Origin of the sequence: Geobacillus sp. WSUCF-018B, from assembly GCF_002809985.1 — a bacterium.
GTDB lineage: Bacteria > Bacillota > Bacilli > Bacillales > Anoxybacillaceae > Geobacillus > Geobacillus thermophilus.
Window position 1 is genome coordinate 7,267 of the sequence record NZ_PIJF01000002.1, and the last position, 57,671, is coordinate 64,937.

Annotated in this window: 55 protein-coding genes, 1 pseudogene and 2 other annotated features (1 of these 58 running past the window's edge); of the genes and pseudogenes, 7 read left to right on the top strand and 49 right to left on the bottom strand. The window is 54.4% G+C overall.

What is annotated here, in order from left to right:
- From safA to nadB, 4 genes are all read right to left on the bottom strand, one after another.
- The coding region (safA, locus tag CV944_RS01015) for a SafA/ExsA family spore coat assembly protein (protein ID WP_145994813.1) at positions 1–411 on the bottom strand (411 nt) is incomplete at its 3' end.
- Between the two features lie 158 nt (positions 412–569).
- Positions 570–1,673 carry a quinolinate synthase NadA gene (gene nadA, locus CV944_RS01020; protein WP_049624749.1) on the bottom strand — a complete coding sequence of 368 codons (1,104 nt, stop codon included), beginning with the start codon at positions 1,671–1,673 and terminating at the stop codon, positions 570–572.
- A 15-nt stretch (positions 1,674–1,688) separates the two neighbouring features.
- Complete coding sequence (gene nadC, locus CV944_RS01025; protein ID WP_100663747.1) at positions 1,689–2,519, bottom strand: carboxylating nicotinate-nucleotide diphosphorylase; 831 nt, start codon at positions 2,517–2,519, stop codon at positions 1,689–1,691.
- Between the two features lie 28 nt (positions 2,520–2,547).
- Positions 2,548–4,098, bottom strand: coding sequence for an L-aspartate oxidase (gene nadB, locus CV944_RS01030; RefSeq protein ID WP_100663748.1), 1,551 nt, complete (start codon positions 4,096–4,098; stop codon positions 2,548–2,550).
- Between the two features lie 104 nt (positions 4,099–4,202).
- On the opposite strand from nadB, the pseudogene CV944_RS01035 reads away from it, so the two are divergent.
- Positions 4,203–5,315, top strand: a pseudogene (locus CV944_RS01035) (IscS subfamily cysteine desulfurase); the annotation flags it as partial.
- 30 nt (positions 5,316–5,345) lie between these two features.
- Positions 5,346–5,885 carry a transcription repressor NadR gene (locus tag CV944_RS17395; RefSeq protein ID WP_145994814.1) on the top strand — a complete coding sequence of 180 codons (540 nt, stop codon included), beginning with the start codon at positions 5,346–5,348 and terminating at the stop codon, positions 5,883–5,885.
- A gap of 68 nt (positions 5,886–5,953) precedes the next feature.
- Here CV944_RS17395 and pheA read toward each other — a convergent pair whose 3' ends face one another.
- From pheA to CV944_RS01180, 29 genes are all read right to left on the bottom strand, one after another.
- Positions 5,954–6,802 (bottom strand): prephenate dehydratase, encoded by an 849-nt coding sequence (gene pheA, locus CV944_RS01040; protein WP_033010956.1) that lies wholly within the window; start codon positions 6,800–6,802, stop codon positions 5,954–5,956.
- Between the two features lie 21 nt (positions 6,803–6,823).
- Positions 6,824–7,267, bottom strand: a complete 444-nt coding sequence (locus CV944_RS01045; RefSeq protein ID WP_033010955.1) for an ACT domain-containing protein — start codon at positions 7,265–7,267, stop codon at positions 6,824–6,826.
- 18 nt (positions 7,268–7,285) lie between these two features.
- The gene (gene obgE, locus CV944_RS01050; protein ID WP_100663750.1) at positions 7,286–8,587 is read right to left on the bottom strand and encodes a GTPase ObgE; all 1,302 of its coding nucleotides are present in this window, start codon (positions 8,585–8,587) and stop codon (positions 7,286–7,288) included.
- A gap of 94 nt (positions 8,588–8,681) precedes the next feature.
- Entirely contained in the window at positions 8,682–9,242 is a 561-nt protein-coding gene (locus CV944_RS01055; protein WP_033010953.1) for a sporulation initiation phosphotransferase B, read from the bottom strand.
- A 177-nt stretch (positions 9,243–9,419) separates the two neighbouring features.
- Positions 9,420–9,710: a 50S ribosomal protein L27 gene (gene rpmA / locus CV944_RS01060; protein ID WP_008881065.1), complete on the bottom strand. Its 291-nt coding sequence runs from the start codon at positions 9,708–9,710 to the stop codon at positions 9,420–9,422.
- Positions 9,711–9,725: 15 nt separating this feature from the next.
- Positions 9,726–10,058, bottom strand: a complete 333-nt coding sequence (locus CV944_RS01065; RefSeq protein ID WP_033010951.1) for a ribosomal-processing cysteine protease Prp — start codon at positions 10,056–10,058, stop codon at positions 9,726–9,728.
- Position 10,059: 1 nt separating this feature from the next.
- Positions 10,060–10,368, bottom strand: coding sequence for a 50S ribosomal protein L21 (gene rplU, locus CV944_RS01070; RefSeq protein ID WP_033010949.1), 309 nt, complete (start codon positions 10,366–10,368; stop codon positions 10,060–10,062).
- Between the two features lie 15 nt (positions 10,369–10,383).
- Positions 10,384–10,463 (bottom strand) — a sequence feature (ribosomal protein L21 leader region).
- 145 nt (positions 10,464–10,608) lie between these two features.
- Positions 10,609–11,469 carry a M50 family metallopeptidase gene (locus CV944_RS01075; RefSeq protein WP_100663751.1) on the bottom strand — a complete coding sequence of 287 codons (861 nt, stop codon included), beginning with the start codon at positions 11,467–11,469 and terminating at the stop codon, positions 10,609–10,611.
- Positions 11,462–12,229 (bottom strand): M23 family metallopeptidase, encoded by a 768-nt coding sequence (locus CV944_RS01080; protein WP_047818802.1) that lies wholly within the window; start codon positions 12,227–12,229, stop codon positions 11,462–11,464. Before CV944_RS01080 ends, CV944_RS01075 begins: the two co-directional genes overlap by 8 nt.
- Positions 12,230–12,482: 253 nt before the next feature.
- Complete coding sequence (minD, locus tag CV944_RS01085; protein ID WP_033010585.1) at positions 12,483–13,286, bottom strand: septum site-determining protein MinD; 804 nt, start codon at positions 13,284–13,286, stop codon at positions 12,483–12,485.
- 2 nt (positions 13,287–13,288) lie between these two features.
- Positions 13,289–13,981 carry a septum site-determining protein MinC gene (gene minC / locus CV944_RS01090; RefSeq protein WP_033010588.1) on the bottom strand — a complete coding sequence of 231 codons (693 nt, stop codon included), beginning with the start codon at positions 13,979–13,981 and terminating at the stop codon, positions 13,289–13,291.
- 40 nt (positions 13,982–14,021) lie between these two features.
- Positions 14,022–14,540 (bottom strand): rod shape-determining protein MreD, encoded by a 519-nt coding sequence (mreD, locus tag CV944_RS01095; protein WP_033010590.1) that lies wholly within the window; start codon positions 14,538–14,540, stop codon positions 14,022–14,024.
- The gene (mreC, locus tag CV944_RS01100) at positions 14,537–15,403 is read right to left on the bottom strand and encodes a rod shape-determining protein MreC (RefSeq protein ID WP_033010591.1); all 867 of its coding nucleotides are present in this window, start codon (positions 15,401–15,403) and stop codon (positions 14,537–14,539) included. Before mreC ends, mreD begins: the two co-directional genes overlap by 4 nt.
- Positions 15,404–15,423: 20 nt before the next feature.
- Entirely contained in the window at positions 15,424–16,446 is a 1,023-nt protein-coding gene (locus CV944_RS01105; RefSeq protein ID WP_033014277.1) for a rod shape-determining protein, read from the bottom strand.
- Positions 16,447–16,606: 160 nt separating this feature from the next.
- A complete protein-coding gene (gene radC, locus CV944_RS01110) occupies positions 16,607–17,287 on the bottom strand; it encodes a RadC family protein (RefSeq protein ID WP_050367613.1) in 681 nt (226 codons plus the stop codon).
- A gap of 139 nt (positions 17,288–17,426) precedes the next feature.
- Entirely contained in the window at positions 17,427–18,014 is a 588-nt protein-coding gene (locus tag CV944_RS01115) for a Maf family protein (RefSeq protein ID WP_033010594.1), read from the bottom strand.
- Between the two features lie 110 nt (positions 18,015–18,124).
- Entirely contained in the window at positions 18,125–19,240 is a 1,116-nt protein-coding gene (locus CV944_RS01120; RefSeq protein ID WP_050368704.1) for a hypothetical protein, read from the bottom strand.
- A 116-nt stretch (positions 19,241–19,356) separates the two neighbouring features.
- The gene (locus CV944_RS01125; protein WP_100663752.1) at positions 19,357–19,818 is read right to left on the bottom strand and encodes a type II secretion system protein; all 462 of its coding nucleotides are present in this window, start codon (positions 19,816–19,818) and stop codon (positions 19,357–19,359) included.
- Between the two features lie 21 nt (positions 19,819–19,839).
- Positions 19,840–20,547: a pilus assembly protein PilO gene (locus CV944_RS01130; protein ID WP_100663753.1), complete on the bottom strand. Its 708-nt coding sequence runs from the start codon at positions 20,545–20,547 to the stop codon at positions 19,840–19,842.
- Positions 20,544–21,119 (bottom strand): DUF2681 domain-containing protein, encoded by a 576-nt coding sequence (locus CV944_RS01135; RefSeq protein WP_100663754.1) that lies wholly within the window; start codon positions 21,117–21,119, stop codon positions 20,544–20,546. The genes CV944_RS01130 and CV944_RS01135 overlap by 4 nt, the downstream gene beginning before the upstream one ends.
- Positions 21,109–22,041: a type IV pilus biogenesis protein PilM gene (gene pilM, locus CV944_RS01140; RefSeq protein WP_100663755.1), complete on the bottom strand. Its 933-nt coding sequence runs from the start codon at positions 22,039–22,041 to the stop codon at positions 21,109–21,111. The genes CV944_RS01135 and pilM overlap by 11 nt, the downstream gene beginning before the upstream one ends.
- Before the next feature lie 27 nt (positions 22,042–22,068).
- On the bottom strand, positions 22,069–22,824 hold the full coding sequence (locus tag CV944_RS01145; protein ID WP_100658947.1) for a prepilin peptidase: 756 nt from the start codon (positions 22,822–22,824) through the stop codon (positions 22,069–22,071).
- A gap of 27 nt (positions 22,825–22,851) precedes the next feature.
- Complete coding sequence (locus tag CV944_RS01150) at positions 22,852–23,343, bottom strand: prepilin-type N-terminal cleavage/methylation domain-containing protein (protein ID WP_100658948.1); 492 nt, start codon at positions 23,341–23,343, stop codon at positions 22,852–22,854.
- 93 nt (positions 23,344–23,436) lie between these two features.
- Positions 23,437–24,648: a type II secretion system F family protein gene (locus CV944_RS01155; RefSeq protein WP_100663756.1), complete on the bottom strand. Its 1,212-nt coding sequence runs from the start codon at positions 24,646–24,648 to the stop codon at positions 23,437–23,439.
- Positions 24,635–25,690: a type IV pilus twitching motility protein PilT gene (locus CV944_RS01160; protein WP_011232104.1), complete on the bottom strand. Its 1,056-nt coding sequence runs from the start codon at positions 25,688–25,690 to the stop codon at positions 24,635–24,637. Before CV944_RS01160 ends, CV944_RS01155 begins: the two co-directional genes overlap by 14 nt.
- 12 nt (positions 25,691–25,702) lie before the next feature.
- A complete protein-coding gene (locus CV944_RS01165; RefSeq protein WP_100658950.1) occupies positions 25,703–27,367 on the bottom strand; it encodes a GspE/PulE family protein in 1,665 nt (554 codons plus the stop codon).
- Positions 27,364–28,704, bottom strand: a complete 1,341-nt coding sequence (locus CV944_RS01170; RefSeq protein ID WP_021321854.1) for a VanW family protein — start codon at positions 28,702–28,704, stop codon at positions 27,364–27,366. The genes CV944_RS01165 and CV944_RS01170 overlap by 4 nt, the downstream gene beginning before the upstream one ends.
- A gap of 17 nt (positions 28,705–28,721) precedes the next feature.
- Entirely contained in the window at positions 28,722–29,492 is a 771-nt protein-coding gene (locus CV944_RS01175) for a PRC-barrel domain-containing protein (RefSeq protein WP_011232107.1), read from the bottom strand.
- A gap of 10 nt (positions 29,493–29,502) precedes the next feature.
- Positions 29,503–30,954: a hypothetical protein gene (locus tag CV944_RS01180; protein ID WP_025038971.1), complete on the bottom strand. Its 1,452-nt coding sequence runs from the start codon at positions 30,952–30,954 to the stop codon at positions 29,503–29,505.
- Between the two features lie 115 nt (positions 30,955–31,069).
- Between CV944_RS01180 and CV944_RS01185 the strand changes: the two genes are divergently transcribed.
- From CV944_RS01185 to CV944_RS01195, 3 genes are read left to right on the top strand one after another with little or no spacing between them, the layout of a single operon-like run.
- Positions 31,070–31,702, top strand: a complete 633-nt coding sequence (locus tag CV944_RS01185) for a type IV pilus modification PilV family protein (RefSeq protein WP_061580781.1) — start codon at positions 31,070–31,072, stop codon at positions 31,700–31,702.
- A complete protein-coding gene (locus CV944_RS01190; protein WP_011232110.1) occupies positions 31,686–32,255 on the top strand; it encodes a PilW family protein in 570 nt (189 codons plus the stop codon). Before CV944_RS01185 ends, CV944_RS01190 begins: the two co-directional genes overlap by 17 nt.
- 12 nt (positions 32,256–32,267) lie before the next feature.
- Entirely contained in the window at positions 32,268–33,989 is a 1,722-nt protein-coding gene (locus CV944_RS01195; RefSeq protein WP_033010603.1) for a hypothetical protein, read from the top strand.
- A 66-nt stretch (positions 33,990–34,055) separates the two neighbouring features.
- On the opposite strand, the gene CV944_RS01200 is transcribed toward CV944_RS01195, so the two are convergent.
- The 3 genes from CV944_RS01200 to CV944_RS01210 form a co-directional block, all read right to left on the bottom strand.
- Complete coding sequence (locus tag CV944_RS01200) at positions 34,056–36,932, bottom strand: VWA domain-containing protein (protein ID WP_100658952.1); 2,877 nt, start codon at positions 36,930–36,932, stop codon at positions 34,056–34,058.
- A 29-nt stretch (positions 36,933–36,961) separates the two neighbouring features.
- On the bottom strand, positions 36,962–38,311 hold the full coding sequence (locus CV944_RS01205) for a bifunctional folylpolyglutamate synthase/dihydrofolate synthase (RefSeq protein ID WP_100658953.1): 1,350 nt from the start codon (positions 38,309–38,311) through the stop codon (positions 36,962–36,964).
- A 183-nt stretch (positions 38,312–38,494) separates the two neighbouring features.
- Positions 38,495–41,137, bottom strand: a complete 2,643-nt coding sequence (locus CV944_RS01210) for a valine--tRNA ligase (RefSeq protein WP_100658954.1) — start codon at positions 41,135–41,137, stop codon at positions 38,495–38,497.
- 100 nt (positions 41,138–41,237) lie between these two features.
- Positions 41,238–41,567: a binding site (T-box leader), on the bottom strand.
- Between the two features lie 139 nt (positions 41,568–41,706).
- Here CV944_RS01210 and CV944_RS01215 point away from each other — a divergent pair.
- Positions 41,707–41,895, top strand: coding sequence for a hypothetical protein (locus tag CV944_RS01215; RefSeq protein WP_020960766.1), 189 nt, complete (start codon positions 41,707–41,709; stop codon positions 41,893–41,895).
- Here CV944_RS01215 and ysxE read toward each other — a convergent pair.
- The 8 genes from ysxE to hemA form a co-directional block, all read right to left on the bottom strand.
- Positions 41,892–42,923 carry a spore coat protein YsxE gene (gene ysxE / locus CV944_RS01220; RefSeq protein WP_033010610.1) on the bottom strand — a complete coding sequence of 344 codons (1,032 nt, stop codon included), beginning with the start codon at positions 42,921–42,923 and terminating at the stop codon, positions 41,892–41,894. The two genes, CV944_RS01215 and ysxE, sit on opposite strands and share 4 nt — an antisense overlap.
- Positions 42,924–42,966: 43 nt before the next feature.
- A complete protein-coding gene (gene spoVID / locus CV944_RS01225; protein ID WP_100658955.1) occupies positions 42,967–44,004 on the bottom strand; it encodes a stage VI sporulation protein D in 1,038 nt (345 codons plus the stop codon).
- A 121-nt stretch (positions 44,005–44,125) separates the two neighbouring features.
- Positions 44,126–45,418 carry a glutamate-1-semialdehyde 2,1-aminomutase gene (gene hemL, locus CV944_RS01230; RefSeq protein ID WP_033010614.1) on the bottom strand — a complete coding sequence of 431 codons (1,293 nt, stop codon included), beginning with the start codon at positions 45,416–45,418 and terminating at the stop codon, positions 44,126–44,128.
- A gap of 17 nt (positions 45,419–45,435) precedes the next feature.
- A complete protein-coding gene (gene hemB / locus CV944_RS01235; protein WP_100663757.1) occupies positions 45,436–46,410 on the bottom strand; it encodes a porphobilinogen synthase in 975 nt (324 codons plus the stop codon).
- Position 46,411: 1 nt separating this feature from the next.
- On the bottom strand, positions 46,412–47,182 hold the full coding sequence (locus tag CV944_RS01240) for a uroporphyrinogen-III synthase (RefSeq protein ID WP_033010616.1): 771 nt from the start codon (positions 47,180–47,182) through the stop codon (positions 46,412–46,414).
- On the bottom strand, positions 47,175–48,110 hold the full coding sequence (gene hemC, locus CV944_RS01245; RefSeq protein WP_063330743.1) for a hydroxymethylbilane synthase: 936 nt from the start codon (positions 48,108–48,110) through the stop codon (positions 47,175–47,177). The genes CV944_RS01240 and hemC overlap by 8 nt, the downstream gene beginning before the upstream one ends.
- A gap of 15 nt (positions 48,111–48,125) precedes the next feature.
- On the bottom strand, positions 48,126–48,941 hold the full coding sequence (gene ccsA, locus CV944_RS01250) for a cytochrome c biogenesis protein (protein ID WP_100658957.1): 816 nt from the start codon (positions 48,939–48,941) through the stop codon (positions 48,126–48,128).
- Positions 48,942–48,954: 13 nt separating this feature from the next.
- The gene (hemA, locus tag CV944_RS01255) at positions 48,955–50,313 is read right to left on the bottom strand and encodes a glutamyl-tRNA reductase (RefSeq protein ID WP_033010624.1); all 1,359 of its coding nucleotides are present in this window, start codon (positions 50,311–50,313) and stop codon (positions 48,955–48,957) included.
- Positions 50,314–50,478: 165 nt separating this feature from the next.
- Between hemA and CV944_RS01260 the strand changes: the two genes are divergently transcribed.
- Entirely contained in the window at positions 50,479–50,964 is a 486-nt protein-coding gene (locus CV944_RS01260) for a LiaI-LiaF-like domain-containing protein (protein WP_033010625.1), read from the top strand.
- Between the two features lie 226 nt (positions 50,965–51,190).
- Here the strand turns inward: CV944_RS01260 and yihA are convergent, their stop codons facing one another.
- From yihA to tig, 5 genes are all read right to left on the bottom strand, one after another.
- A complete protein-coding gene (gene yihA / locus CV944_RS01265) occupies positions 51,191–51,778 on the bottom strand; it encodes a ribosome biogenesis GTP-binding protein YihA/YsxC (RefSeq protein WP_100658958.1) in 588 nt (195 codons plus the stop codon).
- The gene (gene lon / locus CV944_RS01270) at positions 51,775–54,117 is read right to left on the bottom strand and encodes an endopeptidase La (RefSeq protein ID WP_100658959.1); all 2,343 of its coding nucleotides are present in this window, start codon (positions 54,115–54,117) and stop codon (positions 51,775–51,777) included. The genes yihA and lon overlap by 4 nt, the downstream gene beginning before the upstream one ends.
- A 175-nt stretch (positions 54,118–54,292) precedes the next feature.
- Positions 54,293–55,966, bottom strand: coding sequence for an ATP-dependent protease LonB (lonB, locus tag CV944_RS01275; RefSeq protein ID WP_100663758.1), 1,674 nt, complete (start codon positions 55,964–55,966; stop codon positions 54,293–54,295).
- Between the two features lie 145 nt (positions 55,967–56,111).
- Positions 56,112–57,377 carry an ATP-dependent protease ATP-binding subunit ClpX gene (gene clpX, locus CV944_RS01280; RefSeq protein ID WP_047758126.1) on the bottom strand — a complete coding sequence of 422 codons (1,266 nt, stop codon included), beginning with the start codon at positions 57,375–57,377 and terminating at the stop codon, positions 56,112–56,114.
- Between the two features lie 229 nt (positions 57,378–57,606).
- On the bottom strand, positions 57,607–57,671 hold the 3' portion of the coding sequence (gene tig, locus CV944_RS01285; protein WP_033010630.1) for a trigger factor. 1,222 nt of this gene lie beyond the right edge of the window; 65 of the gene's 1,287 nt are visible here — the last part of the coding sequence; its start codon lies off the right edge, out of view; its stop codon occupies positions 57,607–57,609.

Here is a 57,671-nt window from a genome sequence, read left to right on the forward strand (position 1 = left end):
GTCCGGCGCCTTCGGTGCTTCCTTCCCCGCCGCTTTCGGCGCTTCGTTGGCCGGCGCCTTCGGTGCTTCCTTCCCCGCCGCTTTCGGCGCTTCGTTGGCCGGTGCGTCATTCGCCGGCGTTTTGCCTTCTGGAGCAACGGCGCCGAACTCTGTATCAATGTCGATCGAAACGAACGGTTTGGCTTCCGCGTATGGGTGCTCTTCTATTTTCGCTTTTTTCGGCGGCGCCTGCCATTTTGTTTCTTTTTTGACCGGCACTCCCGCCGTCGGCACTTTGATTTTCATTCCGGGCATAATCATATCCGGGTCGCTTACATGCCCATTTATTTTTTTTAATTGTTCAAAATCAACCCCATATTTTTGGGCTATTTTCCAAAGAGTATCTCCCTTCTGAACAATATGGATTTTCACTCCGCTCCCCCTCCTACACCGAGACTGTTTGCACTCTATCCGACCGATGCTTGTTTCCCGATATCGTCTTTCAACACAATGTATGACGATGAGCGCCCATTTATGATAAAAAAATCCCCGGCCGGACGGAAGCGATTCCGTCACGCCGGGTTGGGGAACTAGGCAAGAGCAAGCATGCGGTCAAGCGCCGCTTTCGCCTGACAGGCCACTTCGTTCGGAACGGTGATGCGGTTGACGACCACACCTTGTTCCAGTGATTCAAGCGCCCAAACGAAATGCGGCAAATCAATCCGATTCATCGTCAAACACGGACACATGTACGGATTTAAAGAAATAATCTCCTTATCCGGATGTTCGTTCTTTAACCGGTTGACCAAGTTCATTTCCGTCCCGATGGCCCATTGACTGCCGGGCGGGGCGTTGCGGATCATTTCGATAATATATTTCGTCGATCCGGCGTAATCCGCCTGCTGGACGACTTCCCAGCTGCATTCCGGGTGAACGATAATGTTCATTTCCGGTTTCGTCCTCCGAATTTGTTCGATTTGCCGGACGGTGAAGTTTTCATGCACCGAGCAATGCCCTTTCCAAAGGATGACTTTGACATTGTCAACCGGCCCGCTGCATTGCAGCGACTCTTCACGCGGATCCCAGACCGCCATCTCATCGAGACTGACGCCGAGCGCATAGGCGGTGTTTCTCCCTAAATGTTGATCCGGCAAAAAGAAAACCCGCTCTTTTTGCGAAAACGCCCATTTGACCATGTTTTTCGCGTTGGACGACGTCACCGTCGCCCCGCCATGGCGGCCGACAAACGCTTTAATCGCCGCCGTCGAGTTGACATACACAAGCGGGATGATCGTTTCGCCAAATAGATCCGTGAGCGCTGCCCACGCCCGCTCGACTTGGAAAAGATCAGCCATATCGGCCATCGAACAGCCAGCGCGCATATCGGGCAAAATGACCACTTGTTCCTCTCTCGTCAAAATGTCGGCCGTTTCCGCCATAAAGTGGACGCCGCAAAATACGATATACTCCGCTTCATCGTTTTTTGCCGCCAGTTGGGCCAGTTGAAGCGAATCGCCGGTCGCATCGGCAAACTGGATGACTTCATCTTTTTGGTAGTGATGCCCAGGGATAAACAAGCGGCGGCCGAGCCGCTCTTTTATCGACCGAGCGCGGGCCTCGAGCTCGCTTTTTTCCATCGTTCTATAGCGCTCTGGCATGTCATCGAGCCGTTTTAGCTGCTCCAGTACGTTCATTATTTTCTCCCCCCGTCATTGTAAATCAAAACTAATGTCAAGCGCTCGAGCGGAATGGGTTAAAAATCCGAGCGAAATGTAGTCGACGCCGGTCGCGCCGTACGCTGCTACGTTGGCGAGCGTAATTCCCCCGGACGCTTCGGTGATGATCGGCTTTGGCACGAGCCGGACAAACGAACGCACTTCATCCGGCGTCCGGTTGTCAAACATAATGACGTCTGCCCCCGCTTCGACCGCCTCGAGCACTTCCGCTTCCGTTTCCGTTTCCACCTCGATTTTCACCATATGGCCGAGCCGCTCCCGCACCGCTTTGACCGCGTCGGCGATCGATCCGCAAAAGGCGATATGGTTGTCTTTGATCATGACGCCATCATACAAGCCAAAGCGATGGTTGTAGCCGCCCCCGCACGTGACGGCATACTTTTCAAGCATGCGCAGCCCGGGAGTTGTTTTCCTTGTGTCGCAAATGCGCGTATGACTGTCACCGAGCAAATCGACGGCTTGGCGCGTCACGGTGGCGATGCCGCTTAGGCGCTGAAGCAAATTCAAAATGACGCGCTCGCCGGACAACAGCGCTCTGACCGGGCCGGATGCAGCGGCGATCGCTTCGCCGGCTGCGACCCGCTCGCCGTCCCGTTTCATAATCGATACTTCGACGCGCGGATCAAGCAGCCGATATCCGGCTGCAATGATGCCGATGCCTGCTATGACCCCGTCCGCTTTCGCGGCAAACACGCCCGCCGCCCGCTCATCAGCGGGAAAAACCGTTTCACATGTGATATCGCCATCGCCGATATCTTCAAGAAAAAACTGCCGCAGCAATTGCTCAAGCTTTACCTCGTTCATATCCCATCCCCCTGTTCACTTGGCTCATTCACCGTCCAGCCGGCAAACAGGCCCATTCTTCTTTCGTCCGCACGAGGCGCCGCCCTTGCCAGCTCGGATGCGGATGCGGAAAATCGCTCCGGTAATGGCCGCCGCGGCTTTCTGTGCGGCGAAGCGCCGAAGAGGCGATCAGCCACCCGGCAAGCAGCATATACCCTGTTTCGATGTCCTCGGCCGCCAACGTCTCGACATCACCTTCAAGCCAATACGGCAGAGAAAATTGTTCCAGCCAATCAACCGCCTCACGAAGCCGGCTGCCATCACGCACGATGCCGACACGTGTAGACAGCTGTTCGCGAATCAACGCCCGCTCCGGCAGCGTCGGGCCGAATGGGCAATTGGACCTTCGGGCGCACCCTCCTTTCGCCGGCCAGTCGTCCCGGCGGCTGATCGAACAGGCAGCGCGGGCGCCAAATACAATGGCTTCAAGCAAGGAATTGCTGGCAAGCCGATTGGCGCCGTGCACGCCGGTGCATGCCGCTTCCCCGACAGCGTATAAACCGGGTACGGTCGTCTGCCCCCACTCATTGACGACGATGCCGCCCATGACAAAGTGGGCGCCCGGCACGACCGGAAGCCGGCCGGCTTCCCAATCGATCCCATGCGCTTCGCACAGCGCGGCAATCGTGGGAAAGCGGCGGCGAAAATGGGGGACAGCGGAAATATTCAAATAGACGCAGCCGCCGCGGTCAAGCTCGGCAGCGATGGCGCGCGCGACGATATCGCGCGGCGCCAAATCGCCAAGCGGATGGACGCCGTCCATCACGCGCCGCCCGTCTTCCGTCTCTAACACCGCTCCCTCGCCGCGCACCGCCTCCGATACAAGCCCGACCGCTTTTCCCATGGTGGCCAACATCGTCGGATGAAACTGGATGAACTCCATATCCGCCACCGCCGCACCGGCGCGATACGCCATGGCAATGCCGTCGCCTGTTGCCGTTGGCGCATTCGAAGTAAACGTGTACAACCCCGCGCAGCCGCCGGACGCCAATACGACAGCGGACGCACGCCAGACCGAAACACGGCCGTCTTCCCGCTTCGTTTTCACCCCGACGCAACGGCCGTCTTCGATCAACAAGTCAATTACTTGTTCCCCCTCGACGATCGGCACACGGTCATTCAGCTGCTGAAGCAAAAACGAAACGAGCGCCTTTCCGGTTTGGTCGCCGCCGGCATGCAAAATGCGGCGGAAGCTGTGCCCGCCCTCAAGACCGACAGAAATCCGGCCTGATTCGTCGAGATCAAACGCCATGCCGGCGTTCATCCATTCCTGCAGCCGCTCCGGCCCCTCGCGGACGATGAGCTCAACCATTCGTTCATCGTTATGGAGACAACCGGCGGTCATTGTATCGTAAAAATGGCTGCGCCAGCCATCTCCTTCCGCCAACGCCGCCGCCACCCCGCCTTGCGCCCGCCATGAGTTGCTGTCCGATCGGCCTTTCTTTGTGAAGATCATCACATTTTCATGCCGCAGCAAATAGTAAGCGACCGTTAACGCCGCCAGTCCGCTGCCGACAATCACAACGCCGCCTTCTCCCATGTTTGGACGCCCCTTTCTTTCCACCTGTCTTGACATCTATATTTACACATATTTAAACTAATGGCAAGATGTTTGCTGAAAAAAATGAAGTGAGGCGGGAAACGATGATTTATTTGGACTATGCAGCGACTACACCGATGTGCCAAGAAGCCATTGCGGCCTACGCCGAAGCAGCAGCTGTTTATTTTGGCAACGAAAGCAGCCTGCATGACATCGGAACGAAAGCAAAACAACTGCTCACCTTATGCCGGCGCGAGTTGGCCGCCATGATCAACGGGGAAGCGGAAGGGGTGTATTTCACAAGCGGCGGCACGGAAGCGAACGTGCTCGCGGTCCGTTCGCTCGTCGCCGCCCGCCGGCAGAACGGAAATCATTTGATTACGACGGAAATCGAGCACGCCTCTCTCCATCATCTGTTCAAACAGTTGGAAACAGAGGGGTACCGTGTCACTTACTTGCCGGTCGACCGTTTTGGACGCATCCGTCTCGAAGATTTGGAGCGGGCGATCACGCCGCAGACGATTCTCGCTTCCATCCAGCACGCCAACTCGGAAATCGGCACCACCCAGCCGCTTGCCGACATCGGCCGCCTGCTGCGGGCGCGCGGCGTCCTTTTCCATAGCGATTGCGTCCAAACTTTTGCTAAAATACAGCTAGACGTCAAAGCCATGGCGATTGACAGCATCTCGGTGTCCGCCCATAAAGTGTACGGGCCGAAAGGCGTCGGAGCGGTGTATATCGATCCGCGCCGCCATTGGAGTCCGGTGTTTCGGGGAGCGACGCATGAATCCGGCTTTCGCCCGGGAACGGTCAACGTGCCGGGTATCGCCGCCTTCATCACAGCCGCAAAGCAGCTGTACGATCGGATGGAAAGCGAGCAAGCGCACTTCGAACGGCTGCGCCGCCGGCTGCTTGACGCCATCACCGTCAAACAGCTGCCGATCACGGTCGAAGGCCATCCCGACTACCGGCTCGCCCACATTGTCGGTTTGACCGTTAACGGGTTGGACGGGCAGCTGGTGATGCTCGAATGCAACCGCGCCGGCATCGCCATTTCCACCGGCAGCGCCTGCCAGGTTGGACAGCAGGCGCCGTCGCGGACGATGCTCGCCGTCGGAAAAACGCCGGAAGAAGCGAAGCAGTTCGTCCGCATCTCCTTCGGCATGGCGACGACACAATCTGACATTGACGAACTCGTATCCACGCTCGAACAGATGATCTTGCCGCAAAAGGGGGGGATGGACAGGATGAAGGAGGAAAAGAAAATTTTAGGGGAAGCAAGGCGCCAGCTCATTTTGCAATGGCTGAAAGAAAGCGACACACCGCTTACCGGCGCCGAGTTGGCGGCGAAAACGAACGTCAGCCGCCAGGTGATCGTCCAAGACATTTCGCTGTTAAAGGCGCGCAACGAACCGATTATCGCGACAAGCCAAGGATATCTGTATTTAAAGCCGGCTGAGCCGGCCAAAACGTATACGCGAACGGTCGCCTGCTCCCATACGCCCGAGCGGACGAAAGAAGAGCTGTATTTGCTCGTGGACTGCGGCGTGACGGTGAAAGACGTCAAAATCGAACATCCGGTCTACGGCGACTTGACCGCGTCGATCATGGTCAGCAACCGCCTGGAAGTGGACCAGTTTATCGCCAAAATCGAAGCGACGAAATCGTCGTATTTGCTTCAATTGACGGATGGGACGCATTTGCATACGCTTGAGGCCGACTCACCGCTGAAACTGGATGCCGCCTGCCACGCTTTGAAACAAGCCGGCTTTTTAATTGAAGCCTAAACGGAAACCGCATGCACGTAAAGAAAAAAACGCGGACAGGAACACACCGTTCGCGTTTTTCACCTGTTTTAGGCAAAATAATATGGATAACTGCCCAACAGCTGCACCGTGCAGCCGAGCGCTTCGATTTCGGCGATCGCTCCCGGAATGAGCACCTCGTCGAGCGGCGCGTCGATATCAATGATGAAAAAGTAGTTTCCGAGACCTGTTTTCGCCGGACGCGACTCAATTTTCGTCAAGTTGAGCCGCCGCCAGGCAAACGCCGACAGCACCTGATGGAGCGCGCCAGGATGGTCTTGCGGCAACATCACAACGACAGTCGTTTTGTCGCCGGCATAAAGCGGCGAGTTGGGCGAAAGCGGCTCATTCCGCCGGCTGACAACGATGAAGCGCGTATGGTTGTAGTCATAGTCGTGAATATTCTCTTGGACGATCACCAGCCCATATTCGTTGGCAGCGAGCCGGTTGGCGATCGCGGCCGCCGGCAAGTGCGGGTGTTCGCTCACAAATTTGGCGGCAGCGCTCGTCGATGTCATGGGCACTTGACTGGCGCCTTTGAGCACCGTATGTAAAAATTTGCGGCATTGGGCGATGGCGTGTGCGTGCGAGTACACCTCTTTCACTTCGCGCCAGTGTGGGGCATGATACGGGTGCACAAGCAAATGCTGCTCGATTGGGACGACAATTTCGCCGATGATCGGCAGCGGCTGTTCATGAATCAAATAATCGAGCGTTAAGTTGACCGACCCTTCCAATGCATTCTCAAGCGGCACAACGGCCGCCTTAATTTCCCCAGCGGCGGCGGCGTCGATGCAGTCGGGAATCGTATTGTACGGCTCGCGCGGCTCCGACGGAAACAGCGCCGCGACCGCCGCTTCGGTAAACGTCGCCTTCGGTCCTAAATAGCCGATTTTCATTTCGTTTGCCTCTCCCTTGCTTTAATACACTCCTGAACCGACAATTTCCACTTTTTCGACAAATTCAAGCCTTCTCAACTTCCCCAACAGGTCATCGATGTCTTCATGCATATCGTTCGTACTGACGGAAAGCGTCACGTTCGCCCGCCCTTGCAGCGGGATCGTCTGGTGGATCGTCAACACGTTGCAGCCGGCCGCCGCCACGACGCCAAGCAGCTGTGACAGCGTGCCCGAGCGGTCTTCCAAATGGAAAAACAACGTCACGATATTTTCTTTCGTCACCGCCTGAAACGGAAAAATGGCGTCGCGGTATTTGTAAAAGACGCCGCGGCTGATGTTCGCAAGTTGCGCCGCCTCGGCGACCGAGGCGGCTTTTTTCCGCTCAAGCAGCTGCTTAGCCAGCACGACTTTTTTCATCGCTTCCGGCAGGACATCTTCGCGCACCAAGTAAAATTTTTTCTCCACCGCACCTTCCCCCGCTTTTTACCGTTCATCCCAGTCGTCGACAAACTCAAACTCGTAATCGAGCAGCCGGACGGTGTCGCCGTCTTGCGCCCCGCGCTCGCGCAGCGCATCGTCCACCCCCATGCCCCGCAGCTGGCGGGCGAAGCGGCGCACCGATTCTTCACGCGAGAAATCGGTCATTTTCAACAGCTTTTCGATTTTATCGCCAGATAGAATAAACGCTCCGTCGCTGCCGCGGGTGATCGTAAACGGCGGCTTCTCTTTCTCATACTTATAGACGACACGCTGCACAGCCGGCTCTTCCGGTTCATGGAGCGGGAACTCCGGCGTTGTTTCCAATAAATCCGCAATGGCAAACAAAAGCTCGCGCACCCCTTGCCTTGTCGCGGCTGAAATTGGAAAGACCGGCACCGCCTCGCCGACTTTCTCTTTGAAGCGGCGCAAGTTTTCTTCGGCACCTGGCATGTCCATTTTATTGGCGGCAACAATTTGCGGCCGCTCGGTCAAGCGCAAATTGTACTGTTTCAGCTCCTCGTTGATGACGACGTAATCGTCATACGGGTCGCGTCCTTCCACCGCCGCCATGTCGATGACATGGACGATGACGCGTGTCCGTTCAATATGGCGCAAAAACTGATGCCCAAGCCCCACCCCTTGATGGGCGCCTTCAATCAGCCCCGGCAAGTCGGCCATGACAAAGCTGCGGCCGTCTTCTGTTTCGACAACGCCTAGGTTGGGCACAAGCGTTGTAAAATGATATTCCGCGATTTTCGGCCGCGCGGCGGAAACAACCGACAGCAACGTCGATTTGCCGACGCTTGGGAAGCCAACAAGCCCGACATCGGCAAGCAGCTTCAATTCCAAAATGACGTTTCGCTCTTCGCCCGGCTCGCCGTTTTCGGCGATTTCCGGCGCCGGATTGGCCGCAGTCGCGAACCGGGTGTTGCCGCGCCCGCCGCGCCCGCCTCTGGCGACGACAAACCGCTGTCCGGCTTCCGTCAAATCGGCGAGCACCTCATTTGTATCGGCATCGATAACGACCGTCCCAGGCGGCACTTTGACGAGCAGGTCTTCCGCGTTTTTCCCATGCTGGTTTTTCGACATGCCGTTTTCGCCACGCGGCGCTTTAAAATGGCGCTGGTAGCGAAAATCCATTAGCGTTCGCAGCCCTTCGTCCACGACGAAGACGACGTCGCCGCCCTTGCCGCCGTCCCCGCCGGCCGGACCGCCTTTCGGGACGTATTTTTCCCGGCGGAACGCGACCATGCCGTTGCCGCCGTCCCCGCCTTTTACATAAATTTTCACTTGATCGACAAACATGGCTGTTCCTCCGATTCGCTTCCATCATGACAAAATGAGTGTAGCTAATATTTATTATTGTATACAGAGCCAATTCAATGCTGTCAATATGTGCTTACCAATAAGGCGACCCGGAGCCGAGCGGCAGCTCGAGCTCCACCGTCAATTCGTCCGCCCCGACAGCAAACGACACGAGCCGAAGCGGTGCTGATGGCTCACAGCGCTCGAGGCAGGCGCGAATGGCATCACCATCCCGCCATGCGCCGCGGCCGTCAAAAAAGAGCCCCACCCGCCCATCCGCAATCTCAATCGTCACGCATAAATGGTTTTCCGCCTGCTCATCGGCCTGCGCCTCAAGCAGACGAAAAAACCGGCGGCACCATTCGCTCAATTGTTCGTCATACGGCGACAAATCAGCCTCGCCGCCGACAATTTCATACTCAAGAAAAATCGGGTGCGGCTCCCAGTTGTACGTCATCATCAGCTCAGCAAACCGTTCGGCCTTTAAGTTCGTTAACCGCGTTTCCTGCTGCGCTTCGCCGATAATGCCGTTGATGATTTCTTGCACCCGCTCCACTTTATTGAGCGCCAAATGGCCTTTAATGAGCTGGATTTTGTTCAGCCAGTCATGGCGGGCATGGCGCATCACTTCGACGACAGTCCATCGCTTTTCCATGCAACGCTCCCCTATTCAATGCAGCGCAGCTTCCCGCGCCGCCTGTTGTTTCCTTCTCCCTTTTTAGAGAGGACAGTTTACTTTTACTATAGCATTTTCTGACAGCGAACGGGAGCGGTTTTTCGAGGGGAAAAAGAAAAACTCTAACCGCCACGGTTAGAGTTTTTCGAAACAATATTACGCTTCTTGACTGACTGGATAGACGCTCACGCGTTTGCGGTCGCGGCCGAGCCGTTCAAAACGGACGATGCCGTCGATTTTGGCGTACAGCGTGTCATCGCCGCCACGGCCGACGTTCAAGCCCGGATGGACTTTCGTTCCGCGTTGGCGGTACAAAATCGAGCCGCCCGTGACGAATTGGCCGTCAGCGCGTTTCGCGCCAAGGCGTTTCGCGATCGAGTCGCGGCCGTTTTTCGTCGAACCGACCCCTTTTTTCGAAGCGAAAAATTGCAAATCGAGTCTCAGCATGGCAGTCACCTCCTGCTACTTCCATGTTACACGGATGAATTTTCCGTAATCGCGTTCGATCGTCTTCAGCGAGACGACCATCGCTTTGAGCAAAAGCTGCACTTTTTCTGCCGTCGCTGCTTCTTCCAGCTCCGGAAGCTCACAGCGAAGATAGCCGCCGTCTTGGCCGAGCGACACATTCGGGCGGACACCGGTGAGCTCCTCAATGGCGTTGATCGTGCCGAACGAAACCGCCGAAGCACCGGCGCATACAATGTCCTCTCCGCGTTTCGCAAAATGGGCATGCCCTTCCATCGTAAACGCGCGAATGCAACCGTCCGCCTCCCGTTCAATCGTGACGCGAATCATCTTATGCGTTGATTTTTTCGATCACGACTTTGGTGTACGGCTGACGGTGGCCTTGTTTGCGGCGATAGTTCTTTTTCGCTTTATATTTGAAGACGATGATTTTCTTTTGCCGGCCATGTTTTTGCACTTTCGCCGTCACGGTTGCGCCTTCGACCGTCGGGTTTCCGATTTTCACCGTTTCCCCGCCGATGAACAACACTTTGTCAAACGTGACCGTATCGCCTTCATTGGCATCCAATTTTTCAATGTAAATTTCTTGGCCTTCTTCCACTTTCAATTGTTTGCCGCCAGTTTCGATAATTGCGTACATGCATCGCACCTCCTTCATAATACTCAGACTCGCCAGCGTCAAGGCGGTTCCGGATGGAACGCTTCACAACCCGCGCTGAGCGGTTGTAGTACGGGTGCGTCTTTTTGCGACAGCCGCCCTCTTTTGTCCTTTCCGAAAGGGACAAAAAGTCTACAACGTCATTTATAGTAACATAGAAACAGCCCATCGTCAACCACTATTTTCCCCACAAAAGCCAACAAAAAAGCGGCGGTCGCCGCTTTAATAAATGAGTGCACCTAGCGGCGCATCGGTCCGCTTTTCCGCAAAAAACGCATGCAGCAGCTCATTTTCATCGAGCGTCATCCGCTCGCCGCTCCCGCCAGTGACCACGATCGCATGCTTTTGTCCACGGTAAAAGCGGTGCAGCACGGCCGAGATGCGCTCCTCGGCGGAGGCGGTGATCGTCTGCAGCCTTGTATAGTCGCCTTTTTTTCCGTAATACCGTTCAAGCAAAAAGCGCATCACGATATACGGATGCTGCTTCCACTCCTGCCAGACGGCATGCGCCAAAAAAGCGGCGATCACCCACAACTCCAACTGGCGCGGCGCCGCGACGAGCAAAAGGATCACGCCGGCAACGAGCACCGCCGCTGAGATGGCGACCATATTCCGGTGCGCCTCACTGAACGGGCGGCGATACGAAAGCAACAAAAACAACAGTTTGCCGCCATCAAGCGGCCAAACCGGCAGCAGGTTCAGCCCGAAGACAGCAACGTTATAACGAAAAAACAATTCCCAGCTCCCGTCATCCATCCAACCGGCCTTCCAGAAAAAAAACGCTGCGGCCCCGAGCCAAAGATGCTGCGCCGGCCCGGCGAGCGTCACGATCCACTCCTCGCGAAACGGCCGGTTTCCATGCTCTTCCACTTCCGCTACCCCGCCAAACGGCAGCAGCAAAATCCGTTTCACCCGCCACGAAAAAAACGCCGCGGCCGCCGCATGGCCGAGCTCATGAACAAGGACGATAAAAAACAGCAAACAAAGCTGCTTAAAATGGGCGGTCAGCACCGCCATGCCGCCGATCAGCCATAACAACGGATGAACGTGCAGTTTGCCAAGCAGCCCGATATACTTATTCAAAGGAGATCACCTGGATGGGGTCAATAAATTTATCTCCCTGCTTAATGGCAAAATAAAACAGCCCTTTTTGGTTATCCGTTTCGCTCGCTTGGACGGTGCCGATCTCTTTTCCCATTTCGACAAAATCGTATAGTTTCACCGATATCGTCCCTAAATGGCCATACCACGTCTCGCTGCCGTCGGCATGCTGAATGACGACTGTTTTCCCGAGATTCTCTTTCATGCCGGCAAAGGTGACGATCCCTTCTTTCATCGCTTCCACACTTTCGCCGTTTGCGGTTTCAATCATCACCCCTTGGCCGTTTTTTTCAAAGCTCTCCAGCACGCGGCCGGATGCGGGCACCGCGTATGATGAGGCAGTTTTTGTTTCTTGTTCTTTTTTCGGTGCAAAAAAGGCGAGCGGCTCGCCAAACGTTTGTTCATACCAAGCCGAGACAGCGGCGAACTGAAATTCCGTCTCCATCGTCCGAGCGACAAACTGCCGGGCCGGCTCGAGCGAAGCGGACGGATGTTTGAACAAAATGGCGGTGACGAGCACAAGGCAAGCGGCGATGAGCGTTTGAAAAAGAAACCACTCTTTGCGGAACAGCGGGTGCGGCCCCGATTCAAACGAATAGCGGTCGTACGTAACGACCGGCAGCCCGTACCGCTCTTCATCCGCCATCCCCCACTCCGGTTCCCTTCGTTCCCGCACCTGGTAACGGCGCTCTTTCCGCCGCTGTTCAATCCGTTTTTTCATCTCCCGAACGCGTCGGTCCATACGTCCCCCCTCCACCTTTCTAACAACGTTTGTACTAGTTTATGAGACAACCCGTTTGAATATGAGCAGGCGTTTTTCGCGGCGCTGAATCTGCCCATCGGTGCAGACGTGATCAGCCGCGGCGGCGAAAAATGATGGTTTGCGACTCAAAAGGCGGTGAAAAGCAGGCTTTTCGCACAGCTTGGCGGCGCTTGGCACAGACGAGGGGCAAAACAAAAAGGGCAATTTCCCTACCGGAATTGCCCTCATTCCTCTATTTCAGGCTAAATATTTTTCGAATCTTTGAGAACAACCCTTTCTCCTCTTCCTCAAGCGGCGGCAGCGGCACCGATTCGCCGAGGATGCGGCGGGCGATGTTGCGGTAAGCGATCGACGCCTTGCTGTTAGGGTCGAGCACGATCGGTTCGCCGCGGTTCGACGCTTTGATCACGTTTTCATCGTCGACGATAATGCCGAGCAGCTCGATCGACAAATGCATGACGATTTCATCGACATCGAGCATATCTCCGTTTTTCACCATATGGCTGCGAATGCGGTTGATGATCAAGCGCGGCGGCTTGACGTGCTCTTCCGCTTCAAGCAAGCCGATGATGCGGTCGGCGTCGCGGACGGCCGACACTTCCGGCGTCGTGACGACGATCGCCTCGTCCGCGCCGGCGACGGCGTTGCGGTATCCTTGCTCAATGCCAGCCGGACAGTCGATGAGCACATAGTCGTATTCTTGCTTCAGCTGCTCGATCAGCTCTTTCATCTGCCCCGGATTGACCGCCGATTTATCGCTCGTTTGCGCAGCCGGCAGCAAATACAAATGGTTCTCGAACCGCTTATCTTTGACAAGCGCCTTTTGCACGGTGCAGCGCCCTTCGACGACATCGACTAAGTCGTAAATAATGCGGTTTTCAAGCCCCAGCACAACATCAAGGTTGCGCAGCCCGATGTCCGTATCGACCAGGCACACCCGCTTCCCCAAAATGGCAAGGGCCGTCCCAAGGTTCGCGGTCGTCGTCGTTTTGCCGACGCCGCCTTTCCCGGAAGTGATGACGATCGCTTCTCCCACGGTCACATTCTCCTTTCTAAGCGCGTCAAATTCGGCCGCAAATGCATGAGCAGCTGCAAGCGGTCGACAACAATCTGGTTATGTTCATCGACATAAGCGCATTCCATTTCATTTCCTTCGTCCGTTTTGTAGTCGGGAGCGCGGTTCATCACATCGCCGATGCGCAGCTGCATCGGCTTCATCACCGACGCGGCGATGACAGCTTCTTTGTTCCCGCTATACCCAGCATGAGCGATGCCGCGCAAAGCGCCGAGGATGAAAATGTTCCCCCCGGCGATGACTGTTCCGCCAGGGTTGACGTCGCCGATCAGCAGCAAATCCCCTTCGACATGAAGCACTTGCCCGGAACGGACGATGCGCGGGACAGCCGAAATTTTCATTTTTTGCACCCATTCGAGCGCTTCCGCTTTCGATATGACATTGCTTTCGATTGAATCGACGACCAAGTTTTTGGAACGGCGGATGAGCGCGCGCAGCTCCTCTTCTTGTTCGGGCGTCAAGTAACGATTCCCGACTTTGAGATGCACGGAGACGAGCGGACTGTTTGGCGCAACGCCGGCGCGTTTGATGAGCCGCTCTTCGATTTCTTTCAACAAGTCCTCGTACGAACAGCGGTCATCCAACTGCAGCGTCAGCCCGTCTTTCGTCCCTTTAATCGTCACGTACTGCTGCTTTTGCTTTGCCACAACGTTCACCCCAACGAATAATTCTACAAAACGGGCCGTTTTTCCTCTTTTATTCTTCCTGCTCCGACCGGCGAATTTTTGCCATCCACCGTTCAAGCGGGTGCAAAAAGACGAGCAAAAACACGGCGTTTAACAGCAGCGTTGGCCATAAGCGGCGCCCCCAAAAGACGGCAAACGGCCAATCCGTCCGTCCGATCAACAGCTGGATGCCGTACACATAACTGTCAAGCACCGCGACAGCCAACAACGACATCAAAAAAAGAACGAGCCAGTTCTGGTGAAACCATCTCATCACTTTGCCCGCTCCATAGGCGATGAGCGCATAGGCAAACGCGTAAACACCGAGCAGCTCTGTGTAGACGACGTCATACAGAAACCCGAAGATAAACCCGTACCCCATCGCCCGCGTTCCGCCGAAGTGCACAGCCATCAGCACCAAAAAAATGAGAAAAAAGCGGGGAACAAAAAAATACCGGATGTATACATCGCCTTTCGGCCATACATCAACCAAAATGCTTTCACTGACAAAACATAACACCGCAAGGAAAGGGAGACGCCACTTGTTCACTTTGCCTCCTCCTCTTCTTGCAGTGTTGCATCGATCGTCCGTTTCACAATCATAACGTCGTCCACATCGTACAAGTTGGCAAACGGCTTGACATAGATGACTTGCGTCAGCCCGTACTGATCCGGTTTGACTTCCGTCACTTCACCGATCGGCAATCCCTTTGGAAACACGCCGCCGAGGCCGGAAGTCAATACTTTTTGCTTCTCCTTCACTTTGGCGTCAATTGGAATTTCGCCAAGGATCAGTTCGCGTCGTTTGCTGTCATACCCTTCAATTAAGCCGAATACATTTTCGTTTCCTTGGACATACGCGGAAATGCGGTTGTTTTGGTCAAGCGCGCTCAACAGCTGGACGGTGGATGTGAATTGGGAAGCATGCTGCACTTTGCCGACAAGTCCAGCCGGGGTAATGACGGCCATATCTTTTTTCACCCCGTGTTGCGCACCTTTGTTGACGATCACCGTCTCCCGCCAACGGTCTGGATTCCGCCCGATCACGGTCGCTTGAATGGGGATAAAATCGCGCAAACTCTCTTTTTTATCGAGAAGCGCCCGCAACCGTTCGTTTTCCTGGCGCAGCGACTCCACTTCGGCCTGCAGCGCCGCATACTCCTCAAGCCTCGCCTTCAGCAATTGATTTTCCTCATATGTATGGCGAAGGTCGCTCACATTTTCAAGGAAGCCCGCGACCACTTGCGCAGGCTTCCCGAACAGAAGCTGGACAAAGCCAACCGTGTCTTTCACAAACTGCTCCGGCCACGTCAGTTGCTCGCGGCTGCGCAGCGAAAACCCGATCAACATGACGAGAATGACGATGCTGACAAGCAAAAAAATGAGGCGCTTATTTCCGAAAAACTGTGGCATGCGTCGGCACCTTCTTGCTGTCAGCGATGGTCTCTCGCCTTGTTTTTGAACAAGTCGATGTGGTCGAGCGCTTTTCCTGTGCCGATGGCCACGCAGTCAAGCGGATTTTCGGCGACGATGACCGGCATATCCGTTTCTTGGCTGATGACCTTGTCCAAATTGCGCAACAAAGCTCCGCCGCCCGTCAGGACGATGCCGCGGTCCATAATGTCGGCCGCTAGCTCCGGCGGCGTTTTTTCAAGCGTGTTTTTCACGGATTCCACAATGGCATAAACCGTGTCGCGAAGCGCCTCAGCCACTTCCTCGGCGCTGATTTCGATCGTTTTCGGCAAGCCCGTCAATAAATCGCGGCCGCGAATTTCCATGTTTCCGATTCCTTCCGGATTTCCGGCTGAACCGATTTCCATTTTAATCGCCTCGGCTGTCCGTTCGCCGATCATGAGGTTATACGACTTGCGAATGTATTGGATGATCGCTTCATCCATTTCATCACCGGCAATGCGGATCGACTGGCTCGTCACGATGCCGCCGAGCGAAATGACCGCCACTTCGGTCGTGCCGCCGCCGATGTCGACGACCATGCTGCCAGTCGGCTCCCATACCGGCAAGTTAGCGCCGATTGCAGCCGCAAACGGCTCTTCAATCGTATAGGCGTCGCGCGCTCCGGCCTGGCGCGTCGCATCGATGACCGCCCGCTCCTCGACCGCTGTAATGCCATACGGCACGCACACCATCACATACGGCTTGCCGGCAAACAATCCCTTCGTCTTGATGGCTTTGCGAATATAATATTTCATCATCGTCGCTGTCGTCTCATAATCGGCGATGACGCCGTCTTTCATCGGCCGCAGCGCCACGATGTTGCCGGGCGTGCGCCCGATCATGTTTTTCGCCTCGTTGCCGACCGCAACAATTTGCTTCGTGTCGCGCTGAATGGCGACGACGGACGGCTCGCGCAAGACGATCCCTTTTCCTTTGACATAAACAAGCGTGTTCGCTGTCCCTAAATCGATCCCAAGATCTTTCGTTCCAATCCCAAACATATCGTTGATCTTCCTTTCCGAAACGAAATGCGTATTATCATTTTTCTATTGGCCAAATTGGTCGGATGTCAGTCATTTATAAATTGTACAGCACCGCCTAAACGGATTCGGAAAAACTCATAGTTGATATTATAACTGATTCGACAAAAAATGAGAACCGTTAGACATAGCCTTTTTCTTTCAGACTGATGAATTTTTGATCGCCGATGATAAGATGGTCCAACAGCTCGATGCCGATAATGCGGCCGCATTCCGCGAGCCGTTTGGTGACATCGATGTCTTCGCGGCTTGGGGTTGGATCACCGGAGGGGTGGTTGTGCACGCAAATGACAGAGGCGGCGGATCGTTTGATCGCCTCTTTAAACACTTCGCGCGGGTGGACAATTGAAGCGTTTAAGCTGCCGATGAACACCGTTTTGCGATAAATAACTTGGTTTTTTGTATTCAAATAAATCGCAACAAAATGTTCTTGCGACAAAAACCGCATATCTTCCATCACATATTTGGCTCCGTCCTCCGGACAGCGGATCACATAGCGGTCGTTGTAGCCGGATTGGTGGATGCGGCGGCCGAGTTCCAACGCCGCCAAAATTTGCGCCGCTTTTGTCGGCCCGATTCCTTTAATATTCGTCATTTCTTCCACTGTTGCGTCTTTGAGCAGCCTTAGCCCTTCAAAGTGGCGAAGGAAGCGTTGGGCAAGCTGCACGACCGACTCGTCCTTCGTTCCGGTGCGCAACAAAATCGCCAGCAGTTCATGGTCTGCCAAGCTTTCCGGCCCCGACGACAACAGCCGTTCGCGCGGACGGCTGTCTTTCGGCACATCGCGGATCATCCACGCCATTGTATTCCTCCCTTTTCGTATTTTTGTTCGACCAAACGGCTGGCGCGCTGCAGGCGCCCAGCTGCTTGGCCGCATCACGCCCCCCTGCCGTCTCGCGGCCATGGCGAAGCCCCAGACTGAACATCCTTTGCTGAAACAATCACGTCTCCATTCCGTAAGGCGGCCATCCAAGCCGGCGCAGCTCCCGTACCGTCCGCGACAGCGGCAAGCCGACGACCGTCAAATAATCCCCCTCAATCCGCCTGACAAACAAGGCAGCCCGGCCTTGAATGCCGTACGCCCCCGCCTTGTCCATCGGCTCTCCGGTGGCGATGTAGGATGTGATTTCCTCATCGCTCAACTCCCAAAACGTCACCGCTGTTTTTTCAGCGAATGACACAGTCTTCCCGTGCGGCGCCGCGATCGCGACACCGGTCCAAACATCATGCGTTCGTCCGGACAAAAGCCGCAGCATGTCAAACGCTTCTGTTTCGGTGCGCGGTTTTCCCAACAAGCGTCCGTTGCACACGACGATCGTGTCGGCGCCAAGAACGAAGGCACCGGGCGCAGACGGCGCAACCGCTTCCACTTTCCGGCGGGCCAGCAATTGAACGGCTGCGTCGGGCGGCATTCCGGGGGGGATCGTCTCATCGGCCTGGCTTTCCTGCACGTCAAACGCCCAGCCGGCCAGCTCGAGGATTTGCCTGCGGCGCGGGGAACGAGAGGCAAGCACGAACCGTGGGGGCATCGTCATTCTCCTTTCTTCGTTTCGGTTCGGAAGATTCATTTGTATCGTAGCAAATTTTGCGGTGAAAGGCAATTTCTGCAGGCGGGCGAAAAAACAAAAAACGGAGCCGTTCAGCTCCGCAGCGGAACCAACTCCATGTAAACGGCAAGCGCCTCAAGCAGCAGCTGCTGGGTTTTGTTCAGCAGCTCTTTTTCCTCACCCTCCTTGTAGGCAACAAGCGCCAAATACGCCTGCTTCAGCGACTCGGCATATTTCTTGACCGTGTTGTCGTTGGGTGTTTCGCTTTTTTCAAACGAGCCGTACACCTTGCTCAGCGCCTTCCATTCCCCGTCGCTCACATCCTTGCCGGCGAGCAAAGCGGCGGAAACTGCTGCCATGCTTCCGTATAGCGCCTCTCCTTTTTGGACGATATCCGACCGGCGCGCCTTCGTGTCGGCCGCAAACGACAGCTCCTTCACGTACGTGCTCGGCACCGCTCCTCGGTATTGATCGTTGACCGCCCGCAGCGCTTCCTTATCCGCGCCAACCGCAATATAGAGAGCCGCCGGCTGTTTTCCAGCCACCACGACCGGCACGTCGGCCTGTCGAATCGATTCGGCTGCCCGCGCCGCCGAATCCGCATTTGAGTAGACGCCGGCCTGAATGACAGCGACCGAAAACGGGGCGGGCAACTCGCTTTCCGCACGTCCTCTGCCCGAAACCGCTCCATCCTCCGTCAGTTCTGTCAACGCTTCCGCCGCCGGCGATGGCTCCGCTTTTTCCTTCGGGACAAGACGAAGCATCACCATGCCAAATGCCATGCCGACAAGCGCCGCGACTGCCGCCGCGAGAAACAGCGGCTTGACGTGCGACGGCAGCCACGGCCGGCGCGTTTTGCCGACTTTCTTCTTGGGGACTGCCTCTGAAACGGAAAAGATCGGTTCATCAGCTTCCATAGCGGCAGCCCCCTCCTTTTCAGCAACGGCCATCACTTCTGTTTCCGTTTCTTGTCCGCCGTTGCGCCCGCGATCCGTTGCGTCTCCACCGTCTGGAAGGCTGCCCCCCTGCCGAGGGCTGAGCGAAAGATGTCCGACCGAGGTTCCACCAACGGAAGAAGCGGCCGGCGAAGCCGCTCTGTGCTTCTGTCCGCCGGGTTCATCCTGTTGCTCGTCCGATGGTTGTTCAATGGTAAACGGCCGCGATTGTCCGTTAATGTTCACCGTAATGCCCGGACGCTGCTTGTCCATTTTGCCACCGTCCTTTTTCACACTTCGATTTCTTTCGCCTATCTTACCATAAAGAGAAAAAAAAAGAACAAGACATTTGTCGTCTTGTCCCCGCTTCTGTTCTTCATTTTCCGACATTATCGGTCACGAATCATCTCCGTCCCCAGCGCTTCGACAGGAATCGGCTGCTCGCGCCCCTCATAGGCGCAAAGCTGCTTCGTCTCCCCTTTCAAGCAAACGGCGTAATCGATCCCGCCGTCTTCCCGCTTCGTCACAAGCACGTATGATGGGTTTGTTTCCGGCGGCAATACATTTCCGGTAAACGGATCTTCGATTGGATCCAGCAAACCGTTGCCCAGCAATTCTCCATACGACAATATGGCAGAAGAACGGGCTGGCAAAAATTCCACTTTCTCGGCGCCGACATACAGCCGCGCCGCTTCATATAGTCCATACGCATTGGAAACAAACGCCCGCTCGCGCGCCCGATCAATCACCGTCCACATGGCAAGACCGACGATCATCGCCACAATGCCGATGATCACCAACACAGCCAAAAGCTCAATGAGGGTCATCCCCCGCTTCATGCGAATGAGCATATCGGACTTCCACCATCCCCGCTACCGGCCCGAAGACGGCGCCATTTCCACGAGCGGATTGTCTTTGCCGCTTGGCGGAGGGACATCGCGAACGGGAGACAACTGTTTCCATTTCTCAAGCTTCGGAGCATAAAACGCACGAACGGTCACCGAATACGTCAACGGTTGGACTTCATCAGCGATGGACATCAGCTCCGGAGGCCCAGTGACGGTCAACCCTTCAATCGCCACGATGCGCTCCGACTGCTCCAACACCTCTAAAAACCGTTCAAGCTGATAATAGGAAGGCGACTGCACGGTCAGTTGGGCGGTGATGGATTGAATGCTGCTTGACGGAGAAACCGCTCGATTTCCTTCGCTTCCGTTGTTCGTTCCACTGTCGTTCTGCTGTGAAGATGCTGCTCCTTCATCAGAAAAATTGACGCTCACCAGCTGGCTGTCAGCGATATATTCCGCTTTCTGAAACAAGAGCAACAACTGGTCCGTAAGCGGATGGACAGGGACTTTTTTTTGCAATAAAGCAACGGTTTGTGCTGTTTCCTCTGAAGAAGGAGGCAGCTTTTGCTTCAAAGCGGCGAGCACCTTTTTCTCGCTTTGCACCGTTTGCTCCATCTGCTCGAGCTGGCTGTAGCGAGGCATGACCAGCCATGAATAGGCGGCCGCAAACAAAAGCGCGGTGACCGCAGCCATTGCCGCAACAAGAAGCGGCCATTTGCCAAAGCGGCTCATGATTTTTTTTCCTCCCCATCAGCCTGTTGCAGCTCCAGCTCATATTGCGCCATATATCTTGGCACGACTTGATGATCTTCCGGTTCGCCACTCGTCTCGCTATTGGCCGCCACATTGACCAGTTTGACGTTTTTCACCATTCTCACTTTTTCTAATCGATCCAAATAATAGGCCGCCTCTTCCGGCGCATCAAACTGCACCACCATGGTCATCTTTGTCTGATCCGAGTACGTCACATTCATCATGAATCCGCGTTCGGGAAGCTGCTTTGTCAATGCCCGCAGCAACGGCACTGATTTCAGCGGATAGCGTTCCGCCCATTTCACCGCCTTCGCCAGCTCTTCTTGCTCCTTCTGTTCGTCTATATTTTTCATTTTCGCCGCCAGTACATCTTGCTCCGCTCGCACTTTTTTTAATTCCGCCTCCAACATGGCCTGGCGATGATCCGCACGATCGATCAACCAATACAGCACCGAACCGGCTAGGAGAAGCAGCGCCGCCCCGAACAACAAAACGAGACGGATCGGCTGCCTCGTTTCTTTTTTCGGCAATAAATTGATTTCAGCGATCATCGTCAGCCCTTCCTTCTTTCAACGCCAATCCCCAGGCGAGATGAAAGCGGTCCGGCAGCGGATCAAGAGACGCGCTGAGCCGTTCTACAGGCATTTCAAGCCGCTCTGTCAAAGCCGTGAACACATGGCCCAACTCTGGATGATCGCCGGCGAGAAACAGGCGTGTGATGGACTGTTTGCCTTGTTGGAGGGAAAACGAATAAAAGCTCATGATCCGTTCCATTTCCTTATACACATCGACGAACGGATCCACAATCGCCGCCGTCCGGTCACGATAGGCTTCAAGCGGCAAATGGCGCATAAACAACGGCAAATGACGATGAAACACGCTCAAATTCACGGCGGATTCGTCAAACTGCACAAGCAAAATATGATCGTCCGGCGCAGCTTGTCCCGCCGCATAAAACGGACGATAAGCGCAAAGCGGCGATACATCCGCGGCCACCGGGCGCAAATCGGCTTCTTCCAAAAGCGCCGCGTATTCCGACACCGCCTCTTCCGGCGCCGCAAACAGCAAAATCGACACCGCCTCGCTCGTTCTCTCCATCACTACATAATCAAACACCGGATCGGCAAAAGGAAGCGGAATCGACTCGCCAAGCTCCAGAAATAAATAGCCGCGAATTTCTTCATCCGACAAATGAGAAGGAAGGGGCAAACTGCGGATCATGACGAATGGATCAGGGACGACAAAGCGCGCGCGATGGCCGTCTATTTTCCATTCCTCCACGCATTCGTCCAAAATCATGGCCAATGTTTCCCCATCGACGATGCGGCCGTCGCGAACAACCCCTACTGGCAATGCCCGTTCGCCCCATCGTTTCACTTCAGGCGGATGCCCTAGCTTGACTTCCACATAGCGAATGGCATGATCTTTTACGACGATGTTCACATATTTGGACTTTCCCCACCATAACGCCATTCTCGTTCGCCCCCTTTCTTCCCATCCTTACACAAAAAGATCCATATACGCATCGACAAGCTGATCACCGAAAAACAGCGCCGTCAATGACCCGAGCGCAATCGCCGGCGCAAACGGCATCGGCTTGCCGCGCCGCACGCGGCCCAACGCCATGCCGACAAGCCCGATCACCGTTCCGTACAACGTCGCCAAGAAAAACGCGAGCAACACCATTTTCCAACCGAGCACAAACCCAAGCACGGCAAACAGCTTCACATCGCCGCCCCCCATCCCGCCTTTGGACAAAACGGCGATCAGCCATAAAAGCGAAAATCCGACCGCCGCCCCAAGGAGCATATCGACCCACGGCAAAAACGGGATCACAAGCCGCTCCATCAAAAACAAACCGGCAAACACCAAAAGCACCCGGTCGGGGATGAGCATGTAGCGAAGGTCGGAGACGACAATGATGGCAAACAAGCTGATCAACGTCCACGCCACAACGAGCCGCCCGCCCCAGCCGACCCACATCGGCGCGGCCGTCAACAAAGCGGCGGTTGTCAATTCCATCAAAGGGTAAAGGGGGGAGATGCGCCCCCCGCACCCTTTGCATCTTCCTTTTTGCGCGACATACGAAACAACCGGGATGAGCTCCCCAGCCGATAGCGTCCGTCCGCACGCCGGGCAATGCGACCGCGGGCGGACGATCGACTCCCCGACCGGCACCCGCAGCCCGACAACGTTAAAGAACGAGGCGAGGAGGAGGGAGTAAAGGAAAACGAAACAATAGGCGATTGCCGTCATTTATACCGGACTTCCTAAAAATTATGATTATTGTTCTGGTTTTTGTTCTGGTTTTTGTTCTGGTTTTTGTTCTGATTTTTGTTCTAGGTTCACGTCGTTTCGTGTCAATTCACTTACATCTTTGTCATCAATATACTTAAATGTACCGTTCGCATCAACAAGCGTTACTTTATACGTAACCCCATTGGAATCTTTTACAATTTTCACGATACTTTTTTCTGCATCATATTTATTCGTAGACACTTTCCCTGGCGACTTCGGAATGTTTTCTAAATAACCGCCTTCGTACAACTCCTTCAATTGGTATTGCGTCTTCGTGTTTTTATCCGCTGCAATGGCCAATCGCGCCGCACTGGCCACTTGCTTCGCATTGGCGATATGGGCGTCTTTTTTCGAGTTGTCCATAATGGCGCCGATCGCCGGAATCGCAATCGCCGCGATGATCCCTAAAATGACGATGACGGCGAGCAGTTCGATGAGCGTCAAGCCGCGCTCGTTTTTGAGAAGACGTTTGAACATGCCTTTCCTCTCCCTTTCTCTTGATTGATTTAGAACGATTTCCCTATTATTCTACAATATCACTACAAAAATAGGAAGACATTCTTAAATAAATTATTGTTGAATGTGATTAAAGATATCATACATTGGAACGATAATCGACGTGACGATCGTCCCGACGACGCCGGCAAGCAGCACAATCATCAGCGGCTCGATGAGCGACTTGAGGCGATCGGTGCCGGCGTCGACTTCCGCTTCGTAAAAGTCGGCGACTTTGCCAAGCATGGCGTCAAGCGCACCGGTCTGTTCGCCGATCGTGATCATTTGCGCAACAAGCGGCGGAAACGCCCAATGGCGGCGGAGCGGCTCCGAGAGCGATTGCCCGCGCTCGAGGGAGGTCCGCGCTTCAGCCAGCACAGATGCGATCACTTCATTTTCAACGACGCGCTCGGAAATGGACAGCGCCTCTAAAATCGGCACGGAGCTTGACACGAGTGAGCTCAATGTCCTCGTGACGCGCGCCAATGCCGCTTTTTGGACAAGGGTTCCGAAAATGGGCAGCCGCATGGCCGCATAGTCCAAATAATATTTCGTGCGCTTTTGCCGGCGCAGCGCGGTGAACAAAAGGAACACCCCGATCGCCAGCAACGTTATCATCCACCAATAATGCTGCATAAATGCGCTCGCTTTCAGCACAAACTTTGTGATCGCCGGCAATTCGGCGTGAAAATCGGCAAACATGTCAACAAACGTCGGCACGACCGAGACAAGCAAAAAAATGACAACCGCAACGGCGATGATGGCGACAGCCACCGGATAAGCAAGCGCCGAGGCGATTTTTTGCCGCGTCCGATGCATTTTTTCAAAATGGTCGGCAAGCCGGTCGAGCGTTTCATCGAGCGTGCCGCTCGCTTCACCGGCGCGCACCATGTTGACAAACAGCGGCGGAAAGATGCGCGGATGATTCGCCGCTGCCGCTGAGAGCGGGTTCCCGCCGCGCAATGACTGTTCGATGTCAAGAAGCGTCTTAGCGAGCGGCTTGCTTTCCGTTTGCTCCGCCAAAATGCGGATCGAATCGACGATCGTCACTCCGGCGCGCACAAGCGTTGCGAACTGGCGCAAAAAGATGACAAAGTGCTGCAGTTTGACGGCGCGGCCAAACGAAATTTCTTTGTTCCATATGGACGGCGGCACTTCGGCAAGCACCAGCGGGCGAATTCCTTTTTCCCGAAGCTTTGCCGCCGCCTCGCGCCGCGAAACGGCAGTGATCACCCCAGCTTTTTTCCGTCCGCTTCGGTCGCGCCCCTCATACTTAAATTGCGCCATCCGCTCCACGCTCCCTTGTCAAATACGCTTCCGCGGCCAATGGATCAATACGGCCAGCGGCCACAAGCTCCCTGACGCTCATTTCCATCGTCTGCATGCCCACACTGCGGCCCGTCTGCATAATATTGATGATTTGATGCTCTTTTTCATTGCGGATCAAATTGGCCACTGCGGCATTGTTGATTAAAATTTCCATAGCCGCCGTCCGTCCTCTCTTCCGACCGTCGGGAAATAAACGTTGGGCCATGACGGCAACAAGGACGGAAGCGAGCTGCAGCCGGATTTGCGCCTGCTGGGCTGACGGAAAGACGTCAATCATCCGTTCGATCGCCGCTGGGGCGCTCGCCGTATGAAGGGTGCCAAGCACTAAATGACCCGTTTCCGCGGCAGTGATCGCGGTTTGGATCGTTTCCAAATCGCGCATTTCCCCGACTAAAATCACATCCGGATCTTGACGAAGCGCAGCGCGCAATCCGGCGGCAAAACTGTTCGTGTCAAAGCCAACTTCCCGCTGGTCGATGATCGATTTTCCGTGCTGATGCAAATATTCAATCGGATCTTCCAGCGTAATGATATGTCTGGACATCGTTTTGTTCATGTAGTCGATCATCGCCGCCAATGTGGTCGATTTGCCGCTGCCGGTCGGCCCGGTGACAAGCACAAGCCCGTGCGGCTTTTCCGCGATGCGCTTTAACACGCTTGGCAAGCCGAGCTCTTCTAATGTCGGAATGCGCGGCGGGATGAGGCGCACGGCAAGCGACACGCACGACCGCTGCTTAAACACATTGATCCGGAAGCGGGAGACACCCGCAATACCGTACGAAAAATCAAGCTCCCCCGTTTCTTGAAACTGCTGCCAAAGCGGCGGCGGAATGATGGCTTTCGCCATTTGTTCCGTGTCCTCCGGGTTCAGCCGTTCTTGCCCATACGCCTTCAGTTCCCCATTCACCCGAAAAATCGGCGGCGCCCCGACCGTCAAATGTACGTCAGACGCACGGTATTCAAAAGCCGCACGCAACAACGCCTCAAGCTTTTCCTTCATCCGTCTCACCCATCAATGCAAAATGGCCACTTTCAGCACTTCTTCAAGCGTCGTCAACCCTTGCTTCACTTTCAACAGCCCGTCATCGAGCAAAAAGATCATTTTGTTTTGAACGGCGAGTTCCCGCAACTTCGAAAACGGCTCATTGTTTAAAATGACGCGGCGCATCTCGTCCGTCATGACAAGCAATTCGTGGATCGCGAGTCTCCCGCGGTAACCGGTCATATTGCACGTCGGGCAGCCGCGGCCACGGACGAGTTGGCGGATGTCGATGCCCCGACGGGCGAAAATGTCCCGCTCCCGCTTCGTCGGCTCATACACCTCCTGGCAGTCGCGGCAGATGCGGCGCACAAGCCGCTGCGAGACAACGCCAGCGAGCGATGTGGCCACTAAAAACGGCTCAATCCCCATATCGATCAGGCGGGTGATCGTGCTTAACGCATCGTTCGTATGGAGCGTGCTTAACACTAAATGCCCGGTGAGTGAGGCGCGGATCGCCACTTCCGCCGTCTCGCGGTCGCGAATCTCCCCGACCATGATGATGTTCGGGTCTTGGCGCAAAATCGAGCGAAGCCCTTGGGCAAACGTTAAGCCGACATTCGGGTTGACTTGAATTTGGTTGACGCCTTCGATCTGATATTCAACCGGATCTTCGATCGTAATGATGTTGACATGTTCGCTGTTTAAATGATTGAGCGCCGCGTAAAGCGTCGACGATTTCCCCGAACCGGTCGGCCCGGTGATCAAAATGATGCCGTTCGGACGCTCGATCAAACGGATGAACCGATCTAAATTGACCGGGTTGAAGCCAAGTTTATGAATATCGTTTAACGCCGCACCCAAATCGAGGACGCGCATCACGATTTTCTCCCCATACACCGTCGGCAATGTCGACACGCGCAAATCAACGGGATGAAAATCGATGTTCATTTTGATCCGCCCGTCTTGCGGCACACGATGCTCGGTGATGTCCATGTTGGCCAAAATTTTGATCCTCGCCGTCAACATGCTTTGCATATGTTTCGGCAGCGCCCTCTCCGTTCGAAGCAAGCCGTCAATTCGATAACGGATGAGCACTTTTGTCTCCTGCGGATCGATATGAATATCGCTTGCCCGCTGTTCGACAGCAAGCTGCAAAATTTGGTTCACTAGGCGAACAATCGGGGAATCGTCCTCGGCCGTCCGACCGTCTTCGCGCATCTCCGTCGGCGGCGCTGGCAGCAAATCATCAAACGATTCGTCCATGTCATAATATTTATTGATCGCCCGCAAAATATCATCCTTTGAAGCGATCGCTGTTTCGATCTGAAACCCCGTTGACAAGCGCAAATCATCAATAGCAAAAAAATCCATTGGATCAGCCATGGCAACGAGCAATCGATCGTCTTCCACCTTAAGGGGCATGATCAGATGGCGGCGAGCAAACTCTTTTGGCACTAGGCTCGTCGCTTTCGGATCAATCGGGTAGCGATACAAGCTGACATGAGGAATGCCGAGCTGAAACTCAAGCGCCTCAATCAGCTGCTGCTCTGTGATGTAACCTCGCTGCAGCAACGCATCGCCAAGCTTTTGCCCAGGCGTTTTCTCACGCAACGCTTCAGCCAGCTGTTCTTCCGTAATCAGCCCCGCTTCCACCAACAAATCACCGAGGCGTTTCCGCTCACGTTTTTTGTTCATCGGCTTCCCCCGCTTTCCCCGCTTTGCTTCGATTCGGTTGAAGGGGCTGCGTTGGTCTGGTCGCTGCCGCTTTGCCCTTCGCCGTTTTGGACTTCTGATTTCTCTTGACCGCTTTCCGCTTCAGTCTGACCGCTATTCGTTGCATCAGACGGTGAAGATGGCGTTTCGCTTCCTTCCCCCGTTGTATTGGATGAAGATTCTGGGACTTCAAGCCCTCTTACCTCAACCGCATACGTCGGAGGGTAAAAATCCTCGCTCACCGTCTCTTTGCGGATCAGCCGGGAGCCATCGCGCACTTCGCGTTCGACTTTTACAAGCAATCCAGAACGGCCGACTTGTTTCGTCACGGTTTCATCCGGCGCCAACCGGGCATCGTATTGAATGATTTTGCGCGGTTCGATCCGCTCTAGCCCGCTCGTGCGCACGATATATTGATACGCAAACGGCCAACCGTACACTAACGCTTTCACTTGGCGGCCATCGTAGCGAAGAATGAGCGTATAGTCCGTCGAGTTCGGATTCAACCATTGTAAATCGCGTTTGTCATCCACCTTGGCCTCAAATCCCGGAGGAATGCCATCTGGAAGCGAACTTCCCGCATACCGTTCCATCAACAAAAAATTCGTCGACAGCACAGCACGATACACCGCTGATGCCAATGCGTCGACAGCCTGATTCGACAGCCCGCCACCAGCCTGCTGAATCACGGCGCGCAACGAGACCAATTGATTGGAGCGGAGGACGACACGGCGTTCCGAAGCAAGAAAACGGGAGAGACTTTGATCGCGAATGGCAACAGCCGCTTCACTCACGACCGTCTGCCCCTTCCCGGAAGAGGGAAGATAATGGGCCAAGTCGAGCGGCTTGTTCGGAACGGCAAGCTGGGACGCCGCCGCCTCCAAATCCGCTTCCAACGCTTTGAGATCCAAGGCGGGGACTGCCGCCGGCGGGAGAAGGCGTTCAACGGTTTCCATGCAAGCGCTCATGTCAGCCAACACAAGAAGCGGCGAGGAACGGCCGTTGACCACGTTTTTTGTGCTTTCCGACAAGCGAAATGTAAAGATGTCAGCCGGCAGCTCGGCTTTCTTTTCTTGATAGCTGACCGAAATCGAAGCTGTCGATCGCCAGTCGCTCACCTTGTCTGCCACCGCCTGTTGGGCTTCCGCTCTCGTCATCCCAGCAAGCGAAATCGGCCCGACGTACGTCCCGGAGCGATAGCGGTCTTGATCAGGGCCAAACGACTCATAAGCCAAAACGCCCAAGCGGGCAAAGGTGAGGAAATAAACGGTGCAAACCGCCATCACGATAAACAGTTTTCCTATGGAAGCCGCTCTCACCTCGAGCTCCCCCTTTTTCACTCAGCTTCGATATTCATCGACACATCAACAATGACGCTTGGACCCGCCTCTTGCGCTTTTCTCACATCTTCTTCGCGAAGCGTCGTTCCCGCTGGAAACAGAAGTTCGCCGTTCAAATCATAAATATCCTTGGTCACCCGTTTCCCCGCAAGAAGCGCCACTTGCTTTTCACGGAGCGATTCAAGCGCTTCGACATTTTCCGCTGTCTCCGACATAGCTTGGATCTGTTCAGGAATGTTGCTGGCCTCTGTTTCTTTTTCATTCTTTTGAATGAGCATCGACGCATCGGAAAGGAGAGCTCCCGAAGCGTCGTCGCTGACGATCAATATATCCTTTCCATAAGTCAACACTTGGGCGGATGGCAACACCGCTTCTCCACTTTCAAGGCGAAGGGAGATGCCGATAATATCCCCTGTCTCTTCGTTTAGGAAAAACTCATGGACTTCCCCCAAAAGCTGTCCTTTGCGCGTGATGGCTTTTGTATTTTTGATGCGGATTTGCTTGTTGACAAGCTGGTTGGCAATCGGAATTTCCGCCAAATCAATGACATCATGGCTGCTTGCCACCGTAACGGCGAATTCGCCGATTCCGACGATTTTTTTAAACGGAATCGCTTTTAAACTGAGTTGCACATCTTCTTGCTCGACAGTCAAAAAATCGATGGAACCTTTATCAGGATTAATGACAAAGCTTTTCACGGCGCCGATTTGCATCCCATCCGCAATGCTGATGATCGGCAATCCGATGATTTGCGCGCTCGCTTTCATCCTCTTCACCTCAACCATTTGCTAATGTAGCGGCGATTTCCCGCCAGAATGCCAGTTCAGCCGCGATAGCTGGATAGTTTGAAAAACGTCGCTCGAGCTGGTCAACCCACGCACGAAGCTGTTGGCCATTTTGTTCCAGTGCATAATGCTCCAACAGCAGGCGGGCGAATACGTAGTAATCGCGATCGGAAAGCGGGGCTTGCAAACATTGATGCAGGCATTGTTCATACGCATCGGCCGTCAAACGGCGGCGGCTCAGCATCAATTCCGCTGCCGCCATTTGCGCTTTTTCCGAAGCAACCAAATGCATTGGTTCTTCAGCAAACGGCTCATCTGCCGCCTCGACGCATTCTTCATATTGAGGATTCTCTTCGGAATCCGCCTTTTGTTCCTCTTGCTGCTCGGAAGCGTCCGCTGTTTTTTCGCTGACCATCGCTTCAGCAGCTGATCTCAACGAAACGGCATCATCCACGAGCCGATCCATCCAATCGACCGCACCGCTGTCTTGATCATGTCCAATCTCAAGGCCATCAGCAAACATCACGCCATCGTCCTCGAAGCTTTCCGCCTCCACGCGTTGTCCTTCTTTATGATGCCAGATGTCATGGATTCCGGCAAATCCATCCTCATCCGGAGCCACGGCCGCCTCGAAAAAGACGCCTCCGTGCTCCCGTTTGACGCTGTCCGTTGAAGAGAACTCGTATTCTCCGCCTTCCACGCGCTCTGAGAAACGATCATCCATGCTCATCCATGCATCCCATTCATTCTCGCCGCGGCTCTCACCCTTAACGATTTCTGCTGCATTCAGAACCGGCTCATCGGCTTGCGATCCTTCATTTCCGCTCTCTTTTGACACTTCATCAAGCACCGCTGTCTCAAGGTCCGGCGTCACAGCGCCCGGCCACTGATCCAACCAATCGGAAACACGCCGCAGCGGTTCGGACGCTCCAACGATTTCTTCCGCTTGCTCCCACGGTGGAACAGTTTCTGCCGCTGCCTCCATCAACAAGTCAGCGGGAGAATGGTTCACTTCTTCCGACCGTTCTGCTGTCTGCTCTATCGATGATGATTCATTAGGTTCAGAAAGGGGCGGCGCTTGATCAAACTGGATCGACGGCAACGGCGCCTTTGGCAAAACAGGGACAGAAGCCAAAGATTCCGGCGCCGACCGCTCCTCTTTTTCTTCTTTTACAAAACTTGATTCACGAGAAGCCCCGGCGCGGTAAAGAGCAGCGCCAAATCGGCGGTCAAGCAAATACGATGCAGCCGCCAACAACAAAAGAACAAGAAGCCCGGCCTGCCAAAGCGGAATGATCGAACTAGCAAATTCGGCCAAAAGCGCAGCCAACAGCGCCATAACAACCGCTGTAAGCCCCCCAAGCCGGCTGAAGCCAAGCGGAAGAAGCCAAATCAGCAGCAGCGCCACGACAAAAGCACCGGCATACATGAGCGCCTCTTTCATCATGCCCCCCCGTTTCTTCTATGACAAAAGACCTCTTTTATACTAAAAATCTGCAACATTCGACTCTTACTTATTGTATAATAAAGTTACATATTTTGAAAGAAGGTTGTGATCAATGACGGACAAGAATTTTTTTTCCTGCCGACGCACTTTAGGGTTCACCCTTATCGAGACATTGTTGTCCATCACGCTGTTGTCTGCGGTGGCGATCGGCTTGTTTTCCTTTTTCACCCACGCTATGACGTATACAGCCGATAACGAACGACGAACGGTGGCCATCAACGTGGCGCGTGGAACGATGGCGTACTTTGAAAAAAATGTTCTCTTTTCTTCCTTATCGAATTACATGACAGAGAACAATCTTTCATTTCTTAAAGTAGAGAAAAACAGCTGCAGCCATGAAGCCTTGTCCTCTTTATTGTTTCCAAGCGGAAATCAGGGCGAAACGATAAGCTCTCAACAATCATGCACCGCCCAGCTCGCCCCAACAATCAATGATGTTCAATACGAAACAACGGTGTACATCATCCGCTGCGATCAAAAAGGATGGGACGGATTCCTCACCTCCTCTGAATTTGCGTCATTGCCGGAGCGGCTCAAAGAAGAGATCCGTCGTGAACGAAACAACATGATCTCCTCCGAAGCCGGCACCTACATGGCGAAACTGTACGCCGTTGTCCGTTGGGGAGAACGAAACGGCGACATCACATGGGTGGAAGGAGTGGTGACCGATGAGACGATCCGTTAACACCCAAGATGGGATGACGCTTGTCGAGCTGTTGGCCGCCATTTCCATTTCCATGTTGATCATTGGCGCCATCTATACTGTTTTTCTAGCGGGCATTCGCGTTTATCAGCACATCGGCATTGAAAGTGAATTACGGAGCGAGGCGGATTACGCGGTGGCACGCATCATGAATGCCTTATACATGTTCTCGCCGGACGGCCTTGAAGCCGATCGGAGCCAAGAAAACAAAACGCTTAGTCAACTGTCGTTTGTCAAAAACGAGCAATTCAAAACGAACAACCAAGTCGGTCTTGTTTCCCGCGAAACCGCGGCGCAATCGGTCCATCAAATCATTTCGATTAAAGACGGAAAACTGATGATGGACGGGGAAGCGATTACATCCACACGCCTTTTGCTGGACGATTCTTCCTCCTTTTCGTTCCGTTGCGCGCGCAGAGACGGAGAAATTTGCCGAAGTGGGGTGATCACCATCATCTTAACGATCAAAGATGGGAATAACAACGGGATGCTTTCGATAAAACCTTTCACTTTACAGACGGAATTCGGTTTTTAGGGGGGAGGCCCTATGCGCCGAGATCAGCGAGGATATAGTTTGATTACAACATTGTTGGTCATCACCGTCTTTTTATTGCTAGGTCTAACCATTGTCACCACCGCCGTCGAGCACGCCCAATTCACCACCGTGCGCGTGGATGACGTACAATCGCTGCATGAGGCGAAGACGGATGTCAACGAGGCAGTCGCCGATCTGAAAGCAGAGTTATCGGATCCAAATTTTTTGGTCCGCCATCGTATTTTTGCGCCTGACCAATGGGATCAGTTTCTCGGGCTTGGCAGCTCGTCTCCTGGAGAAGACACGATCGCCGGCCGCCTGCGCGACCGCTACGGGGTGATCATGGAAGATGAAAGCGAGCAATATGATATTCCCAAAAACCAAGTGTTTCTTCGCGCCCTTCGTTTAACGAAAACGTTCAATGACGGCCATCGGACGCGAACCGTCAAGCGGCTCGTCTTTGTGACCAATACGCCAAGCTTTTTGAAATATGCGCTTGGCTCAAAGGAAACAGTGGTCCTCAACGGCGGGGTTTATGTCGAAAACGGGAATGTATACACAGGGCAAAACGCCTATGCCAGCAACGCGACCAACTATGTGAAGGCAAACGGACAGCTGACCGTCAATTCGTCTAACGCCGGCATGCCGCTTTTATCCTCTTCCTCGATTTGGTATACAAACGACGGACAATTGAATGCATGCGGGCAAACGACCGGTTGCTGGGAAGCATCACAAGGCCGTTTTCGCATGAAGACCAATTGGGCGCCTCGTTGGCCGACGGATGTGCCAGAACCGGCGCCAACCATCAGGCAAGAAAACGAAGATTTTATCGATGTCGATTTTGACCTTACTGTGGCCGACAAACTGTTGCAAGCATCGGGAATTTTGCCCCCGTCATCCGATTACATTGAGCGAATGGAATCCATTCAAGAAGCCGGGGACAAAAATAGCCAACTTCACACGTTAGTGGCAGAGTTGTCCAATCAATGGACCTCGATCCAATCGAATCAACCGGATCCAAACGATCCACGTAAAACGCTTGAAGAAGTGATCAAAGAGCAGTCCAAAACCAAACCGCTCTACCTCGATGGAAACAGCGTTTTGAGAGGAGATGTCGATATTCAGAACAGCGGAGTCAACCAATGGCTCATTGTCAACGGCGATCTTCGCCTTGATGGGCCGACAAATCCCAGTACATTTGTCAGCGTACGCGGAAATTTTATCGTCCTCGGTGATTTAACTTTGACAGGCAACTTGCGGCTTGACGCAAGCATCTACGTCACCGGGAGCACGAAAATTTACCAAAGCCGGATCGAACGGGCGCTAAACAACAAAGGTGTTGTGTTGCTGTCGAAAGGTCCGCTCGATATTTCCCGTATTAATGAATTCAATAACCCAACCATTCCGACACCGAATTTGAAAGGATACTTTTACACAGACAGCAGCGCCACGATTTATGCCGTTGGATCCTACTTGTATATCGAAGGCGGGCTGTTCGCCCACGGAAACAGAGCAACAGCTCCAGACACAGACATCAATGGGCTTGTCGTCAACGCATTCCGCGGTCAAGTCAATGGGGAAAACGGAGAACCGGACCGGTTTACGCCAGGAAGTGATCCGTTATCCTCACGCCTCGTCATCCGCTATCGTCCTGAAATGCTTGTTGAACAAGGGACAGGACTTCCTTTTGTCAATCGCATTTCGCTCGTGGTCGACCGATTGGAAGTAGAATGAAGGAGGCATTTTTGATTCAAAACGGAAAGCGGCGCTCCCGAAAGGGAGGCCGCGCTTTATTCATGGCTACCATTTGCCGCCGTTCCCGCCATTTTGGTTGGTGGAAGGCGATCGGACAATGACGGTCGCCTCAGCTTGAATATCCCGGCCATCCAGCGCTTTCACCTCGGCTGTCGCCGTGATGATGGCATATCCGACATCAACCGCTTGCAAATACCATTTCCCGTTTTCTTGAACCACTTTGACAAACCGATCGTCAGACGTTACAACAGAGCGAAGCGCCTTGTTGTCCGTTGCATTTTCCGGAATGAAATGGAGTTCTGGCGCCACTTCGAGTAGTGGATCGCCGACATTCATGTATAGAATTGGATTGCGGAACGCCATCCGTTCGAGCGGCACAATGACCGTAATCGTCGCCGACTCTTGCACGTTGCTGCCGTCAGTCGCGCGGACGGTGATCGTCACCGTTCCAGGCTTTCGCGCTGTCACCATGCCGTTTTGATCTACGGATGCGACACTCGGGTCGCTTGATGTCCACGCAAGCGTTTTGTTCGTCGCATCGCTCGGAACGATCGTCACTGAAATCTTCTGCGTATCTCCGACATTCATCGTCGGGTCGTAATCGCCAAGCACTAAGCGGCGGATTAATTTCTTATAACGGAACGCTACCTTCGTCGTTCCGTCACCGCGCGTCAGCCCCCCAGCCGAACGCACCGCGACAGTATACTCACCGTCATCGGAAATGGAAATCATATACGGCGAAGCGAGCGGCTGCCAGTCTGAAACCACGCCATTTCGTACGACTTGGTACTCGTACTTCACCCCTTCGCCAGCGACAAGCCCCACCATTTTGACAGTCGGCGCTTCCGTGATCACAGCGCCGCTTTCCGCCACACCGCTTTCCGTTATGATCGACAGCTGCGGTTTCAAGGCGACGCGCACCGTCCGGCCATTGCTGTACGTGACAAGCAGCACGCCGTCATCATTTGGGTCATATTGCAGCGCTTTGACAGGCAACGGCAATAATCCATTTGCATTAGGATCCGCCCGCCCGACGATGTCGTCTGATAAAGCAGAAAATTTGTGTTTGGTAATAGTCCCCATTCCATTCCCTTCATAGTAAACGTTCGGAAAATCATCCAAGCGAACTGTCATGCCGATCCGTTCCGCCGGCGGAACGAGCGTCGATGTTTTGGTACCATAACGGCTGTCGGTGAATGTCACCAAAGCTGGCGGCAATTGAACACTGTTCATGGCAAAATCAGCCTGCATCACCCATTGCGCCGAGAGCGTCAGTTTGTTGAGCTGGCTGTAGTCGAACGTTTGATTGGTGAAAGACCATTTGGCATAACGCTTGCCATTCTCCACATAGGTTGTGACTTTGCCATCGGGAACAACGGAGATGCCATCGGGCAGTTCTTGGACAATGCTCACATTGCTGATCGTCCCGGTCGCATTGCCGACATACCCGACAAGCGACAACGAATACGTGGCACGGAAGCGGTTGTCGTCGCCATCGGTTGCCCCCCGTTTGATTAAGCTTGTGACATCATTGGTCAGCCCTTGCAGCTTCACCGTTCCAGTAAACGACGGCGGCGCTTCGTCTTTGACCGTGACGGTCACCGTTTTCGTCACAACCGGCTGTGGTTGGCCATACACATCCCGATACGTCAGTTCAGCATTGAACGTATATATCCCTTTTGCTTTAAATGACACGGGAATCGGAATCGTCACCGGCGCCGGAGTGCCTTGACCAACTTGGTATGGGATGGAAAACGAAATATACGCGTTTTGCTTGTTTTCATCCAGCCATACTTGGCCGTTTTCCGCAACGGCGACATTGCCGCCAAACGACGAAAGCGGGATGCGGATCGTTCCTGTGATCGCTGGCGTGGTGGCAAGCTGGGAAAACTGTTGGAACAAAGCGGTCAAATTTTGCATCGTTCCTTGCCGTGCCTCGCCGCCAGCAGTCGCGGACAGCGTCTGCAAAAAGCTCATATCGACTTCAGTGTTGCTGCCAAAACCGATCGAATAAAGGGTAATATTGTTCATTCCAAGCATTTTCGCCACCGCTGTGGCATCGGCTCGGATTTTCCCTTCGATGCTGCTGTAAGTGAACGAATAGCCGTTATCCCAAGACACCCACCATCCATTGACATAATCTTGCCCGTCGCTGTAAAATTGGCGAGAATATCCTTTGTTGTCGGTAAAACGGATACCGGCAGTCCGTCCATCGCTGTACAATTCGTATGTGACCGAAAGAGAATCGGTTACTCTATTCCTTGTATAGGAATATCCACCCCAAAAATTCTGCTTGACCTCCCGATACGTAATCGTATCGACTGTATTCAACACCGTCGGCATGCCATCGGTTAAGAAAATGATATACTTTTTCCTCGTTGGGTCCGTGAAATACGATTTAGCAAGAGACAAAGCAGCCGAATAGTTCGTTCCGCCGCCGGCGGTCAAGCTGTTGCCGGTATTGAGAATGGCATCAAGCTGACTTGCAACATTCGAGTACTTCCCAAACGGAACCACACTTGCTTCCCGCACTCCATCGGAAAACGGAATAAGAGCAAAGCGGTCATTTTGGTTGTAATTGGACTTAAAGTAGTTGACCGCCGCTTGCAGAGCGGATTTGGCGCTTTGCAGCTTCATTGCCGTCATCGACCCCGACACGTCCATGACAAACACGACATCGATCGGCGGGCGGATGATTCCTGAAACAGCCCCTTGTGGAACGAGCGTCACATCGAGCCGGCCTTGGGCATCGCCGTTTGGCGGCTTGGCGTACTCTGATTGTGACGAAGAAAACTGCAATTGAAGCGATGGCAGAGAGGAAGAAGCGGCTTGAACGGCAACCTCCTTCCCACCTGTGCAAAACATGAGCAAAAATGCCCAGATCAACGCTGTAAGAGCTTGGAAAAACCTCCTTTTCCTCATGTTCCTCTCCCCGTTTCATGACAAATTACCTATTTTTCTTTATCTTCATTATACCATTTCATAGACGTTGTTGATAGCAAATTTTTCTTACACAAGCTTTTTTTCACTTCGGAAATAAAGTATAAAGACCCCGTAATCAGCAACATTTCTTGAGCGGACAAACGTGTTTTCTGCTCACCGATCCACTTCTTCCAACGATGAACAGTCGCCTTATGCCGATGGGATGAAAGAGCATACAACTGTTCCGCCGCCGCCGCGCGCGGAAAATCAAACGTCGTAAACGTGATCGTCTCAGCCAGCTCGTCAAGCGGCCGGATCATTCGTTCAAGCGGCTTGTCTGTCAGCGCGGCGAACAAGACATGGACGCGCTTGTCGGGATAATGAGCGCGCACCGTCTCGACAAGGGCGCGAATGCCGGCTTCGTTATGGGCGCCGTCGAGAATGATGAGCGGTTTGCCGCTCACCCGCTCAAACCGGCCGGGCCAAGCAGCAGTGGCCAGCCCATCGGCGATATGCTCCGGATCGATCAAAAACGAATAGCCAAGGCGCAACAACTCTGCCGCCATCACCGCCACCGCCGCGTTTTCGACTTGATGGGCGCCGGGCATTTGAATGCGCAAATCGCGATATTCGGCAAACGGCGTGACAAGCGAAAACTGCTCCCCTTCCACCGTCGCCTGCCGGTCGGAAACGGTGAAATCGACGCCGAGACGATATGTTTTCGCCTTCCGCTCCGCCGCCGTTTTGGCGATCACTTCCCACGCCTCCGGTTCCTTCACCGCCGTCACAAGCGGCACGCCCGATTTGATGATTCCGGCTTTCTCCGCGGCGATTTGCCCAAGCGTATCGCCTAAAATGTTCATATGATCGTAGCTGACGTTTGTAATGACAGAAACGAGCGGATAAATGATGTTGGTTGAGTCCAAGCGGCCGCCAAGCCCGACTTCGACGAGCACGATGTCTTGAATGTTCTGTTTTCCAAAATAATACAGCATCATCGCCGTGATCACTTCAAACTCGGTCGGTCCGCCAAACTCTGTTTGTTCCAACTCATCGGCAAGCGGCTGAATGACTCGCACGAGCTCGACGATCTCTTGATCGGAAATCGGTTCGCCGTTGATGCTGATTCGTTCGTTAAACTGCTCGACATACGGCGAGGTGAACGTGCCGACCGAATAGCCCGCCGCCTGCAAAATGGAGCGCAGGTAGGCGACGGTCGACCCTTTTCCGTTCGTTCCCCCGATATGGACGGCGCGGACGCGGCGTTCCGGGTGGCCGAGTTGTTCCATCATCCATTCCATCCGTTTCAATCCCGGTTTCATGCCGAGCCGCAGCCGCCCGTGAATCCAGGAGACCGCTTCGTCATAAGTTCGAACCATGTTCATCCTCCTCCTTGTTCGTTGTTGTCTTGTCCTGCTTCCGGTTTCATGCGGCAATCGGGGCCAAGACTCGATCGTATATGTCGAAGGCATTTTCCTTCGGCATCATCATCCCTATCGAAAAAGACGAACCCGCCCGCAAGCGGATTCGTCTTCATCATAATCAACCGCCAGATCGTTTGTCTACCGTTTGAGCTCGGCGAGGCGCGCCTTGACGGCTTCGCGTTTTTCGATGTAATCTTGCCGCTTGCGCCGCTCTTCTTCGACGACATGGGCCGGCGCTTTCGCCAAAAAGCCTTCGTTCGCCAGTTTCTTTTCGACGCGTTCGACTTCTTTGTTCCATTTGTCGAGCTCTTTTTCGAGCCGTTTGATTTCTTCTTCGATGTTGATCAACCCTTCAAGCGGCAAAATGAGCTCGGCGCCGGTGACGACCGCCGTCATCGCTTTGTCCGGCGCGGGAACGTTTGTATCAATCAAGAGCTCGCTCGGGTTGCAGAACCGCTCCAAATAGGCGCGGTTTTTCATGAGCGCCGCCCGCACTTGTTCATCTTTTGTCTTAATATAGAGCGCAATCGGCTTGCTCGGCGGCGTGTTCACTTCGGCGCGGACGTTGCGGACGGCGCGGATGATGTCGACGAGCATCCGCATTTCTTCCGCGGCTTCTTCGTTCGACAGCTCAGGGCGCACTTGCGGCCACGGAGCGACGGTGATCGATTCGCCTTCATGCGGCAAGTTTTGCCAAATTTCCTCGGTAATGAACGGCATGAACGGGTGAAGCAGGCGCATCGTGTTGTCGAGCACATACGCCAACACCGAACGCGTCGTCTTTTTCGCCGCCTCGTCATCACCGTACAGCGGCAGCTTTGCCATTTCGATATACCAGTCGCACAAGTCGTCCCAAATAAAGTTGTACAGCGTACGCCCCGCTTCGCCGAATTCGTATTTCTCAGCGAGCTTCGTCACCGTATCGATCGTTTCGTTGAGACGTGTTAAAATCCAATGGTCGGCGACCGTTTTTTCGCCGCTCAAATCAAGCTCCTCGTACGTCATGCCGCCCATGTTCATCAAGGCAAAGCGCGAGGCGTTCCAAATTTTGTTGGCAAAATTCCACGTCGCTTCGACTTTTTCGGTGCTGAAGCGCAAGTCTTGCCCCGGCGAGCTGCCGGTCGCCAAGAAATAGCGGAGCGCATCGGCGCCGTACTGATCGATCACATCCATCGGATCGACGCCGTTGCCGAGCGATTTGCTCATTTTCCGCCCTTGGGCGTCGCGGACGAGGCCGTGGATGAGCACGTCTTTGAACGGACGCTTTCCGGTGAATTCAAGCCCTTGGAAAATCATGCGCGACACCCAGAAGAAAATGATGTCATAGCCGGTGACAAGCACATCGGTCGGGTAGTAGCGCTTGTAATCCGGCGATTCCACATCCGGCCATCCCATTGTCGAGAACGGCCAAAGCGCCGAACTGAACCATGTATCAAGCACATCCGGGTCTTGTTCCCAATTTTCAATGTCCGCTGGCGGTTCATGGTCGACGTAAATTTCGCCTGTTTCTTTATGGTACCACGCCGGAATCCGGTGCCCCCACCAAAGCTGGCGTGAAATGCACCAGTCGCGGATGTTCTCAAGCCAATGCAAATACGTTTTCTCAAACCGCTCCGGCACGAACTGCACTTTGCCGTCCGTTTGCTGCAGCTTGATGGCGGCTTCGGCGAGCGGCTTCATTTTCACGAACCATTGCGTCGACAAATACGGCTCAACGACCGCGCCGCTCCGCTCGCTATGACCGACGGAGTGCACGTGCTCTTCGATTTTGAACAAAACGCCTTGCTCTTGCAAATCGCGGACGATTTGCTTCCGGCATTCAAACCGGTCAAGCCCCTGGTATTGCATGGCGTTTTCATTCATCGTGCCGTCTTCGTTCATGACAAGAATGCGCGGCAAATTGTGGCGGTTGCCGATTTCAAAGTCGTTCGGGTCGTGCGCCGGCGTAATTTTGACCGCCCCGGAGCCGAACTCCATGTCGACGTACTCATCGGCAATGATCGGAATTTCACGGCCGACGATCGGCAGCTTGACCGTTTTGCCGATCAAGTGCTTGTACCGCTCGTCATCCGGATGCACGGCAACGGCCGTATCGCCGAGCATCGTCTCCGGACGGGTCGTCGCCACTTCGATGAAGCCGGAGCCGTCGGCGAGCGGATAGCGCATATGGTAGAGCGCGCCTTTCACTTCTTTATAAACAACCTCAATGTCCGACAACGCGGTTTTCGTCACCGGATCCCAGTTGATGATGTATTCGCCGCGGTAAATGAGCCCTTTCCGGTAGAGCGAGACGAACACTTCGCGCACCGCTTTGGAAAGCCCTTCGTCAAGCGTAAACCGCTCGCGCGTGTAATCAAGCCCAAGCCCTAACTTCGCCCATTGACTGCGAATATGGCCGGCGTATTCTTCCTTCCACTTCCACGTTTCTTCTAAAAATTTTTCCCGGCCTAAATCGTAGCGCGACAGCCCTTGCTGGCGCAATTTTTCCTCGACTTTCGCCTGGGTGGCGATGCCGGCGTGATCCATTCCCGGAAGCCACAAAACGTCATACCCTTGCATCCGCTTCATGCGCGTAATGATGTCTTGCAGCGTCGTATCCCACGCGTGCCCCAGATGCAGTTTGCCGGTGACGTTGGGCGGTGGAATGACGATCGTAAACGGTCGTTTGTTCGGATCACCGGTCGCTTCAAAAAATTTTCCTTTCAGCCACCATTCGTAGCGCCCCGCTTCAACGGCGCGATGGTCGTATTTCGGCGGCATCGACACTTCGTGCTGTGCCATGTTTCATTTCCCTCCTTCAACATGATGGACAATGCGGCCGACGGCGGCTTCCCACTAAGCAATGCCGCACAGCCGGCAAGCAAAAAAGCCCCTTTCATCCAAAAAGGACGAAAGGAGCTGCTTTCGCGGTACCACCTTTTTTCTTAAGCCTAGAAGGCTGGTGATGAAGAGAACCGCAACACGGCCAACCCACCGGTGAAACATCGGCTGGCGAGCCCACAATCAGTTTGGTTGACCGGCCTTCTAGAAGCTTAAGCGCTTCATTGGCATAACGGCATGATGCCGGCTTCCTCTACTCGGCAGCAGCGCCTTTCAAAGAAGCAGCTCAAGGGCGACCTTCCAGCAACCGTCATCCTAGGAAATCTCGCAGCTTCCGATTTCCCTCTCTGCAGGCGCGGACCGCTGTACTCCTCCCCGTCTTCGCTTTTGTCGTCATGATTCGATTATTATACTACCATTGTCCATCATCTTTGCCAAGTTTTTATTTATTTATTCCATTGGCCGGCGGTTGGTGACAAACATTTTGTTGTTTCATATTGTATAGTAAACCCGGGAAGGAGGGAACACCGATGCGGCGATTCAACCCGTATTCATGGCCGCCTTGGCTGAGGCAAGTGCGCGCCGTCTGCGCCCAAGTGATCATCCCGCTCACCATTTTTCAAGCCATTCGCACCATTTTTTTGCCGACGACATTTGACGTCATTTTGCTGGCTGTTTTTGTTTTGCTCGCTGTGGCGCTCCACTTGGAATGGATTTAACCGCTGCCGTCCTCTTCCGCTGGCGTTTCAGAGCCGGCCGTTTCATCCTGCGGCTGCGCAGCATCGCGTTGGACAAGATGCATGACAACGGCCTCCATGTTTTTAAAAGCCATATAGCAGCGCAGCAGGGCAGCAACGTGCTCACGCTCGTTCCGTTCCTTATGTGAAACGGCCTCATAGCGTTCGAGGCAGCGGACAAACCCACACGGTTCGGCCAAATGGCTGTAGAGAAACGCCCGTTCTGCGGCGGACAACGGCAGTTCCGTTTCATACTCAGCAAGCCCATCGAACCATTCCCGTTCAAGCGGTGAAATTGTGCGCACATGGTTGCGAAAAATAGAAACTAAATCGTATACCGGAGAATTCCAATGCGCCCGCTCCCAGCTGATCCAATACGGCGCCACGTAATGAGAAAGGCGCGCCTTTCCGTGCACCCAGACGATTCGCCATTGCTTCGTTTCCTTCACCGCTTCCTCCCAAGCAGCAAGCTGCTCCTCGGCAAACCAATACGCGCGCATCACTTCATGGAAATACGTACAGCATTGCAGCTGAAACGGCGACATGTACCACGCTGTCTCGTACCGTTCGACCCGCTCCTCCCAAACGGCCCGCGCCCGTTGCCATTCGTCTTTTTTTTGTTTTTGGTAGGCGTCGATCTCCTCTTCGCTCGCTTGCACGGTGCGGACCGTCATGCGGTGAAGGCGGGCGAGTTCGCGAAAAAAAGGGCGAACAGCGGTCTCTCTCGACCCCGCTTCATCTTCACGCCATGCTTGCAAGTAATAAAGGCGCCCTCCCTCCGCTGCAAACAACGACCGCTGCCTCGTCCCATAAAGCGGGGGGCAGTGGCGGCCATAATAATGGAGCGACTGCCAAATGGCGGCTGCCTCTTGTTCGCTCTCAAGCGGCTTTAAAGCAAACAGCCCGCTGTCGGTGTATACTTTAGCCGCTTTGCCCCACTGCTCGATATGCCGCGGCCGAAGCCCATATTGCCTGAGCACAGCGCGGTACGTTTCAGACCGTATGGCCATCGTTACGCCCCCTCACCGGCAAAAGAAACGGAAAGCGTTCCTTTCAGGCGAAAGGACGGCTTCCCGCCATGGCCGGAATATATAACAGCTGCCCTTCGTGCACATCATCCGGGCTTTCCAAATCGTTGGCGCGCAAAAGTTGGGAAACGGTGACATCATATCGTTCGGCAATCTTGTCCAACGAGTCCCCTTGCTGGACGATGCAAATTTTGACTTGTGTAAACTCTTCCGCCTCGCTTTTCGCAAACAGCTTTGTTAAATACAGGGCGTTTTCGCTTTTCGTTTCCGTTGCTTGCTCTTCCTTGTCTTCCTCGGCGGTTTTTTTCGCGGCGCCGATCGACACTTTCGCCTCGGTCGGCGGCAGCAAAGTCGCCATGTCTTCTTCCGCTTCCGCACTCACCGCTTTCGTTTCCGTCTCGATTGGCAAAAACGGCTCTTTTACACCCGCCTCTTCATCAGGCGGCGTTTCTTCATGACGCACAGCCGTCGGTTCAAAGGCGGAAGCCGGCAGTTCCTCGCCTGCAGCGGCGGGACGATCCTCGGGTATGAACGCTTCGTCGCCGGCTGCCTCCTTGCGGGCGATCGACTCAAACGGGGCCAAAAGCAGCTCTTCCTCTTCGTCATCAGCAGGCAAGTCATCGACAAGCGGCGCTTCGCTAATGCCGCTGATCGAAATGTCGGCGGTCACAAGCAGCCTGCCGTTGTCGCCAAGATCATAGTCAAACGATTCCACTGTGACATATACATCGTCAAGGTCGCGAATGCGGTTTCGCGGAATGGTAATATCGATCGGAAACCGGTGCGACAGCTCGCTAATGCCATCCTCGCGCACGGAAATATGCTGGATGTAGCGGTAGCTGGCAAATTCGAACGCATCACTGTCTGCTTCCGTGGCCTCTCCCCCGTCCCCCGGACGAAACTCTCCGTTTAATTCCAGCGCCCCGCGAATCGTAATATATTGATCGTACTCGTCGACAGAGATCACAGGATCAAGAGAAATCGACAAAAATTCGGCGACTTCCTGTCCGTTTTTAAACCAGACCGATTCTTCCAATGAAAACCGCAAATACGATTGCTCCAACCGGGCCTCCTCCTTCCGTCCCTTCGCCTAATGGATTCTATGACATTATCCATTGTATGAGTGAAAAAGAGACGGTATGATAAAAAAATCAGGCTGCCGTCGATCAGCAGCCTGATTTGGTTCACTCCTTGCGCAGACGGGCAAACACCCGCTCCGCTGCGGCAATCGTGTACTCGATATCCTCATCGCTGTGCGCCGTCGACAAAAACAGCCCTTCAAATTGCGACGGGGGCAAGAAAATGCCTTCATTCGCCATTTCCCGGTAATAAGCGGCAAACAGCTCCAAGTCGGACGTTTTCGCCGTTTCGTAATTGACCACCGGTTCGTTCGTGAAGAACAAGCCGATCATCGACCCGGCACGGTTGATCGTATGCGGAATGTCATATTTTTCGGCGGCCTGGCGCAACCCTTCTTCAAGGCGCGCCGCTTTGCGCTTGAACTCTTCATACGTTTCCGGCGTCAACTGGCGAAGCGTCTCGTAACCGGCGATCATGGCAAGCGGGTTGCCGGACAGCGTGCCTGCTTGGTACACCGGCCCGCTCGGTGCGACGAGCTCCATAATTTCTGCTTTTCCCCCATAAGCTCCAACCGGCAGGCCGCCGCCGATCACTTTGCCGAGACACGTCAAATCCGGCTCAACGCCATAATACCCTTGGGCGCAATGGTAGTCCACGCGGAAGCCGGTCATGACCTCGTCAAAAATGAGCAGGGCGCCATACTGTTTCGTCACGTCCCGCAGCCCTTCCAAAAAACCAGGCACCGGCGGCACGACACCCATGTTGCCGGCGACCGGTTCGACGATCACCGCGGCGATGTCTTCGCCAAACCGCTCAAACGCGTAGCGAACGCTGTCTAAATCGTTATACGGAACGGTGATCGTGTGCTGGGCGACCGACTCCGGCACGCCCGGGCTGTCCGGCAGGCCGAGCGTCGCCACGCCGGAGCCGGCTTTAATGAGCAGCGAATCGCCATGGCCATGGTAGCTGCCTTCGAATTTGATAATTTTGTTGCGCTTCGTGTAGCCGCGCGCGAGACGAAGCGCGCTCATCGTCGCCTCCGTTCCGGAGTTGACCATGCGCACGATTTCAACCGACGGCACCCGCTCGATGACGAGTTTGGCCAACTCATTTTCGAGCAGCGTCGGGGCGCCAAAGCTCGTCCCTTGTTCCGCCACGCGCTTTAACGCTTCCACAACGTGCGGATGGGCATGCCCTAAAATGAGCGGCCCCCACGACAACACATAGTCGATATATTCGTTGCCGTCAATATCATAAATTTTCGAACCTTGGCCGCGCGCCATAAAGATCGGCGTCATGCCGACCGACTTGAAGGCGCGCACCGGGCTGTTCACCCCGCCCGGCATCAGCTTGAGCGCCTCGCTGTAGGCGCCTTTTGACCGTTCATAGCTTCGCACCGTTCCGCCTCCTCTCTTTATTCTGCCAGCCAACGGGCGACGTCTTTCGCAAAATACGTGATGATCAAATCGGCGCCGGCCCGCTTCATGCCGGTCAGCATTTCCATGACGACCGCTTTTTCATCAATCCAGCCGTTTTGCGCCGCCGCCTTGACCATCGCATACTCGCCGCTGACGTTATAAGCGGCAAGCGGCAGCGGAAAGCGGTTTTTGATGTCGCGGATGATGTCCATGTAGGCAAGCGCCGGCTTGACCATCAAGAAATCGGCGCCTTCTTTCACATCCGACTCCGCTTCGCGAAACGCCTCAAGGCGGTTGGCCGGATCCATTTGATACGTTTTCCGGTCGCCAAACTGCGGCGCGCTGTTGGCCGCATCGCGGAACGGGCCGTAAAACGCCGAAGCGTATTTAATGGCGTACGACATGATCGGTACATACTCGAATCCGGCTTCATCCAATCCTTGACGGATGGCAGCGACAAAGCCGTCCATCATGTTCGACGGCGCAATGATGTCAGCGCCCGCTTGCGCCTGGCTGACCGCTGTTTTGACGAGCAGCTCAAGCGACAGGTCGTTCAGCACTTGTTCGTTCTCGACGACGCCGCAATGGCCGTGGCTTGTGTATTCGCATAAACATGTGTCGGCGATGACGACGATCTCCGGATGCTTCGCTTTGATTTCGCGGATCGCTCGTTGGACGATCCCGGTTTCGCAATACGCCTGTGAGCCGGCTTCATCTTTGTCATCCGGCACGCCAAACAACATGATGGCCGGAATGCCAAGCCCGGCGATTTCATCCATTTCTTCCGCCAGGCGGTCGAGCGACAAATGGTGCACCCCTGGCATCGACGGCACTTCGCGGCGAATACCGCTTCCTTCCACGACAAACAGCGGATAAATGAGATCATCGACGCGAAGATGCGTCTCGCGCACCATCGCCCGCAAGGCGGCCGTTTGCCGCAGGCGGCGGTGACGGTCAAATGTCAACGGCATTTTATCGTCCCTCCACTGAAAAATATTGTTCCATCGCTTTTATCATACCATCAGTTGTATAATCGGTTGGACAAATATGTACGGTGATCCCTTCCTGCACAGCTGCTCTTTTCGTCACCGGCCCGATGCAGGCAATGGTGACGCCTTCAAGAAGAGTCGGCGCGTTGCTGCCGAGAAGACGGACAAGACTATGGACGGCCGAAGGGCTCATCAACGTGATCACATCGATTTTCCGCTCGCATAGCAGCGCCAACAGCCGCTCACGTCCGCTTGCATCAGGCACCGTGCGGTACACCGTCAGCTCATCGACCAACGCCCCCGCTTCCCTTAGCGCTTCAGGCAACGTCGGGCGGGCCAAATCCCCTTTGACAAACAACACCCGGTCTCCATGGCGGAGGCGGGGCGCAAGGGCGGCTGCCAGCTGTTCGGCAGTGAAATCGTCCGGCATGAGCGCAGGCGAAAAGCCGAACTCAGCAAGCGCCGCCGCCGTCTTCCGACCGACAACAGCGATGTCCGGCACGGGCGCCGGCGAAGCGATATGCGGGCAAAAGAAGCGAACCGCATTGGCACTTGTAAAAATAAGCCAACGGTAACAATCGAGCCGTTCGGCTGCAGCGGCGATGTCTTCCGGCGCGGCGGCCGGCCTGATGGCAATGAACGGAATCTCCACCGGCACAGCGCCGGCAGCGCGCAGCTTGGCGGAAAACGGCGCTGCCTGCTCCTGCCCGCGGGTCACGAGCACGGTTTTGCCGGCAAGCGGGCTCTCAGGCATTATGGTCCAACCCCTTTTTCACTCGCTCGATGAGCGCCTTCGCCCCTTGCTCGCTCAACATGGCGGCCGCCTGCCGGCCGACCGCCTCCGGATCAACGCCGGCCACGATTTCTTTGTACATTTCGTTGCCATCCGGCGAGGCAACAAGCGCGGTGAGACGCACCGTTTCCCCTTGCACTTCCGCATAGCCGGCAATCGGCACTTGGCAGCCGCCTTCCATTTGCTGCAAAAAGGCGCGCTCCGCCCGCACCGCCCGTTCGGTTCGCTCATCGTTCAGGCGGTGTAACCATTCGCGCAGCTCCTCATCGTCTTCACGGCATTCCACAGCGAGCGCCCCTTGGCCGACCGCCGGGACGCAAATGTCCGGCGACAAGTAGTCGCTGATCACCTCATCGCTCCAGCCCATGCGCGCCAGGCCGGCGGCCGCCAGCACGATCGCGTCGTAATCTTCGTTCTCCAGCTTCGCCAGCCTCGTATCAATATTGCCGCGAATCCACTTGACCGTCAAATCCGGACGATAGGCAAGCAGCTGCGCCGAACGGCGCAGACTGCTCGTGCCGACGACCGCTCCCGGGGGCAAGTCAGACAGCGTCCGCTTTCCCTTGCTCACGAGCACGTCGCGCGCATCTTCGCGGCGCGGCACCGAGCCGATCACCAATCCGTCCGGCAGCACCGCCGGCATGTCTTTCATGCTGTGAACCGCCATATCGATGCCGCCGGTGAGCAGTTCATGCTCGATCTCTTTCACAAACAGCCCTTTTCCGCCCACTTTGGAAAGCGTGATATCAAGGACGCGGTCCCCTTTTGTGACGATTTCTTTCACCTCAAACGTAAACGGCGCCCCGAGACGCTTCAATTCGGCGATGACCCAGTTTGTCTGGGTCAAGGCGAGCTTGCTGCGCCGCGAGCCAACGACAATGTTCCGCATTTCGTTCCTCCCCAGTTACGCATACCAAAAATGAAATTTTGACAAACTGCCAAACAAGAAAAAGTTGACAAGCAAAAATAAAAACGAGCCGATGTTCCATAACGCGATCGCCTTTCCTTGCATCTGCCGGACGACCCGTTTGTAAAAGTAGATGCCATAAACAAGAAGAACGACAAACGATCCGAGCACTTTCGCGTCATACCAATGGAAGTGGTCAATTTGGATGTACGCCCAGATGACGCCGAGAATCAGCCCTAGTAACAACATAGGCAAACCGAGCAAATTTAAAACATACGACAAAAAATCGAGCTTCGCCAAATCGGCCATCCGCCATAGGCGCGCCCCCCATTTTTTTCTTTTCAGCAAACTGTATTGCAACATGTACAGCACCGAAAAAATAAAGGACAACGAAAACGCGGCGTATGCTCCGAGCGCGAGCGTAATATGGATGATCAAGAGCTCCGAGACGAGCCGTTCGGCGATGGCCGGCGACTGCGACGACGGCACGAACGTGTGAATGGCCAAAATAAAAAAGGCAAGAACATTCGTGAAAAAAACGATAAAATCAACGCGCAGCAGCCGATTGATCACGAGCGACAGCGTGATGAGCAGCCAAGCGTAAAAATAAAGCCCTTCCGACATCGTCAAAATCGGAAAGCGCTTCGTTTCGATGATACGAAAGGCGAACACCAGCGTTTGCAGCAGCCAGACAACAGAAAGCAACCAGAAGGCGGTTTCGTTCGCCTTCCGGTTTTGCTGCAAAAAGTCAATGAAGTATAGCAGGATGGACGCAATGTAAAGCAAAATCGACAGTTCGTACAACGGCGCCACAACCAATCCCACCTTACAGCTGCCACGATGGGCGGGCCGCTTCCGCTTGCTGCCGGTCGTTCCGCACGGTTTCTTCCCGTTTCATCCCTTGCTGCTGCGCTTTCACCGCATCTTCGATATTAAAAATTTTCATAAACAGCTCGAGTGCTTCCCCGGCATTCGGGCCGGCGGCAAGCTCTTTCGCCTGCAAAATCGGGTCGCGGAGCAGCTGGTTAATGATGCTTTTCGTATGCTTGTTCAACACTTTCCGGTCGCGCTCCGACAAGTGCGGCAATTTCCGCTCCAAACTTTTCATCGTTTCCGCCTGAATGGCGAGCGCTTTTTCACGCAGCGCCGCAATAACCGGCACGACTCCGAGCGTCTGCAGCCATTGGCTGAACGCAACGAGTTCGGCCTCCATCATCGTTTCAATGCGGGCCGCTGCCTTTTGCCGCTCGGCCAAATTGGCGGCCACCACATCTTGCAAATCGTCAATATCGTACAAAAAGACCGTCTCCAACTCGGCCAACGCCGGATCCAAATCGCGCGGCACCGCAATATCAACCATAAAAAGCGGACGGCCTTTGCGCATTTTCTCAAGCGGCGCCACCATTTCCTTCGTCAATATATAGCCTTTTGATCCAGTCGAGCTGATGACGATATCAGCTTCCAGAAGCGCACACGACAGCTCACTGAGCGGCTTTGCTTCGCCGGCGAACTGCTTGGCGAGCTGCTTCGCTTTTTCGAGCGTCCGGTTGACGACTGTGACTTTGCCAACGCCGCTGCCATACAAGTTTTGCGCCGCCAACGCACCCATTTTGCCGGCGCCGATGATCAACACATGCTTATCCGCCAGACGACCGAAAATTTTCTTTGCCAGCTCAACGGCTGCATAGCTGACCGATACCGCATGCGCCCCGATGCCTGTTTCTGAATGGGCGCGCTTGGCGAACGTCACCGCCTGTTTAAACAGATGGTTGAAAATCGTGCCAGTCGTCCCAATCTCTTGGGCGAGCAAATAGCTGTCTTTCACTTGTCCTAAAATTTGCGTTTCCCCGAGCACCATCGAATCTAAGCCGGCGGCGACGCGGAACAAATGGCCAACGGCCGCCTCCCCTTCAAAGACAAGCAAATACGGAGCGATCGCTTCCGCCTCAAGGCCAAACCATTCAGCCAAAAACGCTTTAATATAGTAACGGCCGGTATGCGGTTGATCGACGACCGCGTAAATTTCCGTCCGGTTGCATGTCGACACGATGACGTTTTCGAGCACACTTTTTTGCTTGGCGAGCCGTCGCATCGCCTCTCCAAGCTCTGCCTCGCCAAACGCCAGCTTTTCACGAATTTCTACAGGGGCGGTTTTGTAATTCACGCCGACAACGATGACTTGCACAATGCCATCCCCCCTTTTAGCCAAATCCCTTCTACTATTATATCATGGCTGTCAGTCATTCCAGTTTGAAAAAATTGTGAACATCCGTCGAAAGCTATGATAAACTGTATACAGTGACCATTCTACCATAAACATGTCTATATGGGAAACGGGGGACATATGACTATGAAACAAAAAGCCGCTTTCTCCGGCATTCTGTTCATCGGCCTTGGGCTGTATTTCCTCGCCGGGCAGCTGTCAATCCCGTTTTTGCGCCTTTTTCAAGGCTGGCCGGCTTTGCTTGCCATTTGCGGCGCCGCCCTGCTCGGCCAAGCGTATTCCGCGCGCGAATACCAGTATGTCTTCCCTGGCTTCCTTTTGCTCGGCTTCGGCGTCGAACTGCTGCTCGTTGAGGCGTTTCCGTCCTGGCCGCACGGGATGAACGTGTTTTTTTTCATTACGGCGCTTGCCTTTTTGGCCAGCAGCCGCAAGCAAAAAGGCGGGGCCGGCTTTGGCGTCTTTTTTTTCTTTCTCGCCGTTGTACTGACGTTTTCCGGCCGCGGCCAGCCGCTCTTTCAACTGTTGCAGACCGGGCTTTCTTCAGTCTGGACATTTTGGCCGCTCGGGCTGATCGCCGTTGGAGTGTATGTGCTATGGGCCAAACGGAAGTAAGCAGGCGAAAAAGCGGTTTCCGCCAACAGAACGGCCAGCCCGCGGGCGGAAAAGGCTGGTGAAGAACAATAGACTCGCTGAATTTGTCAACATCGCACGAAAATGACGCTATAGCGCCGCCAAGCGGTTCAACCCGAAAAAACCGTTTGGGGAGACCGTGTCTCCCCTCCGTCATCAGCCTTCTAAAAAGGCGTCCCGCTCCAAAAAACGGGACGCCTTTTTTCCATCATCCAGCTAAAAACGGCATGATCGCTGCCCATGCTTCCTCTTTTCCTTGTCCGGTCTCGGCGGAGAACAAAATGAGCGGGTCGCCGTCTGCTATGTTCAGCGTTTCACGCGCGATTTTCGCATGCTTTGCCTGCTTGCCGCGCGGCACTTTGTCCGCTTTCGTGGCGATGACGACGACCGGAATGTCATAATGCTTCAAAAACTCGTACATCATCACATCGTCTTTTGTCGGCGGGTGGCGCAAGTCAACGAGCAAGAGCGTCGCCTGGAGCGTCTGGCGCGTCGTAAAATATGTTTCCATCATCTTCCCCCATTTTTGCCGCTCCTGCTTTGAAACGCGGGCAAAGCCGTAGCCGGGCACGTCGACGAAGTAAAACGAATCGTTAATCAAATAAAAGTTCAACGTCTGCGTTTTGCCCGGCTTCGATGAGGTGCGTGCCAAGTTTTTCCGGTTGATCATTTTGTTGATAAATGACGATTTGCCGACGTTTGAGCGGCCGGCGAGCGCCACTTCCGGCCGCCCGCCGTCCGGATATTGCTCCGGCTTGACAGCGCTGATGACGAGCTCCGCTTTTGTTACGTTCATCGCTTCCACCCCACGAGCGCATGCGGCAGCACCTCATCGAGATGGGAGACGAGCACAAAGCGCAAGTCGCGCTTCACCGTTTCCGGAATGTCCGCTAAATCTTTTTCATTGTCTTTTGGCAAAATGACCGTTTTCAGCCCGGCGCGGTGGGCGCTTAACGTTTTCTCTTTCAAGCCTCCGATCGGAAGCACGCGGCCGCGCAGCGTAATTTCGCCGGTCATGCCAACAAAGCGGCTCACCGGCTTGCCCGTCAGCGCGGAAATGAGTGCGGTGGCGATCGTAATGCCTGCAGACGGCCCGTCTTTTGGCACCGCACCCTCCGGGACATGGATATGGATATCGTACATTTCATGGAATTTCGGATCGATGCCGAGTTCCTCAGCGCGCGATCGAACATAACTGAACGCCGCCTGCGCCGATTCTTTCATCACATCGCCGAGTTTTCCGGTCAACACAAGTTTGCCGTTACCTTTCGCGAGCGACACCTCAATGGCGAGCGTATCGCCGCCAAACGCGGTGTACGCAAGACCGGTCGCCACGCCGATCTGGTCCTCCGCTTCCGCCTGTCCATAGCGGTATTTTCGTTTTCCTAAAAATTCTTCGAGATTGTTTTCTGTGATGACGACCCGTTTTTTCTCACCGGAGACAATGAGGCGGGCCGCCTTCCGGCAAATCGCCGCCAACTGTCGCTCCAGCTCCCGCACTCCAGCTTCGCGCGTATAATGGCGGATGATGGCAAGCATCGCATCATCGCGCACTTGCAGCGCCGCTTTTTTCAAGCCGTGCTCATCGAGCTGCTTCGGCAGCAAATGCCGCTTCGCAATATGGAGCTTTTCAACTTCGGTATAGCCCGGAATCTCGATCACTTCCATCCGATCCAACAGCGGCTGCGGAATCGCCGCCAAATAGTTGGCAGTCGCAATAAACATTACCTTCGACAAATCGTACGGCTCTTCAATATAATGGTCGCTGAACGCATGGTTTTGTTCGGGATCGAGCACCTCGAGCATAGCGGCCGACGGATCGCCGCGAAAATCGCTTGACATTTTATCGATTTCATCGAGCAAAAAAACCGGGTTGATCGTGCCCGCCTTTCTCATTCCTTGAATGATGCGGCCCGGCATCGCCCCCACGTATGTGCGGCGATGGCCGCGAATTTCCGATTCGTCGCGCACGCCGCCGAGCGACATGCGGACAAAGCGACGGCCGAGCGCTTTGGCGATCGAGCGGGCAAGCGACGTTTTGCCGACCCCCGGCGGTCCGGCAAGGCAAAGAATCGGACCTTTTAACGATTTCGTCAGCTGTTGCACCGACAAAAACTCGAGCACCCGCTCTTTCACCTTATCGAGTCCGTAATGTTCCTCATTTAAAATGGCTTCCGCCCGCTTAATATCGTGAATGTCTTCTGTCTCCTTCGACCACGGCAAGGCGAGAAGCCAATCCAAGTAGTTGCGGATGACCGCGCTTTCCGCTGAGGTCGCCGGAATTTTTTCATACCGGTCAAGCTCTTTGAGAGCCGTTTCTTTCACATGTTCAGGCATGCCGGCCGCCTCAATTTTTTCTTTCAACTCTTCCACTTCGCCCGTTTTTCCTTCTTTTTCGCCGAGCTCTTTTTGGATGGCTTTCATTTGTTCGCGCAAATAATATTCTTTTTGCGTCCGCTCCATCGATTGCTTGACGCGGGCGCTGATCTTTTTCTCGAGCTGAAGCACTTCTTTTTCGTTGTGCAAAATTTGAATGATTTTATTGAGGCGCTCTTTCACGTCGATCGTTTCCAAAATGCGCTGCTTTTCCTCGAGTTTGAGCGGCAAATGCGAGGCGATGATGTCGGCCATGCGCCCCGGCTCGTCAATGTCGACGATCGACGCGTAAATATCGGCCGACAGCCGTTTCGACAAGTTTATGTACTGCTCAAAGTATTCGAGCATCGTCCGCTTGAGCGCCTCATCTTCCAAGTCTTTCACCGACCGGTCGGCAAACTTCTCAAACTTGACCGAAAAATACGGCTCCTCGCTGACGACTTCAGTGATAAGCGCCCGCGCGATGCCTTCCACAAGCACGCGGAACGTGCCGTTCGGCAATTTGAGCAGCTGCTTGACGCGCGCGATCGTCCCCATTTTATACAAGTCGTCCATGTCTGGATCGTCGACGGCGACATCTTTTTGCGACGTCAGCAAAATCATATGATCCTCCACCATCGCCTGTTCGAGCGCTTTGACCGATTTCTCGCGCCCGACGTCCAAATGGAGCACCATCGTCGGAAACACGAGCAGCCCCCGCAGCGGCAAAAGCGGAACGACCGTCTCCTTTTTCTTTCCGTTCACGCCGAACACCTCCATCTCTCGCTTCTATTCGTTTATTGTATAGTACGGTAGCGGGGTTTGTAAAATTTGACGTTTGCAGGCAAACAAAAACCGACTTCGGCGGCGATTCGCCGGCGCCGAAGCCGTACATGGACCACCTAAAAAACAGCCGCTTTCTATTCGCCATCAACCCTCCGTTGGCGCGTTGCCTTTATACAAGCTTTTTCCCTGGACGGTCGGCCGCCGCCGGCAAAAAGGCAGGCCCGCGGCGAAGCGCCTCCTCGCCGAACACGTGCATCAGCGCTTCTTCAAGACGGCGGACAGCAATAATTTGAATGCCGCTCACTTCCCGCAGCAGCGACTGCATGTTCTCAAGCGGAATTATCACCTTTTTCGCCCCCGCTTGTTTTGCCGCTTTGATTTTGGCAAATACACCGCCGACCGGTTTGACATAACCGCGGATGCTGATTTCCCCCGTCATCGCGATCGTATGATCAACCGGCAGCTGGTAAATGGCTGAATAAATGCCAACGGCGATCGCCACCCCGGCTGACGGCCCGTCGACCGGCGCGCCGCCCGGGAAGTTGACATGAATGTCGTAACGGTCGGCCGGCACCCCCATCGCCCGCAGCACGGTGATGACGTTTTCTGCTGAACCGCGCGCCATGCTTTTGCGGCGCACCGATTTTTCGGCGCTGCCGATGCTCTCTTCCTCAATAATGCCCGTGACGTTGATCGTCCCTTTTCCTTTCGCCGGCAAGACTGTCACTTCAATTTCAAGAAGCGCGCCGGTGTTCGGGCCGTACACGGCAAGGCCATTGACGACGCCGACCGCCGGGGTGGACGCAATTTTCTTTTCATAGCGCGGAGCCATTTGGCTTGAATGAATGACCCATTCAATGTCTTTATCCAAAATTTTGTCACGGTTTTCCGTAATGGCAAGACCGGCGGCGATTTGCATCATGTTCACCGCCTCCCGCCCATTGCGCGCATAGGCGGCAAGCAGGCGAATTCCGCTTTCTGACACGTTCAGGCGGATTTTTTCCGCCGCCTTTTTGGCGATTAAGGCGATCTCGTCTTGATCGAGTTCACGGAAAAACACTTCCAAACAACGGGAGCGGATAGCCGGGGGAATTTCGTTCGGCGTGCGCGTCGTCGCCCCGACAAGACGGAAATCGGCTGGCAGCCCGTTTTGAAAAATATCGTGAATATGGCTTGGGATTTGCGGGTTTTCTTTGCTGTAATAGGCGCTTTCAAAAAACACTTTCCGATCCTCGAGCACTTTTAGCAGCTTGTTCATTTGGATCGGGTGAAGTTCGCCAATTTCATCAATAAACAAAACGCCGCCATGGGCGTTCGTCACCGCCCCTTGCTTCGGCTGGGGAATGCCCGCTTGGCCCATCGCCCCGGCCCCTTGGTAAATCGGATCGTGCACCGAACCGATGAGCGGATCGGCAATGCCGCGCTCGTCAAAACGCGCCGTCGTCGCATCGAGCTCGACGAACACCGCATTTTTTTTGAACGGAGAAAGCGGGTTTTTTTTCGCTTCTTCCAACACGAGCCGGGCGGCTGCCGTTTTGCCGACGCCAGGCGGGCCGTAAATGATGACATGCTGCGGATTCGGCCCACATAGCGCGGCTTTCAGCGCCTTAATGCCGTCTTCCTGGCCGACGATATCGTCAAAACTTTTCGGCCTCACCTTTTCAGCAAGCGGTTCGGTAAGGGAAATGGACCGCAGTTTACGGAGCTGCTCCATCTCTTTGCGCGACTCTTTATCGATCGATACCTTTTGTACGCGCTGTCCTTTTAACAAGTTCCAAAAGTAAAGGCCGATAATGACGCCGAAAAACAGCTGAATGACAAGCACGATGTTTGTCCAGTCCATGCCCCGACATCCTCCTGACTTCGATTTAGTATGTAGTATGATAGTATCCCCGCGAACTGTCGGGAATAAACAAAAAAGCGCCGGCCGGCGCCCGGGGCATGGCGCCGGCCAAAAAAAGAAACCGCCGTTTATGGCGGTTTCTTGATTAAGCGGATGTTTTCCGTTCATGCTCAATGACCGTGCCGTCGTGGCGGACGAGTTTCGGCGGTTTTGTGCCGCGCACGGTATCGAGCGTAATGATGCATTTTTGCACATCTTCGCGCGATGGAAGCTCAAACATGACATCGAGCATAATTCCTTCGATGATCGAACGGAGGCCGCGCGCACCCGTTTTCCGTTCGATCGCTCTTTTCGCGATTTCCCGGAGCGCCGCTTCTTCAAACTCGAGTTCAACGCCGTCAAGCTCCAGCATTTTTTGGTATTGTTTCACGATCGCGTTTTTCGGCTTCGTCAAAATATCGATCAACGCCTGTTCGTCAAGCGGCTCAAGCGTCGTAATGACCGGCAGACGGCCGATGAACTCCGGAATAAGCCCGAACTTGAGCAAGTCTTCCGGCAGCACTTTCGACAGCAAGTTTTTCTCATCAACATCGGCTTGGTTCATTTCCGCACCGAATCCGATCACTTTTTTGCCGAGGCGGCGCTTAATGATCGGCTCGATGCCATCAAACGCCCCGCCGCAAATGAACAAAATGTTCGTTGTGTCGATTTGGATGAACTCCTGATGCGGATGTTTGCGGCCGCCCTGCGGTGGAACGCTGGCGATCGTTCCCTCCAAAATTTTGAGCAGCGCCTGTTGCACCCCTTCACCGGAAACATCGCGGGTGATGGAAGGGTTTTCCGATTTGCGGGCGATTTTATCGATTTCATCGATATAAATAATGCCTTTTTCTGCCCGTTCCACATCATAATCGGCCGCTTGGATGAGCTTCAGCAAAATGTTTTCGACGTCCTCGCCGACATAGCCTGCCTCCGTGAGCGATGTCGCATCGGCGATGGCAAACGGCACGTTTAAAATGCGCGCCAATGTTTGCGCCAACAGCGTTTTCCCGCTCCCGGTCGGCCCGATCATCAAAATGTTGCTTTTCGACAGCTCGACATCATCGATTTTGCTGCCGGAATTGATCCGTTTATAATGGTTGTAAACCGCAACGGCGAGCGATTTTTTCGCCTCATCTTGGCCGATGACGTATTCATCTAAAATTTCCCTGATCTCCATCGGCTTCGGCACGTCTTTAAATTCAAATTCTTCCTCGTTTCCAAGCTCTTCCTCGACGATCTCCGTGCACAATTCAATGCATTCATCACAAATGTAAACGCCCGGGCCGGCGACGAGCTTGCGCACTTGGTCTTGCGTTTTGCCGCAAAACGAACACTTTAGCTGCCCTTTTTCATCATTAAATTTAAACATGTCATTCACCCCTTGCTAACAAAATCGCACCTGCGTTATGTATCATGTCTCGCCATCCCATGTTGCAAAAAACTTATGTATTCGCTATTTTACCATACATGCGTCAAAAAAAGCGAATGAAAAACCTGTAATGTGTTAGAAAAGTTTGAAAAATTACCTCCAGGCGCCAATGACTGAGATAAAGAACAAGGCACGAACGTCTCGCGCCTTGTTCCTTCTACCTTTATTATTATGCCGCAACCGTGCTGTGCTCCACAAGAAAATCGATCGTTTTCCGCCATTTTAAATCTTCTT

Coding starts and splice junctions, on each gene's coding strand:
- mreC (WP_033010591.1), bottom strand. CDS start 15,403: ATGCCACAGTTTTTCGGAAATAAGCGCCTCATTTTTTTGCTTGTCAGC.
- lonB (WP_100663758.1), bottom strand. CDS start 55,966: ATGGACTGGACAAACATCGTGCTTGTCATTCAGCTGTTTTTCGGCGTC.
- CV944_RS01210 (WP_100658954.1), bottom strand. CDS start 41,137: ATGGCACAGCACGAAGTGTCGATGCCGCCGAAATACGACCATCGCGCC.
- CV944_RS01055 (WP_033010953.1), bottom strand. CDS start 9,242: ATGGAAAAGCGATGGACTGTCGTCGAAGTGATGCGCCATGCCCGCCAT.
- radC (WP_050367613.1), bottom strand. CDS start 17,287: ATGGCGTGGATGATCCGCGATGTGCCGAAAGACAGCCGTCCGCGCGAA.
- nadC (WP_100663747.1), bottom strand. CDS start 2,519: ATGAACGAGGTAAAGCTTGAGCAATTGCTGCGGCAGTTTTTTCTTGAA.
- nadA (WP_049624749.1), bottom strand. CDS start 1,673: ATGAACGTACTGGAGCAGCTAAAACGGCTCGATGACATGCCAGAGCGC.
- CV944_RS01165 (WP_100658950.1), bottom strand. CDS start 27,367: ATGAACAAAAAACGTGAGCGGAAACGCCTCGGTGATTTGTTGGTGGAA.
- ysxE (WP_033010610.1), bottom strand. CDS start 42,923: ATGGCCATACGGTCTGAAACGTACCGCGCTGTGCTCAGGCAATATGGG.
- hemB (WP_100663757.1), bottom strand. CDS start 46,410: ATGCCGTTGACATTTGACCGTCACCGCCGCCTGCGGCAAACGGCCGCC.
- CV944_RS01120 (WP_050368704.1), bottom strand. CDS start 19,240: ATGGACAAGCAGCGTCCGGGCATTACGGTGAACATTAACGGACAATCG.
- CV944_RS01125 (WP_100663752.1), bottom strand. CDS start 19,818: ATGCTCATTCGCATGAAGCGGGGGATGACCCTCATTGAGCTTTTGGCT.
- CV944_RS01065 (WP_033010951.1), bottom strand. CDS start 10,058: ATGATTCGCGTCACGATTGAACGGGAGGCGGACGGTTGCATTCGCGCG.
- CV944_RS01155 (WP_100663756.1), bottom strand. CDS start 24,648: ATGGCGCAATTTAAGTATGAGGGGCGCGACCGAAGCGGACGGAAAAAA.
- CV944_RS01175 (WP_011232107.1), bottom strand. CDS start 29,492: ATGAAAGCGAGCGCGCAAATCATCGGATTGCCGATCATCAGCATTGCG.
- hemC (WP_063330743.1), bottom strand. CDS start 48,110: ATGCGGAACATTGTCGTTGGCTCGCGGCGCAGCAAGCTCGCCTTGACC.
- CV944_RS01145 (WP_100658947.1), bottom strand. CDS start 22,824: ATGACGGCAATCGCCTATTGTTTCGTTTTCCTTTACTCCCTCCTCCTC.
- CV944_RS01205 (WP_100658953.1), bottom strand. CDS start 38,311: ATGGTTCGAACTTATGACGAAGCGGTCTCCTGGATTCACGGGCGGCTG.
- CV944_RS01160 (WP_011232104.1), bottom strand. CDS start 25,690: ATGAAGGAAAAGCTTGAGGCGTTGTTGCGTGCGGCTTTTGAATACCGT.
- CV944_RS01115 (WP_033010594.1), bottom strand. CDS start 18,014: ATGCCCCCACGGTTCGTGCTTGCCTCTCGTTCCCCGCGCCGCAGGCAA.
- nadB (WP_100663748.1), bottom strand. CDS start 4,098: ATGGGAGAAGGCGGCGTTGTGATTGTCGGCAGCGGACTGGCGGCGTTA.
- CV944_RS01150 (WP_100658948.1), bottom strand. CDS start 23,343: ATGTTCAAACGTCTTCTCAAAAACGAGCGCGGCTTGACGCTCATCGAA.
- CV944_RS01190 (WP_011232110.1), top strand. CDS start 31,686: ATGAGACGATCCGTTAACACCCAAGATGGGATGACGCTTGTCGAGCTG.
- CV944_RS01215 (WP_020960766.1), top strand. CDS start 41,707: ATGCGGCGATTCAACCCGTATTCATGGCCGCCTTGGCTGAGGCAAGTG.
- rpmA (WP_008881065.1), bottom strand. CDS start 9,710: ATGCTGAGACTCGATTTGCAATTTTTCGCTTCGAAAAAAGGGGTCGGT.
- yihA (WP_100658958.1), bottom strand. CDS start 51,778: ATGAACGTAACAAAAGCGGAGCTCGTCATCAGCGCTGTCAAGCCGGAG.
- CV944_RS17395 (WP_145994814.1), top strand. CDS start 5,346: ATGAAGGAGGAAAAGAAAATTTTAGGGGAAGCAAGGCGCCAGCTCATT.
- CV944_RS01130 (WP_100663753.1), bottom strand. CDS start 20,547: ATGAGCCGCTTTGGCAAATGGCCGCTTCTTGTTGCGGCAATGGCTGCG.
- pilM (WP_100663755.1), bottom strand. CDS start 22,041: ATGGCGTTATGGTGGGGAAAGTCCAAATATGTGAACATCGTCGTAAAA.
- lon (WP_100658959.1), bottom strand. CDS start 54,117: ATGGAGGTGTTCGGCGTGAACGGAAAGAAAAAGGAGACGGTCGTTCCG.
- CV944_RS01105 (WP_033014277.1), bottom strand. CDS start 16,446: ATGTTTGGGATTGGAACGAAAGATCTTGGGATCGATTTAGGGACAGCG.
- CV944_RS01080 (WP_047818802.1), bottom strand. CDS start 12,229: ATGGACCGACGCGTTCGGGAGATGAAAAAACGGATTGAACAGCGGCGG.
- CV944_RS01180 (WP_025038971.1), bottom strand. CDS start 30,954: ATGAAAGAGGCGCTCATGTATGCCGGTGCTTTTGTCGTGGCGCTGCTG.
- CV944_RS01260 (WP_033010625.1), top strand. CDS start 50,479: ATGAAACAAAAAGCCGCTTTCTCCGGCATTCTGTTCATCGGCCTTGGG.
- CV944_RS01135 (WP_100663754.1), bottom strand. CDS start 21,119: ATGATCGCTGAAATCAATTTATTGCCGAAAAAAGAAACGAGGCAGCCG.
- CV944_RS01240 (WP_033010616.1), bottom strand. CDS start 47,182: ATGCCTGAGAGCCCGCTTGCCGGCAAAACCGTGCTCGTGACCCGCGGG.
- CV944_RS01200 (WP_100658952.1), bottom strand. CDS start 36,932: ATGAGGAAAAGGAGGTTTTTCCAAGCTCTTACAGCGTTGATCTGGGCA.
- CV944_RS01185 (WP_061580781.1), top strand. CDS start 31,070: ATGACGGACAAGAATTTTTTTTCCTGCCGACGCACTTTAGGGTTCACC.
- obgE (WP_100663750.1), bottom strand. CDS start 8,587: ATGTTTGTCGATCAAGTGAAAATTTATGTAAAAGGCGGGGACGGCGGC.
- pheA (WP_033010956.1), bottom strand. CDS start 6,802: ATGAAAATCGGCTATTTAGGACCGAAGGCGACGTTTACCGAAGCGGCG.
- rplU (WP_033010949.1), bottom strand. CDS start 10,368: ATGTACGCAATTATCGAAACTGGCGGCAAACAATTGAAAGTGGAAGAA.
- CV944_RS01195 (WP_033010603.1), top strand. CDS start 32,268: ATGCGCCGAGATCAGCGAGGATATAGTTTGATTACAACATTGTTGGTC.
- clpX (WP_047758126.1), bottom strand. CDS start 57,377: ATGTTTAAATTTAATGATGAAAAAGGGCAGCTAAAGTGTTCGTTTTGC.